The organism is Shewanella sp. ALD9, assembly GCF_002836315.1.
GTDB lineage: Bacteria > Pseudomonadota > Gammaproteobacteria > Enterobacterales > Shewanellaceae > Shewanella.
In genome coordinates this window covers 1-57671 of sequence record NZ_PJCD01000043.1, presented here as the reverse complement: position 1 = coordinate 57671, position 57671 = coordinate 1, and the positions used below count along the sequence as shown (strand labels likewise).

Genomic DNA, 57671 nt, shown 5'->3' with positions numbered 1-57671 from the left:
GATAGTCATGCTATACGGGCTAATACCTACTGCTAAGCCAAAACATGTAAATTCTGCACATGACAAGAAAGACTCTCAGGTTGATATGCCTAAAGATGTTGATAATGATTCTGATTTGGAGCTAAAACCTAATGGTATGTAAACAAATAATATTAGTTAGTGTGATGCTCTGTGCGAACATGATTGTGCCAGCACATGCTAAGCCGTTGCCTTTTAGTGATGATGCAGAGTTTTTAGTACAAGCTTGCCAAGAGGCCGTTAGTATTTATAAGAGCCGTGATGAGAAAGCATTATTGGCCTCTGTAAGAACATCTTCATCAGAGGCCATGAGAGCTGGGTATTGTATTGGTGTATTGCAGCAATATATAAGGCAGAATTCGTCTTGTGGTTACAGCCGTTACCGGAAAACTAACTGGTATCCAATAGCGCTATTAATTGCAGATGTTTCTTTTGGTGTTAATGCGGTTGATAGAACAACCTCCTCAACCGCTTTATTAGAAAGGGTTTATTGTGACTAGTAGTGGAATGACTATACCGGATGCTATCTATAAATTATTTGGTATTAAAGTGGCGAAAGACAGCCCATTCCTTAAGAATAAAGCTAATTCTTTGGTTCGCAACGGTTTGATTAAAACGGTTCAAAAAAAGCATGTTCAACGTGCGACTGTGTATTTAGCTGATACAGCTCAATTAACTGTTTTACATAACGCCTTAATTATCAATGCAATTTACGTTGATCCCAAAGATGTTAAACAGATTTTTGATGATATCGCTTATAGAGCAGAGTGTGCCCAGACGATTAAAGCACTTTTATCCGGTATGAATAGTGTTTTGGGAATAGCGCTTCAAAATAGTCAAGTACAGGCATTAATTGATACCTTGTCGTCAACTGTAAGCCTTTACGATATTAAGCTCCCTAATCCATTTTCTAAGCTTCCGCAGGTAGCAATGGGCGATAATACAGGCATGTTAAATGCGCTGTTGGTTCAATCTTCAACGTTAGCCTCTACTGATACAATATTGATGGCTTATCTCCAATCTGATTGGAATAAGGCTCAACAGCTATGTGAGCAGGCAGATGATTCTGTTTTGGGCGTTACAGAACTCAAGCAAGCAATCGCTTTACAATTACAGGAAGCTAGCGATTTTGATGACTTGCTTGATCAAATGAGAAATTTTTAAAAAGTTCAAAATAATGTCTTGTTAGTGCATTGCACTGAGTGAATCTGAGTTTGTTATCAACAAACGGAGATTCAAAATGCTAACAAGTAAAGTGCAAGAGCTCGTGATCAACTTCCACATGACCGAGGCGTGCAACTACCGTTGCGACTATTGCTATGCAACATGGGATAACCATGTTCATTCATCAGAATTACACCACCATACAACCCAAGTTATTCACTTGCTCGATAACTTGGCAGCTTATTTCCTTCATGACAATCCTCTAAAACACCGAATGGGTTATCACACCGTACGCATAAATTTCGCTGGTGGTGAGCCTATTATGCTTGGTAGTCGATTTATCGATGCGTTGTTTTATGCTAAATCACTAGGGTTTAATACTTCGATAATTACCAATGGGCATTTTTTGAATGTTCAGATGTTAACCCGTATTGCATCGAAAATAGATATGTTGGGGATCAGTTTTGACACAGGAGATTATCTCGTTGCAAGTAGCATTGGACGTATTGATAGAAAAGGATCTTGGTTATCACCAGAAAAACTTATCGATATTTGTCGCACTTATCGAGATTTGAATTCGTTGGGTAAGCTGAAGCTGAATACTGTTGTTAATGCATTCAACTGGCGAGAAAACCTATTAAATACAGTACAACAGATTCAACCAGATAAGTGGAAATTATTAAGAGTCCTACCTGTGCATAATCAAAATTGTACAATTACTAATGATCAATATCAGGCTTATGTTACTCGGCATCAATCACTGTCGAGCTTTATTGTTGAGGAAGATAACGATGCGATGTGGCAATCATATTTGATGATCAATCCTAACGGTTGTTTTTATCAGAATAGTTACCACGGTGCAGGTCTAAGTCAAAGTCAGCCCATTTTAGAGGTCGGCGTTGAAACTGCATTTGAGCAGATAAGTTTTAATGTTGAAGCATTTTCTCATCGTTACCAGTCTCCACGTACTTCGGACGGCCATCATAGGTTTTAAAGATTAAGCATTAATGCTGCTTGCTTAGGTGACTATGCAAGTAAGGCTCTTTAAAATATATGGATGACAGATGAAAAAATACAGCAGTGATAAAAATATTAATAACCTTGTTTATCAGATTATTAAAAGTAAAGGATGGCGGGAATATCGTCGTGGTCGGCATCTTATTTTAATGGCTCCGAATGGACGTAGGTTGTCGGTGCCTGGAACACCTAGTGATATAAGGGCATTCAATAACTTCAAAAGTGATGTTCGACGATTGCAGGGGGATTAGATGGCTAATCTCCCGTGATCAATCTAACTTACTTTTTAAGGATATTAAAATGAATAGCAATAACCATAAAACTGATCAATCAAATGACAATAAAGGCACACTAGGAACGAATAAGTCTTATCAAAAAGTGCTGGATAATCGTAGCCAACAATTGAACCCCAATAACCCTCGTCATCAAGGAAAAAAATAAGGAGACGCTATGCCAGATACATCAGATATGACACAAGACGAGTTGGATAATTGGTCTGATATTAATAATCCCAATAACGATGCGGATATGGATGATTGGGCTGATATACATAATCCTAACAATGAAGATTATATTGGGGAGAGTTAATCACTTTAAATAGTGTTGTTTCAATGGATAGTGCTAACGCACTATCCATTGTCTAGATTAATTCCATCAAAGCCTGCTATATCGGCATCTGCAACTGTTGAAAACAGGATGTTTTCGTCAAGCCCCCATGGATGGGTTTACGGCGTGTTGCAGAGAGCGATATGGTGGGCGGAATAGCTAAAGGGTTATTAGATTAAGATGAGCGATAAGATCTTCACATGTTTCGCACTCAAAGATGTTAACAGCTTCAGCACCAGCATATATTTCAGGGAATTCATCATTACCTTCATTGATGGCAGATTCGATAGTGTAACGTGCACTTTCTATTTCACGGTTGCTAACTAGTTCATGCTCTACCCATAATATATTGTATTGGTCATTCTGTTTGAAATAGAAGCTTACACAAGTGTCGTTACCGTAACTGTTATCGATTAAAAATGGATAATCATTAGGGTTAAATCCCAAATTAAACTGAGTTCCAAAAGCTTGTAAATATGGCTGCATAATCATATTTCTTATATTTTTTAAGGTACATTTATTATAGTTTAAATCGTTATTTTTATAGGGTTACGAGTTACCTTTTTAGTAAAAATAGAGTTCGCTATACAAGATTTTTAACTCTATATTTTGTATTGATTATCAAAATTTTAACTTCATACTTTGGTACTATCTACTAGTGGTTGGAGTTGCCTAGCATTCAAGTTCTCACCTAGTAATAAACATAAAAATGGCAGCCAGTTTGGCTGCCATTCTTATTGATGCTAGTAACTTATTTGGGTCAATTCACTAGCGGTTTATCACTTTAGTTCTTAGCTCAAAGCCAAATTACAAGCTAGGGCTAGTTAATTGCCATCGATATAAAGTAACCCACAAATGTTGCTGTTACTACGCCAATAAAGCCTGGAATAATAAAGCTGTGGTTGAGCACGTACTTACCAATGTGGGTGGTGCCGGTTCTATCAAAACTAATTGCCGCTAAATCGCTTGGGTAGAATGGGAAGAAGAAGTAGGCATAACACGCTGGCAGTACACCAATTAATACTGGTGCTGGGATGCCGAGTGAATACCCTAATGGCAGCATTATAGTTAATACCGCAGCCTGACTTTTTAAGAAAATAGACGACACAAACATCGCGATAGCAAATGTCCATGGATACACACTGACAATGTCGCTTACCGCGCTCACCAAATAGGTTTTATGGTGCTCAATAATGGTGTCGCTCATCCATGCAATACCAAAAATGATAATGACCGCAGTCATACCGGCGGTAAACACGTTACTGGTGACAATTTTTTTCGGGGAGATGTTGGTGGCGAGTAAAATTACTCCACCGACTGACAGCATCATAAACTGAATCGCGACCGACATGCTGACGCCAGCAGGCAGTATTTGCTTACTAAACATCGCCACCATGATAACGGCAAATATACCCAGTAAAAATACTGTTAAACCTTTCTTTGCTGTCGATTCGGCCTGGGGTGTTTGCACCTCATCTGCTTTTGGGTCGGTTAATGCTTCACGAAACTCATCATCTGTTAAACGTGCCTGAAACTCTTCATCTTTATCTAAATCTTTACCGCGCTTTAAGCTCCAAGTACACGCTACTAGTAAGCCTGTTAGTGTGGCGGGAATGGTCACCATGAGTACATCAAGTAAGTTAATATCTAGATTGTTATCAACGGCAGTGGCAAGCACTACTGCGGCAGCTGCGGCAATTGGGCTGGCTGTAATACCCATTTGTGATGCTACAGTTGCCATGGCTAATGGACGTTCTGGGCGGATGCCTTTTTTGTACGCCACATCGTAAATTACAGGAAGAAGGGGATAAACAGAATGACCCGTACCAACCAGAACGGTTAATGAATAGGTACATAGCGGGCCTAAAAAGACGATATGCTCAGGATGTTTACGTAATAGTTTTTCAGCAAACTTTACCAACAGCTTTAAACCGCCAGTGGCCTCTAACGTCGCCGAAGCCGCCACTACGGCTAGAATAATTAACATTACACTGATAGGTGGCGCACCTGGTGCAACGCCAAATACAAATGCGAGTACCGAAACACCTAACCCGCCCAATAAACCAAAGGCGATACCGCCATGGCGAATACCAACAAATATCACCGCTAATAACAGCAGCATGTGTATATAAAACATCGTGTTTTCTCCCCGCGTAGGTTTTTATGTAGGTTGTTATTATTTTTAGCCTTTTGAAGGTATCCCACTACATCTTTGGGGTTAGTGATGTAACTCAAGCTATTGAATTGGGTGTGGTAATAAATGTTTAAAACGTGAACAACATTACATACCGCTGCGTATATTGTGTTGCGTCACTTTTGTAGGGGAAGGGAGCTGTATTCGAAGCACAGAATATGCAGTTAACTACTCTGTTGATTTGCTTTGAATAACATTTTGGCAATCGTTTTATCGTTACATTGTATTAGCTGCCAACGCTGACAGTTGTTGAATGTGCAGTAGTGATTAATGGCCTCAATTAACGCAGAAACAAAATATGCTTTGTCATGCAGCTCATCTCGCTGGTTGGTTAATGTTTGCGTTTCAATGTGCAGGTTTTGCAGTAGCAAACAATGGTTTTTACGATCGGCTTTTACATCCACGCGGCCAACAAAACCGTCACGCCATAGAATGGGCAGTGAATAATAGCCGAATTGGCGTTTAGCCTCAGGCACATACACTTCTATTTGATAATCAAACCCAAACCACAACTTAAGCTTTTGGCGTTGAATGACTAAATTATCAAACGGATTAAGTAGCCAGACTTTATTGGGAATAGCAGTGGGTAAGGTGAGCGTAGGTTGGTAGAAGTAAACGTGTTGTGTATTGGCGCTGGGGTCGGTAAAGCTGGCGATATCACCTTGTTCGCACAGTTGCGCTAATGTTTGGCTGAGTAGCGGTTTAAGGCCTTTGCGTAAATATTGTATTTGCTGCAAATTACCAAAACCATGCGCCGATAAATAACGCTGAATCAAGTGTTGAGCAAATTCTGTATCGCTAGGCACTGTGGTATCGATGTGCTTGGGTAGTACTCGCTCTGTTAAGTCGTACACCTTTTGAAACTTGTCGCGCCTAGCAACCATTAACTCGCCTTGCATAAACAACTGCTCAAGCGCTTTTTTAGCTGGTTTCCAATCCCACCAAGTGCCATTTTTAGTGTCTGATTCATGGGTAAACTGACTGGCTTTTAATGGACCTTCGGCACTAATACGGGCTTTAACTTCACGCATGACTTTATGTTCTGGTTCAAACCAATGCTTACCACCTTGTTGTAATTGCTGTTTGCGATACAGGCTAAAACGGTAATCTTCAATAGGCAGATAAGCAGCCGCATGGGACCAGTACTCAAACACGGTTTTATCGCTCATTGCTGCATCTAACATGGTGGCAGAATATTCGGGCAGACGACTGTGTAATACATGATGATGCGCGCGTTCGACCACATTAATAGAGTCAATTTGCACATAACTTAATTGCCGGATAAGCTTTGGCAATGACTCCAAAGGTTGTAATAAACCTTGTTGTTGCATATTGAGTTGGAGCCACTGTTTAGCTGAGTAGGGATTGGTCATTAAGCGCCCTATATTGAATGGGTAAACAAATTAAAACACGAGGATAAGTGCCATTGTAGGTCGAATTTTATAGTAGTGTACATCTCGCTGTTTATGATAGGTCTCTATAAATGACGGCGAGAGAATGTTGATATGTTTCACACGCTTTAGCGAGTAAATCTCACCTTAACGGTTACAGCGTGTAAGTTGTATTTTAACGCTTACAGCATGTAAGCCTGAGCTGTTTACTCATTAACATATTCAGCATTGGCTGAAAAATCCAAACCTAAAATCCAAAAAATTAAGCCCAGCAAATGCTGGGCTTAATGTTACTACGTCCAAGCTTTAAGCTTACTCAACGTTTTGGATCTGCTCGCGCATTTGCTCAATCAGTACTTTTAATTCAACTGCGGCAGAAGTGATTTCTGCGCTGATTGATTTAGAGGCTAGGGTGTTTGATTCACGGTTAAACTCTTGCATCATGAAGTCTAGACGGCGGCCTTCGCTGCCACCTTTTTTAAGGATGCGGCGAGCTTCAGTTACGTGAGCTTCAAGGCGGTCCATTTCTTCGGCAACATCTTGCTTTTGCGCCAATAACACCATTTCTTGTTCGATACGGGCAGGGTCTAATTCACCAGCAATATCGGCTAAGCGGTTAGTTAATTTGTCGCGTTGATACTGCATTACCATTGGCATGTGTTCACGCACAACCTTCACTTGCTCCATTACGCCGTCTAAACGGGTCAGTAGCATGTCTTTAATCGCTTCACCTTCACGGCCGCGAGCTTCGATAAACTGATCGATGGCACTGTCGAACGCGATCATTAAATCGGCACCTACACTATCCATATCTTGCTCTGCTGCGGATAGAACGCCAGGCCAGCGCAGTATATCTGTTAGGCTGAGTTCGCCTTGTCCGGCTTCTTGTTTTAACCAGTTTGCTGCACTTAATAGCTGTTTGGCTAAATCTTGATTCAGTTGTAATTCATTACTGCTGTTGTCGGCGAGTTCATAACGTAAATTAACTTCGATTTTGCCGCGATTAAGGCGTTTACGTAAGCGGTCGCGTAAGACAGGTTCAAAGCTGCGAAACTGCTCAGGTAGGCGCAGGTAGGTTTCTAAGTAGCGCTGGTTGACTGAACGGATTTCCCATGAGGCGGTGCCCCATTGTGCTTTGTGCTCGATACGAGCGTAGGCTGTCATGCTTTGGATCATGAAGTGTCCTGTTATGTTATTTACGCGAATGTGAGTTGATTATAGCCGTTTTAGCGGATGGGATTAAAGGATTAGTCGATAGATTTGTGGCTTATCGCTGCTTACCATGGCATCTAACGGCGTGAAGCTCTATAATATGGGCTCAAATATGATATGAATTCGACTACAGGACTTTTCATGCGCCCAAGTAACCGTACACCAGCTCAAACTCGCCCTATCACTATTACGCGTTCTTTTACTGCACATGCTGAAGGCTCTGTTTTAGTTGAGTTTGGCGACACAAAAGTATTATGTACAGCAAGTTTCACTGAAGGCGTGCCGCGCTTTCTTAAAGGCCAAGGCCAAGGTTGGGTAACTGCTGAATACGGTATGTTACCGCGTTCAACTCACAGCCGCATGGACCGTGAAGCGGCTCGTGGTAAGCAGTCTGGCCGTACTCAAGAAATTCAACGTTTAATTGGCCGTGCATTACGTGCAGCTGTAGACATGAAGTTGTTAGGTGAAAACACTATCGTTATCGATTGTGATGTGATTCAAGCCGATGGCGGTACGCGTACTGCGGCTATTACTGGTGCTTGTGTGGCGTTAGTTGATGCGCTTAACTGGGCTCGCGGTAAAGGCATTATTAAAGCTAACCCACTTAAGTTTTTAATTGCTGCTGTGAGTGTTGGTATTTACAAAGGCGAAGCGATCAGTGATTTAGAATACATTGAAGACAGTGCTGCTGAAACTGACATGAACGTTGTGATGACAGAAACCGGTAAGATTATTGAAATTCAAGGAACTGCAGAAGGCGAACCATTTAGCCATGAAGAGTTGCTTGAGTTGTTAGTGTTAGCTAAAAACAGTATTCGCGAAATTGTCGATGTGCAAAAAGCGGCTTTAAGTTAATATGCTGTTGAAAAATGAGGACCGATTACGGTCCTTTTTTTTAATCTAAAATTTGATGAAAGAGGAATAACCGTGAAAGCCTATCAACGCGAATTTATTGAGTTTGCTTTAGCCCGCCAAGTATTACGTTTTGGTGAGTTTACCCTTAAATCTGGCCGTACGAGCCCGTACTTTTTCAATGCTGGATTGTTCAATACGGGTAAAGACTTAGCGCGTTTAGGTCGCTTTTATGCTGCGGCGTTAATGGACTCGGGTATTGAGTTCGATTTGTTATTTGGCCCAGCGTATAAAGGTATTCCGATTGCGACAACCACAGCTGTTGCCTTGTGCGATCATCACGATGTGGATATTCCTTACTGCTTTAACCGTAAAGAAGCCAAAACCCACGGTGAAGGTGGCAGTTTGGTGGGCAGCGAGTTAAAAGGCAAAGTCATGCTGGTGGACGATGTTATCACCGCTGGTACCGCTATTCGCGAATCGATGGAAATTATTAATGCCCACAATGCTCAACTTGCGGGTGTGTTGATTGCATTAGATCGCCAAGAAAAAGGCAAAGGCGAGTTGTCGGCAATTCAAGAAGTGGAACGCGATTTTGGCTGTCAAATTGTGTCGATTATTAAGCTTGCTGATTTAATCAGTTACTTGTCTGAAAAGCCGGGTATGGAAGCAGAACTTGCTTCAGTTAGCGCGTATCGTGAGCAATACGGCATTTAATCTTATTCAGATTTAAACAAAAATGCAGCCCCTATATTATGAAATTAGGTGGCTGCATTTTTATTTGCGTGTTATTTACACACATTATTTTACTTGGTGTAAAAACTCGGCGCGGGTGGCTGGGTTTGATTTAAAAATACCGCCAAGTGCTGTAGTGGTAGTTGAACTGGTTGAGTCCATGACACCGCGAGATTTAACGCAGTAATGCACCGCATCCATTTTTACCGCAACGTCTTTGGTTTCAAGTAGGGTTTGCAGTGCCACTAACACTTGTTGGGTTAGGCGCTCTTGTACTTGTGGGCGTTGGGAAAAGAAGCGCACGATACGATTGATTTTAGACAAGCCAATAATTTTTGTGCGTGGCAAATAGGCCACCGTTGCGAAGCCATCTATGGTCACTAAATGGTGTTCGCAGGTGCTGGTAAGACTGATGTCTTGTACACGCACCATTTCATCAACACCCATTTTGTTTTCGATAACCGTGATCTTAGGGAAGTTTTCGTAATCAAGCCCTGAGAAGATTTCGTCGACATACATTTTTGCAATGCGGCGTGGAGTATCAGCCAAGCTGTCGTCGGTTAGGTCGAGTGACATTAAGGTCAAAATTTCACGCATATGATGTTCAATTTTGACTTTACGTTGTTCAGGCGTGGAAGTTTTTGGCAACATCGGGGTTTCTAGCCCACGGTCTTTTAGTGCTGCTTGTACTTTTATTGCGGCTTCACTGAGTGCCATATATCCTCCAACTACTCGATATCACTGTTTATATGAGTGTACGTTAATACCCACTTGGGCGCCCGTTAAGGGACGAGGAGAATAACGCGATTTGCGCTAAATTAATACTGTAGGTAACAAAAAAGCCGACCCCGTTAGTCGGGTATCGGCTTTTTGTGGTTAAACGTCTAAGCGATATCTACTTTACGTTTAGGTTCTCTTTGATGAACTTAAGCATTTTGTCATAATACTCAGCCCGATTTTCATCGTTGTAGAAGCCATGACCTTCATCGTCTAATATCATTTTTTCAAATGGGTACTCATAAGCTTTCAGCTTTCTCTCTAGTGCTTCATATTGCTCAATTGGCGCTCGTTCATCTTCACCGCCATGTACAATTAATAGCTTAGCTTTTAGCTTGTCGATATTTTCTGATGGTGACATAGCTTTCAGGATAGCGGCATCTTGACCAAGTGCTTTTTTCAAATAACTTAAGCCCATCCGGCGATCTGAAACATCACCTTTATGGAACATTAATGCTAGATCATATACACCAGCAAAACCTACTGCGCATTTGAATAAATCAGGTGCAAGAATCGAACTCTGGAGTGCGCTGTATCCACCAAAACTACCACCGACAATACAGATACGATCTTTATCGACTATGCCTTGTTCAATGACATAGTTAGTGGCATCAATAATATCGTATTGTATTTCAGCACCCCATTTCTTATATCCGGAAAATTCAAAGTCATCTCCATAACCACCAGAGCCACGGAAATTGACTTGTAAAACAGCAATACCTTCTTTTGCAAGCATTTGGTTTTGTGGATCAAATTGCCACCAATCTCGAATGCCATGTGGACCACCATGGGGGTTTACCACTAGAGGTAAGTTTTTAGCGTCTTTGCCTTTTGGCAACGTCAGATAACCGTGAATAGTTTGTCCGTCTCGACTAGTAAATTTAATCGGCTTAACTTCAGCCATATCATCTGGTGTTAACCATTCTCTTGCTGAAACTAAATATCCAAGTTTCATTGTTTCAGCATCGAAAGTGTAATAATCGCCTGGATTGCGATCATTAAAGGCAAACACTATCCACTTATTACCATTGCGAGTTTGACTGACTAAATGCACTTGATGGCCGGGAAGGGCTACTATTAAATCTTTTAGAATTTTTGCTTGTTGATTGTCTGGATTAACAAAGGCATAAGTTGGGTATTCTGCTTCATATTCAACCGCATAAAGTTCTTTTGATACTTCACTAATCCAAAGCTGACTAGGATCGACTAATTCATCTTTTATTAGCGATTTCTTGTCACCGGTGGTGAGGTTAACAGTATAAATACCCAGTGTTTGGTTGTTAACTCGCCCCGCGGCATAGATTATGTTTGGATCCTTGGTAAATGCTACTGGAGTAAAATCGTCTAGACCGAGATTAAGCTGATCAATATTAATCCAGTCGCCTGATTTATAATAAAAAGATTGTTCAATATCGTCTTTGTTTGTACCTTTAACAAGCCTAACTTCGCCATCGTGATCAGTAATAAATTGTGAATAGCTAATAGGCGCGTAGGTAATTTTTCGGCGTGTGCCTCTATAGACATCAACTTTAAAAACAATATGAAGGTTATCTGCTGTTGAAGTACTTCCAGCCCCCCAAGGCAGCGCTTGGACAAGCATGTATCTGTCATCATCTTGTAAAGGATCTAAAATAAATGCTGTACCGCGGTAAGGAGTTTTTTTCTTAATGCTTGAGCCAGTTTGCTGTTCGTTATTTTCGTAGCCAAAAAGATATTCAGCTTGAGAACCATCAGCGTTTACGGCCATTAGTTCACCGTAATACTGAGGATGATCATCCCAACCCTTTAAGTACTCTTTTTCAAATACAATACGATCATCGTTTACCCATACATAATTTCCGACTTGGGCATTAGTACCAAATTGAATAGCATGGACAATTTTTAAGGTTTTTGCGTCTAAAATAATTAAAATACGTTTATCGTCATTGATTGTTTTTGCACTGATATAGTCACCACTAGGTGAATATTTAACATTGCTGTATTCAGACGATTTACTAAACAATTTTGCAGTTGTTAGTGTGTCAGATGCAAAAGATGATGTTATGAAGGCAGGGTAAAGTAATAAAGCCAAAGCGATAAGCTTGGATAGTTTCATTGTACATCCTTGTGGTTTGTTGTGTTTTTGTTTTTATTGTTGCCTATTTGTTTCTGGCGCAATTTTAAAATAAAAGAGTATTTATTTCAATCAAAGAAAGATTAAGTTGTATCAGTATTTTTATTCAGAAGAAACAACATGTGAGGTATAAAATGCGCAGCATAAATACAGTCCGTGTAATTAATGTTAAAAATGTAACGGTATTGTATTTAATTCAAGTGGTCGGAGCAATACGTACTCATTATTTATTCATTGAGATGAGGTGGAAATATGGACGTATATTACGACTTCCAATTTATGTTGATACCCGTTTGGTTGGCCTCTTTGCGCGGTTGAATTTGCTTGAAAGTCATAACGCAGGTACAAAAAAAGCCGACCCCCGTTTGCCGGGTATCGGCTTGTTGATATAATATTTTTTAGCTCATTAGCTCATTAGCTCATTAGCTCATTAGCTCATTACGATTTAATGTTTAGGTTCTTTTTAAGAAATAGAAGCATTTTTTCATAATATTGGGCACGATTGTCATCATTGTAGAAACCATGGCCTTCATCATCCATCACCAGTTTTTCATAGGGATAATCATGTGCTTTAAGGGCTTTTTCTAGTGATTCTAGTTGTTCAATGGGCGCTCGTTCATCGTCACCGCCATGCACTAGAAGCAAGTTTGCTTTCAGCTTATCTACATTTTCTGAGGGAGACATCGCCCTTAGTACTTCACTATTTTGACCTAAAACATTTTTAAGGTAACTAGTACCCGAAGCACTATTTGCAATATCTCCTTCATCGAACATCAGTTCTAAATTATAAATCCCTGCAAAACCGATAGCGCATTTGAACAGATCGGGTTCAAGTATTGCGCTTTGCAATGCACTATAACCACCAAAACTACCACCAGAAATACAGATACGGTTTTTATCTACATAACCTTGCTCAATGACATAATGAGTGGCATCGAGAATGTCATATTGTATTTCTGAACCCCATTTTTGGAATCCAGCTTGTTCAAAGTTTTGTCCAAAACCACCTGAACCACGAAAATTGACTTGTAATACAGCCATCCCTTGATTTGCTAGCATTTGGTTTTGAGTATTAAACCCCCATTCATCTCTTACTCCATGCGGACCACCATGGGGATTGACTACAAGAGGGAGGTTTTTCGCTTCTTTATCATAAGGTAATGTTAAATAGCCGCTAATGACTTTACCGTCTCGGCTGGTAAAACTAATTGGCTTCACTTCTGACATTCGCGCTGGGTCGAGCCATTTCTTGGCAGAGGCTAAGTGTTGGAGTGTGATGGCCTTGGTATCAAATATATAATAATCACCGGGATTTCGATCGTTAAATGCCACCACGATGAGTTTTTCTGAATGACGAGTTTCGCTAACAATACGAACTTGATGGCCAGGTAATGATGCGAGCAACTGCTTTAGCAATTTTGAATGACTGTCTTCTGGATTGACGAAAGCGTAAGACGGATAACCATTTTCAAATTCAACTGCATAGAGTTTTTTGGTAGCTTGGTTTATCCAGTAATTACTGGGATCACTTTTGTCATCTTTAATAATTTGCGTTTTTTCACCTGTTTCTAGATTGATTTCATAAATCCCTAAGGTTTCGCCTTTTACCCGAGCCGCTGCATAAATACTGTTTTTATTTTCGGCAAAAGATATTGGGTAGAAATCATCCAAATTGAGTTTGAGGTTATCGGTGTTAAGCCATTCGCGGTCTTGACGATAAAATACTTTTGTTATGTTGTTTTCATCTTCGCCTGCAACAAAGCGTACTTCACCATCGTGATCGGTTAAAAATCGAGAGTAACCTATAGGCGAAGTGGTGACTTTTCTGCGGAACCCTTTGTATAAATCTACACGGTATACAGTCTGTGATAATTCATAGTTTAAAGAATTAGACTCATTCCATGGGATTGCATTGACGAGCATATAGCGGTCGTCATCGGGAAGGGGATCTAAAATAAATGCCGTTGCTCTTATGGGGGTATTTTTCTTTAGATGTGAACCAGTTTGTTGCTCGCCGCTATTAAAACCAAAAAGGTAAGTTGCTCTTGAGCCATCGGCATTAACAGCCATTAGCTCACCATAATACAGCGGTACGTCACTCCAACCTTTTAAATATTCTTTTTGCAGTACGATTCTTTCATTATTGACCCAAGCGTAATTACCTACTTGGGCATTGCCAGGGAAAAATATCGCGTGATGTATTTGTTTTGTTTTTGCATTTAATATTAGTAGCTTGTCTTTACCATTATGTTTGGTTATTGCACTAATATAGTCGCCTGTTGGAGATATTTTTACATTGCTAAATTCAGCCCCTCGGCTAAATAGTCGTGCAGTAGAAAGGCTTTCTGCTGCAAATGCATGGGTGAATAGGCCACCACAGACAAGTAACATAATGGTTAGGTATTTGGTGAAAATCATGAGACATCCTTGTTTAATCGTTCGTTCTTACTTCGTTTTTATGTGGTATAAATATTCGATCTGATACGGTTTAAGGGTAAAGGAAGAGTAAGTAGCATTGGCAGCAAAAGGACCGAACTAGCATCCTTTATTGATGCGATATTAACTTCTTAACAATTGCTGTTGAATAAACGTCCACTGTTCATCAAAGTGTTGTGTTGGCTTTTGTTTAAACTCACTGCGGACAAATTGTGAAATACGTCCTTCTGCAAAGGCTAGCAACAAGTTAGCTAAAATAGCTTCATCGATATTAAAGCCTACGCCTTCACGCAAGGTTTTTTCACGTAGAATTTGTTTGATGTGTGTTTCTATTTTGGCAAATAATACGTCAATTCTACTGCGTAAACGCTCGTTTTCACCTAGCAAGGCATCGCCATTAAGCACCCTTGAGATGCCTGGGTTACGTTCAGAAAATACTAATAGCAGGTGTAATACCAACTGGCAGCGGGTCATGGTGTCTTTTTCTTCGTCCATGATGATGTTTAAGCGTGATAAAATCGCATCTTCAATAAATTCGATTAAGCCTTCGAACATCCGCGCTTTACTGGGGAAGTGTCTGTACAGTGCAGCTTCTGACACGCCCACTTCGGCGGCGAGCTTTGCTGTTGTTATACGTTGACCTGGGCTGGTTTCGAGCATTTGTGCTAAGCATTGTAAAATATGCTCACGACGATTTATTTTAGGGCTTTCAGCCATTATCTGTTCCTTGGCTCAGTGACTACTTGAAAAGGTTATTTGGTGCCTGAATGACCAAAACCGCCTTCTCCACGATCTGAGCTATTAAACTCATCCACTACGGTAAACGTTGCCTGTACAACGGGTACAAACATCAATTGGGCTAATCGATCGCCAATTTCGAGAGTAAATGGTTTATCACTTCTGTTCCAACATGACACCATTAACTGTCCTTGGTAATCGGAGTCAATTAAGCCGACTAGATTACCCAAAACAATGCCATGTTTATGGCCCATGCCTGAGCGCGGTAAAATCACAGCGGCAAGGCCTGGGTCTGCCACATGAATGGCGATACCTGTTGGAATCAATACAGTTTGATTTGGCTCAATGACCATTGCGCTGTCGATCATGGCACGTAAATCCATGCCTGCGCTACCGGGTGTCGCATAAGCTGGCAATGGAAATTCACTGCCTATACGTGAGTCGATAATTTTTAGTTCAATGGGTGTTTTCATGATTTTTTTAATTGTTTTTCTATCAATGTAAGTAATTGGCGCGCCAGTGTCAGTTTGTCTGTTGCGGGCAGTTGTTGGCTGCCGTCTTGCCAAAATACCTGTAGTGCATTGCTATCGGCATTAAAGCCTAAGCCTTGAATAGAAACATCATTGGCGGCAATCATATCAAGCTTTTTGCGTTGAAGTTTGCCACGGGCGTATTGCTCTACATCGTTGGTTTCTGCTGCAAAGCCTACAGTGAATGGACGAGGAGTGTGCTGAGCTACCGTGGCTAAGATATCAGGATTCCGCACTAGCGCAAGTTGCATTTGTTCAGCCGATTTTTTTATTTTTTGATCCGCAACGTCAGCAATCCGATAATCAGCTACTGCGGCGCAACCAATAAAAATATCATGTTGTTCAACCTGTTCCATCACAGCATCAAGCATTTGTTGTGCTGAACCCACATCAATGCGTGTAACACCTGCTGGGGTGGCTAGATTAACCGGACCTGAGACTAATGTGACGGTTGCGCCCATTTCCGCAGCTGCTTGGGCTATAGAGAAACCCATTTTTCCTGAGCTGTGGTTGGAGATATAGCGCACTGGGTCAATCGCTTCACGCGTTGGCCCTGCGGTAATGAGTAACTGATGACCTTGTAATATCTTGGGGCCAAAAAATTGTATCAGTTGTTCTGCCATCACCACGGGTTCTTGCATTCTGCCAGGGCCGACTTCACCGCATGCTTGATTACCTGAGGCGGGTTGCCAAATGGTAAAGCCTTTACGGGCTAAATTAGCCATGTTTTCTTGGGTCGCAATATTTTGGTACATTTGCTGGTTCATTGCAGGGCAAACAATGACGGGGGCGCTGGTCGCTAAACAGGTGGTTGTTAACAAGTCATCTGCCATGCCGGCATTAATACGTGCCATTAAATTTGCCGTAGCAGGTGCAAGCAATACAACATCAGCCCAACGAGCGAGTTCGATATGACCCATAGCCGCCTCTGCTGCGGGATCGAGCAAATCTGAGGCTACTGGATGGCCTGAGAGCGCTTGTATGGTTAATGGGGTGATAAACTCCATAGCGCTCTGAGTCATGATGACACGCACGTCTGCGCCACGCTCTTTTAATCGGCGGATCAAGTCTGCACTTTTATATGCGGCAATACCGCCACCAATTCCGAGTAATACTTTTTTATTTGTCAGCATGATGCACATTATCCGACTCAAACCTAATTGCGGCTAACAATATCACAAACCTATGACAATTTGCGCAGATCCAATCTCAAAAATATCGACCATACTGTGTAATACCAATCCTATTAAATATGTGATCTTTCAGCGGGAGTTCAAAGTGCTGTAGGCAAGGCAGATGATTGAAGCGAATAGTGATTCTATTTTGAAAACATCTAACGAAGCATAAAGTACTTTGAAACCCGCCAGAAAGGAGTCTCTCAGGTATTCCACTTCTGTGTTGCATCGATTTAAAAGGGAACAGCCATTTCTACATCAATGCGCCTTGAATTAAAAAACCTGAGAGACTCTGAACTGATCAGATATTTAATGAGATTGGTATAAGCAATTCGAACTCTATTTTTGAAAAAGACAACAATTCGTTATTGGTACTGCGCTTGCTGATTCTGTGTTGTTTTTGTTATTCAGAGTCGACTTAATACGTTTAATGGCATCGCCACATTGAATATAAGGGACATTCATGGGAATTAAAGATTGGCCACAAGGAGAAGGACCGCGAGAAAAATTATTGCTCAAAGGTGCAGGGCATCTTTCGGATGCAGAATTGCTTGCGGTGATATTACGTAATGGTCTGGCAGGGCAAAATGCGGTCGATTTAGCCCGAAACATGATTAATCAGTTTGGTGGTTTGCGCAGTTTACTGAGCGCACCTAAAAGCCAAGTATGTAAATTAGCCGGTGTTGGGCCGGTAAAATATGCTCAATTACAGGCTGCAGCGGAAATTTCTAAGCGAATTGCTCATGAAAATCTACAAAGAGGGCAAATTTTGACAAATCCTGATTTAACTCGGGACTATTTAATGAGACAATTGGCAGACCGATCCTATGAAGTGTTCGCCTTACTATTGTTGGATACCCAACATAGAGTCATTCAATTTGTAGAATTATTTCGTGGCACCATCGATTCTGCTTCTGTTTATCCTCGCGAGGTTGTAAGCCTTGTTTTGGAGAAAAAAGCGGCAGCGGTAATTGTGTGTCACAATCACCCGTCTGGCATTGCAGAGCCAAGTCAGGCTGATCGGCGAATAACTGAGCGAATAAAAAATGCATTGGCAACCATAGATGTTTCTTTGTTAGATCATATGGTTGTAGGTGATCAGGAGATAGTCTCCTTTGCCGAGCGTGGGTGGATTGTATAAACACTGCTTGATCTTCTATGGTCAATCGTGTATAAAATGCGCCCTCTTTGTGCCTCGGGCGACGGCCATACGAGGCACATTAATGCTCGAGCGTTAAAAATTTGTTTTGGAGAAGATTGACATGTCAAGAGTATGCCAAGTAACTGGCAAGAAGCCAATGGTTGGTAACAACCGTTCGCACGCAAAAAATTCGACTCGTCGTCGTTTTTTACCTAACCTACAAAACCACCGTTTTTGGTTAGAAGAAGAAAAGCGTTTCGTGCAATTACGTGTATCTACTAAAGGTATCCGTATTATCGACAAGAAAGGTATTGAAGTGATTGTTAAAGAACTTCGTGCCCGTGGCGAGAAGGTATAATAGAAAATGGCTAAATCTAAAGGTAATCGTGAGAAGATCAAATTAGTATCTAGTGCTAAAACTGGTCACTTCTACACTACTGAAAAGAACAAGCGTAACATGCCTGAAAAAATGGAAATCAAGAAATTTGATCCAGTCATTCGTCAGCACGTTATGTACAAAGAAGCTAAAATCAAGTAATTGATTTTTGATTCTTAAAAAAGCCCCTTAATTGGGGCTTTTTTTATGCCTGTTTGAAAATAGTCTATACTGAATCGAACAATAATCAGCTGAGTAAACACCGTTAGTCAGGTTCTGAATTTAGTCTATACAGCAGTTGTTTATGTCACGAGGTGCATGGCTAATGTCATTGGATTTTATTGAGCCATTTCCGCATGGTCATATCGCCATTATGTTGAAATATTGCTATACAGATGTGATGCAAATATCATAATTAAATGCGTAAAGTATTATTAACGGCTAAAACAAGCTAACTTTTTGGCTGTAATGATTTTTTCATAATAAATTGAGACACTGTGTTTTACTTGAAGTGAAATAAAATGCTTTAAAAGTGAATTAAAATGCAATACCATTCTTTTTTGATACAGCAAACCGTCATGTGGCATTTATTGTCATCGTCATTAATGAACATCAAACCTATACCGAGGTGAATTTGCCCGTGAGAACCACTGAATTAGTTGATGGATTTCGTCATTCTGCACCCTATGTTAATGCTCATAGAGGTAAAACTTTTGTCGTTATGTTGGGTGGTGAAGCATTAGCGCACCCACAATTCCGCGGTATTTTAAATGATGTGGCTTTGTTGCATTCACTTGGGATTGAGGTGGTATTAGTTTATGGAGCAAGACCACAGATTGACGCAGGTTTAAAGGCGGCTGGAATTGAACCGGCATATCACAATGGTATTCGTATTACCGATGATGAAACCCTGAAGATTATCAAGCAGGTTGCTGGGGCGACTCAATTTGATATTACTGCTAGGTTGTCGATGAGCTTGGGCAATACGCCAATGCAAAATGCGCAAATAAACCTTGTGAGTGGTAATTTTGTTATTGCACAACCATTAGGTGTAGATGACGGTGTCGATTTTTGTTTAAGTGGCAAGGTGCGCCGTATTGATGCGCAAGGCTTACGTCGTCAATTAGACAATAACGGTATTGTATTAATGGGGCCAATTGCCGCTTCTGTTACAGGTGAAAGCTTTAACCTGACCGCTGAAGAAGTTGCGACCCAAGTAGCGATTAAGTTAAAGGCCGATAAGATTATTGGTTTTAGTGATACCAACGGCCTTATCGGTAAAAATGGTGAAGTGATTGCCGAGCTGATGCCGGACGATATTGAAGAAATGCTTAAGACGATGGCTGTAGATGACCATACTTCAGTTGGCACCGTTGCATTCTTAAAAGCCAGTATTGAAGCATGCCGCCGAGGTGTACCTCGTTGCCACTTAGTCAGTTATTTAGAAGATGGTGCGTTACTGCAAGAGTTGTTTTCACGCGAAGGGATTGGTACCCAAATTGTTACCCAAAGCGCCGAACGTTTACGTAGAGCGACTATTAGCGACATAGGCGGTATCTTAAACCTTATTCGCCCATTGGAAGAGCAAGGCATTTTGGTGCGTCGCTCACGCGAGCAACTCGAGATGGAAATTGAACAGTTTATGCTGGTTGAGCGCGACAACTTAGTGATTGGTTGTGCAGCTTTGTATCCGTTTGAAGAAGACAATGCGGGTGAGTTTGCGTGTTTAGTGGTTCATCCTGATTATCGCGATGCTGATCGTGGTAGCATTTTGCTTAATAACATTATTGGCCAAGCTCGCGTGCGTGGTTATTCACGTCTATTTGCGTTAACGACCCGTAGTATCCATTGGTTTTTAGAGCATGGCTTTAATATTGTTGATGTTGAAGAACTGCCGAATAAGAAAAAACAGCTGTATAACTATCAGCGTCGTTCAAAAATTCTTGCGTTAGATTTGTAGAAGTAACAAGGCCGTTAACACATAAAAAAGCCGGATGAGTATAAAATCATTCGGCTTTTTTGTGGGTGAAGCATCAGTGCTTTGAGTGACTTCATTTTCCCATTGTAGAGCTTATTATGCTGACGCTTTGGCTAAGGCGTTACGTCGTTGACGTTGCAATATCATGTCGCCAACAAAGATAACTAACGCGCCCCAAATAAATCCAAAGGTAATGCCTTTTTCGATATCAAACGGTTCATTAAACAGTTTTACCGCTAAGATGAACATGATACTTGGGCCAATATATTGGAAAAAACCTAAAATCGAAAATGGAATTCTGACAGCGGAACCCGCAAAACACAGTAACGGAATCGTTGTGACAATACCCGCAGCGACTAGGAGTAAATTCAGGTCGAGAGTGTTGGTTAGCATGCTCGTTGTCGAACTGTCTAAGGTGATGAATAGATAACCCAGAGCGATAGGTAACAAGATTGCTGTTTCGACTAATAAACCTGATTTTGCGTCAATATTAACTTTTTTGCGCAGTAAACCATAAAACCCAAAGCTGGCTGCCAAGGCTAATGATAAAAGCGGAATAGAGCCAAAAGAGATCAACTGCACTAGTACTCCTATACTGGCCAACGCCACTGCAACCCATTGCAATTTTCGCAAACGCTCACCCAGAAATACCATTCCCAATAAGACGTTAAACAGCGGGTTGATAAAATAGCCTAGGCTAGCATCGAGCATGTGGTCGTTGTTGACTGCCCAAATAAAAATCAGCCAATTAGCGGCAATTAATATTGAGGTGATCAGCAATATTAATAATTGCTTGGGCTGTTTTAAAATCAAACGTAAACGGCTAAATCCACCAATAAATTGCATCAAAATAACCATGAATATAAATGACCAAATGACACGGTGCATTAATATTTCGGTGGCAGGGACATGATGTAATAACTTGAAATAAAGCGGGGCAATACCCCAGATGGTGTAGGCGCAAATGGCGAGAAGCACCCCTTTACGATATTCTAAATCAGGCATAGTAAGTCAACAGTGGGGAGAACTAAAAGAGAGGGCGATTGTAGGTCGCCCCCTAGAATGACACAAGTGCTTAAGCGATTTCTTTTATCGCTAGAGTGTCAGTTATATATTGCGATAATGACCGTTTAGCCCACCATATATGTGCCAGTCCCAAATGCGATGTGAACACCTTGTTCATTGTGTAATTCCATCCGGCAAACGGATACACGATTACCAGAGCGAATAACCGTGCCAGTGCCAGTGAAGATTTCACCCCGACCGGGACGTAAAAAGTCGACCCGCATATCAATAGTGCCTAAGGTGGTTAAGCGTTGTTGTAATTCTTCAAGAGTCCAATCTTCTCTACTGGCAACTAGCCCGGCAAATACTGTCAGTCCGCCGACAACATCAAGTAATGTCGCAGTGACACCACCATGAAGAATATTTTGATGAATATTGCCGATAAGCTCGGGTTTCATTTTTATCACCACTTCAACCCCATTGATGTCGTAGTGTTTGATATCTAAACCGAGTAAATTATGAAATGGAACATGTTGATCAAAAACATCAGCAACTTGCTGTAAAGCTTGAGTTTGAATAGATGTGGTCATGAGCAATCCTTGTCGTTTTATTCTTATTATCGTTGTTATTTATAGGGGAGACTTACTGCCATAGAGTATTTAATCTAACCCTAAAGTGGCGTCGACTCAATCATCTATCTTGGATGAAAACAACGCAAAGGTGTTTTGGTTCAAGACATCTGTGGCTCAGTGCTTTAAAATGAGTGCCCTTTGAATGATGATGTTGTTAATGGATACTCCGATTTCGACCAATATTGCGTCCTCAGATGTGTTGACGACAGAGCAAGATGTACTTGCCGCGAGCCTGCAGCAAGTTTTTGGTTATCGCGCCTTTCGTGAAGGGCAGCGAGAAGTCATTGAGCAAAGTTTACAGGGCCAAGATACCTTAGTGATTATGCCTACCGGTGGCGGCAAAAGTATGTGCTATCAATTGCCTGCTATTGTGTTGCCTGGTGTGACCGTGGTGGTGTCGCCATTAATTTCGTTAATGAAAGACCAAGTCGACAGTTTACTGCAAAGTGGTGTGTCAGCTGCTTATCTCAATTCATCTTTACCGCGTGAGCAAAGTGCTGAGGTGTTACGTAAATTACATGCTGGTGAGATTAAATTGTTGTATGTCTCTCCAGAGCGACTTTTGCGTCCTGATTTTATTGAGCGTCTGCAATCGGTTGATGTTTCAATGTTTGCAGTTGATGAAGCCCATTGTATTAGCCAATGGGGCCATGATTTTAGACCTGAATATGCGGCATTAGGGCAGTTAAAAGAATACTTTCCTTACTTACCTTTAATGGCCTTAACTGCAACCGCAGATCATGCCACGCGTTTGAGTATTTGCGAGCGCTTAGGGGTAACCCCTTATACCTTGTTGTCGAGTTTTGACCGTCCAAATATCCGTTATACCGTGGCTGAAAAGCTTAATGCGGCTAATCAATTACGTCAGTTTCTAACTATTCAAAATGGCACTAGTGGGATTGTGTATTGCAGCAGTCGTCGTCGAGTTGATGAGGTGGCCGAGCGTTTACGCTTACAAGGATTTAATGCTCAAGCATACCATGCCGGTTTGAGCCAGGAAGAGCGTGGTAACGTTCAAGATAAATTTCTAAAAGATCAAATCGATATTGTGGTGGCTACGGTGGCCTTTGGCATGGGGATTAATAAATCTAACGTACGCTTTGTGGTGCATTACGATATTCCTAAAAGCATTGAAGCTTATTACCAAGAAACAGGCCGTGCAGGCCGCGATGGTTTAGATGCAGAAGCTTATATGTTATTTGATCCTGCCGATATAGGCCGGGTTAGGCATTTGATTGAGCAATCTGAACCTGGGCCTCAACAACAAGTCGAATTTCATAAATTGCATACCATGGCAGCATTTGCTGAAGCGCAAACGTGTCGTCGCCAAGTGTTGTTAAACTACTTTGATGAAGTGGCATCAAAACCTTGTGGTAACTGTGATATCTGTCTTGATCCACCCAAGCGATATGATGGTACTGAAGATGCGCAAAAAGTACTGTCTTGTATTTATCGTTTACAGCAACGTTTTGGTATCCACCATGTAATTGAAGTATTGCGCGGTTCAAAAGCGGCCAACATAGTGGATAGAGGCCATGATAAGTTATCGACATGGGGCATTGGTAAAGATAAATCAACTGAGTTTTGGCTCAGTGTTATCCGCCAATTAATTCATTTAGGTTTGATGAGTCAGGATATTACCCGCGGCTCTGCAATTAAGCTTAACCCTGCCGCAAGACCAATCCTTAAAGCTGAGTTATCGCTAATGTTAGCGGAACCTCGGATTCAATTGATTGATGTAAAGCGCAAACCCAATGGACGTGCACCGCAACAGTATGATCGTAAGTTGTTTGCTCGATTAAAATTACTGCGTCGCGAACTAGCTGAGAAAAATGACATTCCACCCTATTTAGTCTTTAACGACGCAACACTCGCAGAGATGTGTGCGATGCTGCCCACAAGCCCTGGCGAGATGCTCGCGGTAAATGGTGTTGGGCAGATTAAGCTTGACCGATTTGGTGGCGAATTTTTAGATGAAATTTCTGATTATTTGACCAAAGGTTAGTGATTTAGTTTTCATCATTAGAACTGTTTTTCTCTTGAGATTTTATTTTATTTAATTGATTTAATACTGCTTTTTTAACGAGTACTTCAAAAGTATCAAGTTGTTGTAAACTCGCCATACCAATATTTACTTTGAGCTCGGATTTCCATTCACCAAGTACTTGCTCTATTTGGGTTATGACTCTTGCCGCCCCCACTGACGATGCGTGTGGCAAGATAATAATGAGTTCATTAGTATTATGCCGAAACAATTGGTCTTGCTCTCTAAGTGTATTTTTGAGCCGCGGAATAATAAAGGGTATATCCTCAATATTGTTATTACTGATATTAATCAGTAGCATACTTAATTGATAGTGCCCTTGTTTGGCATTATCTAACATATTGTCTATACGGTGCTGCTGGCTTTCTTCTTGAGCATTCACATTATTGAGTCGCTGTGGTTTACGGGCCAAAAATAGGACTAATCCAACAGACAGTAACAAAATCATCAAGGCGGTAATGGTTAAATTTTGATTGATGTTGCTGACAGGTTTCTCTGGTGGTGTACTGGCTTCACTTTGTGCTGTTATTCTGGCTTTATACTGCATAAAGTGGGCATTGTTTAACTTGGCCGCAGCTTGTTTAGCTGCACCAAAACGCTGCACCTGAAATTGATAAGCCGATTCAAATTGATTTTGTTCAGCGTAATATTGACTGATTATCTGGTTAAACTCCTCTAAATCCGAAAATTGCTCAAGTTCAGTGGCTTGCTCAATAATTTCATTTAGCAGTGACAAGGCTTGGTTGTCTTTATGTTGTGCAAAATACACTTTGGCTAATGTACGCTTGATGCGCATGACGTTGATTGGTTCTTGGTATTTTTTGAATAGTTCGATGCTCGATAAAGCGAGTTGTTCAGCAATATCATAATCGCCAACATACAAGTGAACACTTGCCAGTAAGGAATTACTGGTGGTTAAATCTCTTTCTGAGGTGTTTTTACTATTTGCAGCCTCAGCTTTTTTGAGGTAGTAAAGTACTTTTTTTCTATTGTTCAATGTAATACTGATACGAGCTAAATTAATTGCAAATGCAAATTCTAGCTTGCCAAAAGTAGATGAATCTTCATATGTTAATTCAGCAAAGTGTAATGCCTCTTTGAGATCCCCCATTGAAAAAAATACATTTGCAATTTCAGATAACAAGTATGATTTAGGGACCAAATACCAATCCTGAAATTGTGCCTGAGCATCACTAAAAATATCTAATGCTAAACGTAAATCCTCAATCGATTGGTTATAGTTTTCTAGGCTGGTGTTTTGACTACTGCTTAGAAAAAGACTATTTACAATAGCTTGTTTTTCAGAATAACGCTTGGCTAAACGTAGTGCTTCCTCTGTGAGAAGCTGCTCTTGCAGTATATTACCAAGGCTCTGATGTGCAGCGGCTTGGCATTGTATAAAGTAGGGGCGAGCTGTGTCGTACTTAAACTGTCTAGCATTTATTTCACCTTGTTTTGCTAAGGTGATTGCTTGGTTAAACTCATTAAACTCTAATAAGTTAAAACAATGTAATAGTGTTAAGCGCAGAGCATTTATATTGGTTAGTGGTTGTTTAGCGTGTTGTTGCTCGAGTGAATCAATGAGTATTTTGGCGTCTGCAGATCTTTGAGTATTAATATTGCTGATCACATCGAGTTGTTCTCGAGCGCTCAGTTGTTGAGTTTCGGCAATGATATCGGTGGAAAGTAATAAACGTTGCGATGGTTGAGCCAAAACTGCCGTAGTCGCTAAATATAGTGTGAGGCCAAAGATTAAAGCAAAAATGCGACTAAAGTTATATTCAATACTCTTTTTCGACAACATCATCGTCATATATCTACTTAACATGGGGTGATAGCAGTATACGATTATTTATATCCAGATACATAAAAATATAATCGATGCAGCAACTTAGATTGATGTTTATTTGCACTTTGAGAGGTAAGTTCATTAATTGAAAGCGAATCAATATTGGCTGATAATGTCGCTGGTTAACTGTAATGAAGCACTAGTACGCTATCATCTTTTTCACGTTGACCAAATTAGGGTTGACACAGACGGCTGGTCGCGTTACATATTAGGCATAGACATATTTTGTACGTCAATCATTTAGCATAATTAGTTATTAAAAGTGAATACTAACGTCATGAATACACAATCAGCTTTACTCGGACTCCTCCTCCTCTCACGCATATCCTGCGCGGAGTCCTTTGTGTTACATGTAAAATAATTCATTAAACATACACAAACCCCGCGCTAATTGTCGCGGGGTTTTTTTTTAGCCCTTTTGAAATGAAGCCGTTGTGTACCTCGCAGCTAATTCAAATAAACATGATGGTCGATGGAGAAATTCGATGTCCAATAGAGTCATAATCTTTGATACTACCTTACGTGATGGTGAGCAAGCATTAGCAGCCAGTTTAACCGTTAAAGAAAAGCTACAAATTGCGTTGGCTCTAGAGCGTTTAGGTGTAGATGTAATGGAAGTGGGTTTTCCTGTTTCTTCTCCGGGCGATTTTAAATCGGTGCAGACCATTGCTAAAACCATTAAAAACAGCCGTGTGTGTGCGCTATCTCGTGCACTTGAAAAAGACATCGATGCTGCAGCCCAGGCTTTGTCGGTTGCCGATCAATTTCGAATTCATACCTTTATCTCTACTTCGACCATTCATGTTGAAAGTAAATTAAAGCGCTCTTTTGATGATGTATTAGAGATGGCCGTTAATGCGGTTAAATACGCCAGACGATTTACAGATGACGTTGAGTTTTCATGTGAAGATGCTGGTCGCACACCAATCGATAATTTATGTCGTATGGTTGAGGCGGCGATTAAAGCCGGTGCTCGTACCATTAATATTCCTGACACCGTAGGTTACACAGTGCCAAGCGAGTTTGGTGGCATTATTCAAACCTTATTTAATCGGGTTCCTAATATCGATCAAGCCGTTATCTCGGTTCATTGTCATGATGATTTAGGCTTGTCGGTGGCCAATTCAATTGCTGCAGTTGAAATGGGCGCCCGCCAAGTTGAATGTACTATTAATGGTATTGGTGAACGTGCCGGTAACTGTTCGTTAGAAGAAATCGCCATGATTATTGCAACTCGCAAAGATTTGTTAGATTTAGACTGTGGTATTAATGCCAAAGAAATTCACCGCACCTCATCGCTAGTGAGTCAATTATGTAATATGCCGATCCAAGCCAATAAAGCGATTGTGGGAACTAATGCATTTTCTCATTCATCGGGCATTCATCAAGACGGTATGCTTAAAGCCAAAAATACTTACGAGATCATGACACCAGAAAGTATTGGCTTAAACCGTAATAATTTGAACATGACTTCACGCTCTGGTCGCCATGTGATTAAACATCGCATGGAAGAAATGGGTTACCAACAAACTGACTATGACATGGACAGTCTTTACGAGCAGTTTTTGACCTTAGCAGATAAAAAAGGCCAAGTGTTCGATTATGATTTAGAAGCATTGGTATTCATGGAGTCGCAAGCGCAAGATGACGATAAGTACCAGCTTCAGCACATGATGGTGCATTCTGATTCGACTGAAGGTGTCGCCACTGCCACGGTACGTATTGCTGTTGATGGCAACGATATTACTGAGGCTGCTACGGGCAATGGTCCTGTTGATGCAGCATACAATGCTATTGCACGCGCAACAGAGCGTAAAATTAATATCACTAATTACAAGTTAAGCGCGAAAGGCGAAGGTCAAAATGCGCTTGGGCAAGTTGATATTACCGCAAAATATAATGAACAAATGTTCCACGGCGTTGGCTTAGCCACAGACGTCGTCGAAGCATCAGCTCAAGCGTTAGTACATGTGATGAACTTAGTGTACCGCGCAGATAAAGTGGCTGACTTTAAACAACAGATCCATAAAGAAAGGGAGTTAGGCGGCGTATGAGTTATCAAATAGCAGTTTTGTCGGGTGATGGTATTGGTCCTGAAGTGATGGCTGAAGCGCGTAAAGTGCTCAGTGCTGTTGAGACACGTTTTGGGCTGGATATTCAATACACCGAATTTGATGTCGGCGGTATTGCCATTGATAACCATGGCTGTCCTTTACCTGACGCGACTTTAAAAGGCTGCGAAGCCGCGGATGCGATTTTATTCGGCAGTGTCGGTGGCCCTAAGTGGGAAAATTTGCCACCAAACGATCAACCTGAACGCGGCGCATTATTGCCATTGCGCGGACACTTTGAGCTATTTTGTAATTTACGCCCAGCCAAATTACATGACGGCTTAGAGCATATGTCACCGCTTCGTAGTGATATATCAGCCCGTGGTTTTGACGTGTTGTGTGTCCGTGAATTAACTGGTGGTATTTACTTTGGTAAGCCGAAAGGGCGCCAAGGTGAAGGAAATGATGAAGAAGCCTTTGATACCATGCGTTATAGCCGTCGCGAAATTAGTCGTATTGCTCGTATTGCTTTTGAAGCCGCGCGTGGACGTAAAAATAAGGTGACTTCGGTAGACAAGGCCAACGTATTAGCCTGTTCAGTATTATGGCGCCAAGTGGTAGAGGAAGTTGCTAAAGACTTTCCGGATGTCACTTTAGAACACATCTATATTGATAACGCGACTATGCAGCTATTACGTCGTCCTGATGAGTTTGATGTGATGTTATGTTCTAACTTGTTTGGTGATATTTTATCAGACGAAATTGCCATGTTAACTGGCTCTATGGGGTTATTGTCTTCGGCAAGCATGAATAGCTCTGGTTTTGGCTTATTTGAACCAGCCGGTGGCAGTGCGCCAGATATTGCTGGCCAAGGTATTGCTAATCCGGTAGCACAAATTTTATCTGCTGCATTAATGTTACGTCACAGCCTAAAGCAAGAAGAGGCGGCAAGCGCTATTGAACGTGCAGTGACAAAAGCATTGGCAAGTGGTTATCTAACCGGTGAATTATTGGCTGCAGACAAACGCAGCGAAGCTAAGTCGACAGCGCAAATGGGTGACTTTATCACCCAGGCAATAAAGGAAGGTGTGTAATGGCCCAAGTGACAGGTAAAACCTTATATGAAAAAGTGTGGGACTCACACATTGTTGCCAGTCCAGAAGGTGAAGCGCCAGTTGTGTATGTTGATCGTCATTTAGTCCATGAAGTCACATCACCACAAGCATTTAGCGGTTTAAAAGTGGCTGGGCGTAAACTCCGCGCGCCACAAAAAACCTTTGCCACAATGGACCACAATACCTCAACTCGCAGCGCCAGTTTAGATGCGTTAAGCCCAATGGCGCGTACTCAAGTTGAAACACTGGCACAGAATTGTAAAGAGTTTGGCGTGCGCTTGTATGACATTCATCATCCTAATCAAGGCATTGTTCATGTAATGGGGCCAGAGCTGGGGATTACCTTACCCGGTACTGTGATTGTGTGTGGTGATTCTCACACCGCGACCCATGGCGCATTTGGCGCGTTAGCATTTGGTATTGGCACATCAGAAGTTGAGCATGTGTTAGCAACCCAGACACTACGTCAGTTAAAAGCCAAGAATATGAAAGTTGAAGTGCGTGGCAAAGTAACCGATGGCGTGACGGCTAAAGATATCGTGTTAGCTATTATCGGTAAGCTTGGCATGGATGGTGGTACAGGTTTCGTGGTTGAGTTTTGTGGTGAAGCCATTGAAGCATTAACCATGGAAGGCCGCATGACCTTATGTAATATGGCCATTGAAATGGGCGCTAAAGCTGGCATGGTTGCGCCTGATGAAACCACATTTAACTATCTTAAAGGTCGTGAATTTGCGCCTAAAGATGCAATGTGGGAACAAGCTGTTGCAGCATGGTCTGAGCTTAAATCTGACGCAGATGCTGTGTTTGATGTTGAAGTGGTATTAGATGCCAACGATATTGCGCCGCAGTTAACCTGGGGCACTAACCCTGGTCAAGTCGTTGCGATTGATGGTGTAGTACCTAATCCAGAAACTGAAACCAACAGCACCAATCGCACCAGTATGATTAAAGCATTAGAGTATATCGGCCTGACGCCGGGCACTAAGATGACTGACATTAGCATTAATAAAGTGTTTATTGGCTCTTGTACTAACTCGCGTATTGAAGATTTACGATCCGCTGCTGTGCACGCTAAAAACCGTAAAGTTGCAGAGGGTGTTGTGGCGATTGTGGTACCCGGTTCTGGCCAAGTGAAGTTACAGGCAGAGGCAGAAGGTTTAGATAAAATCTTTATTGAAGCTGGTTTTGAATGGCGTTTACCAGGTTGCTCGATGTGTTTAGCGATGAATGATGACCGTTTAGAAGCTGGCGATCGTTGTGCATCAACCAGTAACCGTAACTTCGAAGGCCGTCAAGGTCGTGGTAGTCGTACTCATTTGGTGAGCCCTGCTATGGCAGCCGCTGCAGCAGTAGCTGGTCACTTTGTTGATATTCGTAAACCTTACTAAACCGAGAGAGGAGATAAACATGCAAGCATTTACTGCCCATACCGGTTTAGCGGTAGCCATTGATAGCGCTAATGTCGATACCGATCAGATTATTCCTAAGCAATTTTTGTCTAAAGTCACCCGTGATGGTTTTGGTGTGCACTTATTTCATGATTGGCGTTACTTGGATGATGCAGGCGATCAGCCTAATCCTGATTTTGTACTTAATCAGCCACGTTTTAAAGGCGCTTCTATTTTATTAGCACAAGAAAACTTTGGTTGTGGATCGTCGCGCGAGCATGCGCCATGGGCACTAGCTGATTTTGGCTTTAGAGTGATCATCGCGCCGACGTTTGCCGATATTTTTTACGGTAATTCGATTAATAACGGTCTGTTACCCGTTAAATTAACATCGGCACAAGTACAACAATTAATGGATGAAGTGGCAGCCAATGAGGGAGCAAAAATTACCGTTGATTTACAAGCTCTCACAGTTACGTCACCTTCAGGAAGCGTGTTTGATTTCGCTATTGTGGAGTCTGCTCGACATAAGTTATTGAATGGTCTTGATGCGATTGGTTTGACGTTGTCATTTGAACAACAAATCAGTGATTATGAAACTCACATACCTGCCTGGTTCGCATAATCGGCTATTTCGGAATGTTTGAGAGTACCGTTTAAATAGCATGAACTATAAATTAAAAACCTCTTGATGATGTCATCAAGAGGTTTTTTTGTTTTTAATTGTAAACGTTTTTATGTCACTATTTTGTAATATAAGTACTGGGTGGACTTATTTTAGATGAATATCGTTAATTATTTAAGCTCACTAGTGTGCTATGTAAAGTTATTTAACCTAATGTTTTTAAATGATAAAAAATAACTTTTCCTTATTTGATGTTAAATCGGTTTACAGCTATACCGCTTTTAGTTTCTTTTTTATAGCAGAAAATTAAAAGTTTGATCATGATCACAATTTTAAATTCAATCACTCACTTCTTGTTCCGTCTCTTTACGCAGTTGCAAAGCTTTTTTGGATCAGTACACTGGCGGCTTCATTTAAATCGAGTTTTTGCTCTATAAAAATCGATTTATGCAGTTTGAAACTAAGACACAGAGAATCATAATGAAAAAAACAGTGTTAACACTGGCGATTAGCGCCATTGTATTTGGGGCAACAACTCAAGTGAACGCGGCAGGTTTTCAACTTGCAGAATATTCAGCGACAGGTTTAGGCCGTGCATTTGCTGGTGAAGCGGCTATTGCAGACAATGCGTCAACTCAAGCGCGTAATCCAGCCATGCTAGCTTATTTAGAAGGCCGCCAAGTATCAGCGGGTGGCATTTATGTTATGCCAAATGTTGATGTGGTTGGTGATGTCGGCATTTCTTCACCGTTATTAGGCTCAGAGCCATTAGTGATTGGTGCTGACGCATATGATGTTGCTGATAATGCATTTGTGCCAAACTTTTATTATTCAAACCAGTTGAATGATCAATGGACTTGGGGTCTAGCGGTTAATTCAAATTATGGTTTAGCAACAGATATTCCGGTAGCGGATGCAGCGGCTATTTTTGGCAGTAAAACCTCAATTACCACTGTCGAGTTTAATCCCAATGTTGCTTTCCGCATTGATGACTCATTCACTGTAGGTGCTGGCTTACGTGTTGTGTACGGTGAAGGTGAAGTTAGTGCAACCGCTCCAGGTTGGATTGATGCGATTAAAGCTAATCCTAATTTACCTGCAAGCATTAATGCACGCTTACCTTCAGGTGGTACAAATTTAAAGTCAATGGAAGGTGATGATGTTGGTTATGGGTGGAAAGCGGGCGCGAGCTGGCAAATTAACTCAGCTAACCGTATCGGTTTGGCTTATCACAGTAGTGTCGATCTTAAATTAGACGGTCATGTGTCTGGTGTGGCTTATAACGGTGGTCAAAATATTGAAATCGAAGGCTACTTACCTATTGAGTTACCTGCATTTGCAGAACTTGCTTCTTATCACCAGTTAACCGAAAACTGGGCAATGCATGCCAGTGTTAATTGGACCGAATGGAGTGTGTTTGAGCAACTAGTGGCGTATTTCCCTGGTGATGTTAAGCCAGTAGGTGGCTTAGAGTCAGACGTAGTAAAAGAAGAGAACTTTAAAGATAACTGGCGTTATGCGCTTGGTACCACCTATACCCTTAATGACCAGTGGACATTACGTGCAGGTATGGCATTAGATACAACTGCGGTTGATGATCAGCATCGCACCACGACCATTCCAGATTCTGACCGTTTATGGTTCAGTGTGGGTACCGGTTATCAAGTCTCTAAAAATTTGAATGTTGATGTGGGTGTGACTTACATTCGCACTTATGGTGACGCACCCATTACAGAGACTCAGGGCCTACAAGATCTTGCAGCGGTTAGCTTCACTGGTGAAGCCACCGGTGATGTATGGTTAACAGGTGTGCAGTTAAGCTATAAGATGTAATAAGCTCTGCTAGTGTTGATATTTAAGGCCTCGCAGTTGCGAGGCCTTTTTATTTCTGATCTACAGTAAAATGATGATGTTTTCTGTGAACGGGTGACAATTACTTGCATTAATTTTATATGTCGATGTACGATGTCACATTGGCTTATTAAGCAGATAAATCATATAAAAATAATAATGACAAAATGATATAGGAAATCAGATGGTTGCAAAAAAATACATTGTCGCGTTAGATCAAGGCACTACAAGTTCTCGTGCCATTGTGTTTGATCATCAAGCGAATATTGTCGCCGTAGCACATCGTGAATTTACTCAACATTATCCGCAAGCGGGGTGGGTAGAGCATGATCCGATGGAGATATGGTCTTCACAAAGTTCAGTTTTGGTTGAAGTGCTAACTCGCGCGGGCATTAGCCGTCATGATGTTGCCGCGATAGGGATTACTAATCAACGCGAAACCACGATTGTCTGGAACAAGCACACAGGTAAGCCGGTATGTAATGCAATTGTATGGCAATGTCGCCGCAGCCAGGCAATATGCCAACATCATAAAGCACAAGGTGCTGAAGATATGGTGCGCCAGAAAACTGGGCTGGTACTAGATCCATATTTTTCGGCGTCAAAAGTTGAGTGGATTTTAAACAATGTTGAAGGCGCTCGTGAACAAGCCGAAGCCGGTGATTTATTGTTTGGCACCGTTGACACCTGGTTGGTGTGGAAACTCACACAAGGTGAAGTCCATGTGACCGAACCGACTAATGCATCTCGGACCATGTTATTTAACATTCATGACCAGCAGTGGGACCAAGAGTTGCTTGATCTGTTTAACATCCCTCGGGCAATGTTACCTGACGTGAAACCGTCTTGCGCAATATACGGCTATACCGAATTGGCTGGCAATCATGTTCCTGTGGCGGGCATGGCTGGCGATCAACAATCGGCGTTATTTGGCCAATTGTGCATTGAGCCTGGGATGGCTAAAAATACTTATGGCACAGGGTGTTTTTTGTTAATGAACACGGGTGACAAAGCGGTAGAGTCTACCCATGGGTTATTAACGACCATTGCTATTGGCGCTGATACAAAGGTGAATTATGCCCTAGAAGGCTCGGTATTTATGGGCGGCGCGGTCATTCAGTGGTTGCGTGATGAGTTAGGTCTTATTGCCGATGCTTGTGACACCCAATATTTTGCCGACAAAGTAGACGACACTAATGGCGTTTACTTGGTGCCTGCATTTGTGGGTTTAGGTGCTCCTTATTGGGATGCCGATGCCCGAGGTGCCATTATTGGTTTAACCCGGGGAGCCAATCGGAATCATATTATTCGCGCAGCATTAGAAGCAATTGCATACCAGTCTCGTGATGTGCTTGATGCTATGAGCAAAGACTCTAATGTACCGCTAACACAAATTCGAGTGGATGGTGGTGCGGTAGCGAATGACTTTTTAATGCAATTTCAAGCCGACATTACTGGGGTAACGGTTATTCGTCCGCAAGTAACAGAAACCACTGCGATGGGAGCTGCATTCCTCGCTGGCTTGGCTGTTGGTGTATGGAAGTCGACCGATGAATTAAAAACCATGCTGTCTACCGAGCGGGAGTTTACCTCAACAATGGATATAGAGACTCGTGCAACCTTATATAAGGGCTGGCAGAAAGCTGTATCTCAAGTGAGCCCTAATGGTGACGTTGGGTAAACGAAGTAAATATTACACTTCAATATCAATAAGCTGACTAGCGGTTTCTCCCCGAGTGGAGAATCGCTTATCCGTTTTCATTCGCCTCATTCGGCTACCTAGATTTTTTTTCTCATTAACCGTTCTAGGTTTGGCGCGTCTTTCTTGACGTGGCGCTTCCTGCCGTTGAATCGGCATTTTATGAGTAATGCTGGGGGGTAATTGTGACTGAGGTGCCTCGTGGCTGTCTGCACTTATCGCACTGGTATGTTTGACTTGTTCAACAATCCTCTTACGCTCACTCACTGCCTGTACAGGTCTAGCTAGCATGGCATAAATGCTGTCGATACTCATGTTGCTCTCCTGTGATGGTGAAATGAAGCTGGATGTTTATCATCATAACTGTTTATCGGCTTAATTTGATTAAAATTTAATCTTATTTAGATTTTGGATCGTTTAATTACCTCTTTCATACTCTTGGTTGACTGGCTCCCTGTTGGTATGGGTGTTATCAATTATGCTCATTTCATTATTTTTATCAGTTATTCAATGATGTACCAAGGGCAATAGAATAACGTTAACGTCGCGATGTTTTCCCATTTACGACCTCTAAAGGCGTATTTCCGCGTCAATAGCTTATCTATTGCCTATTAATGCAACGAAGTTAACAGGACACAGCGTTGAGCAGATCGATATCGCTGTAGCGTAATTTCTTAAGTGATAACACTGCTTTTAACTGTTTATTGTTGAGTCATCATCACCGTACATCCCATTAAGGCATTAAGAATAATTAACTGTGATTGCGAGATGAATTGATAAAATGCTTGCCCTCAACATGCAGGGTTAATGTTATACACCGTGATGTTCTGCAATCGATTTTTGGTCGTTAATACTTAGCCATTGATGCTTAGTAATCGATGTTTAGCAGTTGATGTTTAGCAGTAATCTAATGATCAAAAGTTGTTTTAGCAGTGTTATTTAGCAGTGTTATTTAGCAGTGTTATTTAGCAGTGTTATTTAGCTAGGCAATTTACCTGAGCAATACGATACAGAAGGTGAATAGAGAGGTGTTTTCGCCTCAATAATGCTGATATTGAAGATGCTCGACAGGCATAAACATAAAATAAAGAGCTTTTTTAAACGTAGAAAATCGACTCAGTCGACTATTTGTTGATTTTTAATGTGCTTAAAATTGAGCTGTTGAGCAATATTACGAGGTAAAGATGGAGCATTCGAACGATTAAATAACATTAATTAAAAAGATCGCTAGTCTATTTTAGCCGATAAAGTGACCGTTATGTCTCTGGTTTAACTCATTTACCCTGATTTTTAGCTGTTTTCCTATGACAGCTCTGTCATTCATCCCGCTTGATATTAATTTGCTGCTAACCCGCTTGGGGTCTGGATTTAATATATCTGTCCATTGCTTGACAACACTTGCATAGAGTCCCTAAACTTAGCATTTGTGGGAAGAAGTGGATCATTGTGGATCAAATGACAACATTAAGGGCTAAATAACGTGTTTCGTGGTGCCAGTGCAATCAACATGGATGCTAAAGGGCGGATCGCTATTCCAGCGAGATACCGTGATGCGTTACGTGTGGAGCATGCCGGTACTGTGATTATGACCGTTGATATTGACGCTGCTTGTTTGTTGATTTATCCGTTACATGAATGGGAGCAGATTGAAGCAAAGCTAAGATTGCTTTCTGATACCGATCCACTTGAGCGTTCCTTTAAACGAAAATTACTAGGTCACGCACAAGATTGTGAACTAGACAGCCACGGACGTATTGTGATTCCGCCGGCATTGCGAAGTTTCGCCAGTTTAGAAAAGAAAACCATGCTGGTGGGCTTACTGAATAAATTTGAATTATGGGAAGAGAGTGCTTGGCAGCAACAAATGGATGATGGCAATGCGCTCATTCAAAGCCAAGATTTAGCCAGCAATGAACGCTTGGCACACTTTTCACTGTAATGACCAAAAAGGTTAGAAGAACCCAATGAGCCAAGAGTTTGCCCATTTATCAGTATTATTGAATGAGACCGTTGATGGTCTCAATATCCAAAGTGATGGCATCTACATTGATGGCACGTTTGGCCGAGGTGGGCATTCGCGTCATGTATTAAGCCATTTAGGCGAAAATGGTCGTTTAATTGCAATTGATCGTGATCCACAAGCCATTGAAGCTGCAAAACAGTTTGCTGATGATCCACGTTTTCAAATCGTACACGGTGGCTTTGGTCAATTAGCTGAGTATGTCGAGGAACTTGGGTTAACCGGTAAAATTAATGGTGTATTGCTTGATCTTGGCGTGTCGTCACCACAATTAGACGATGCTGAACGTGGCTTTAGTTTTTTACGTGATGGCCCGCTCGATATGCGCATGGACAATAGCCAAGGGCAAACAGCGGCGCAGTGGATAGCTCGTGCAGAAATTGAAGATATGGCATGGGTATTTAAAACCTACGGCGAAGAAAAAAATTCGCGCCACATTGCACGTTGTATCGCTGCCGATCGCGAAAAAACACCTTTTTTGCGTACCAAAGATTTAGCCGATTTAATCGCGCGCATCACTAAAAACAAAGAGCGTAATAAGCATCCTGCAACGCGGGTGTTCCAGGCTATTCGTATTTATATTAACAGTGAATTAGAACAAATCGATCAAGCACTTGAAGGCGCATTAGCAGTATTAGCACCCCAAGGACGTCTATCGGTGATCAGTTTTCATTCGTTAGAAGATCGTATGGTTAAGCGCTTCATTCGCCGCCATAGCCAAGCTGAAAGCGTGCCATATGGATTGCCTATCATGGAAGCAGAGCTTAATAAATCGCGCAAATTAAAGGCGGTTAGTAAGGCACTAAAGCCTTCTGATGCAGAATTAGAGCAAAATCCACGTGCGCGTAGCTCAGTATTACGAGTTGCCGAACGTCTGGATTATTAACCACTGAGGGTAATGTGAGCCAATCACCATTAAATTTGCCTCGGATTGTGTTACATGACATTTGGCACCACAAGTGGGTATTGCTGTTGAGTATTTTGGTTGTGATGAATGGCGTAGCCGTCGTTTATACCAGCCATGTAACACGTAAGTTGATTACTCAATGGGATCAACTTCTACAAGAGCAAGATCGCTTAGATATTGAATGGCGAAACCTATTATTAGAAGAACAATCGCAATCAGAGCACAGTCGTGTGACTCGGATGGCAACCAAAGAATTAAATATGTCTCGGCCGCTTCCTAAGGAGGAAGTTATCATTCGAGTCCAGTGAGCATAGGGAATATGGCTAGACAAGCAAAGCAAAAATTAGGTCACGAACTTATTCCATGGCGTTTATACGTTGTGGTGGGGTTCGTTTTGTTATTATTTTGCAGTCTAGTTGCACGTGCGGCCTATATTCAAATTATTGAGCCAGATAAACTGCGTCACGAAAGTGATATGCGCACATTACGCACAACCAGCAATCAAGTTCAGCGAGGCTTAATCACCGATCGCAATGGCGATATGCTCGCGGTTAGTGTTCCTGTGCGGGCTGTGTGGGCTGATCCTAAACATGCTCATGATCAAGATGCATTTAAAGACATGCGACGTTGGCAAGCTCTTGCTGATGTTCTGCAGGAACCTGTCGATGTATTGGTCAGGAAAGTCAAAAACAATCCTAAAAAGCGCTTTGTATATCTTAAACGTCAAGTGACCTCTGCTGTTGCTGACTATATTGAGCAGCTTAAAATTGGTGGTATTTACCTTAAATCAGAATCCCGTCGTTACTATCCTGCTGGTGAAACGGCTGCACAGTTAATTGGTATCACTAATATCGATGATGTGGGCATTGAAGGCATCGAAAATACTTATAATACTTGGTTAACAGGAACACCCTCTAAGCAAAAAGTACGTAAAGCCCGCGATGGCAGTGTGGTTGAACGTTTAGATATCGTGCAAGAAGGCGAAAGCTCTAACGATTTAGTGCTCAGTATCGATCAACGTATTCAGCAGTTGGCATATCGTGAATTGAAACGTGCGACAGAAGTATACCAAGCGACTTCAGGGTCTGTGGTGGTCATCGATGTGACCACTGGCGAAGTGCTAGCGATGGTAAATACGCCTTCATATAATCCCAATGCCCGAGATAATTTACAGCCTCACCGTATGCGTAATCGTGCCTTAACTGACACATTCGAACCTGGGTCTACTATTAAACCTTTTGTTGTTGCAGCGGCTCTAGATTCCGGCACAGTGAAAGTAAATGAATTGATCTCGACATCACCAGGGTGGATGCGGATTGGTGGACGTCAAGTTCGCGATTCGAATAACTATGGTGACATGACGTTAGCCAAAATTTTGGTTAAATCGAGTAACGTGGGCATTAGTAAGCTGTCCTTGTCTATGCCTGTTGAACAATTACTCGGTACATACCAATCCATGGGATTAGGTAATTATTCGGGGATTAATTTAACCGGTGAAAGTGCCGGATTAATTCATAATCGCCATCGTTGGTCTGACTTTGAACGCGCCACCCTGTCTTTTGGTTATGGTTTTACCGCGACACCATTACAAATTGCACGTATGTACGCCACGCTAGGCAGTGGTGGAATACTTTATCCAGTATCGATTTTAAAACTGAGACAACCACCTAAAGGCGAGCAAGTTATTTCAAATAAGGTCGCCTATGACGTAATGGAAATGCTCGTTGGGGTGACTGAAACGGGAGGTACAGGAACCAAAGCACACATTGATGGTTACCCCGTTGCAGGTAAATCAGGTACAAGCCGTAAAGCCGTTGCTGGGGGGTATGGCGATGATTATGTTGCTTTATTTGCTGGTGTAGCTCCGGTTCATAAACCACGCTTGGCTATTTCAGTTGTGATTAATGAACCCAAAGGCGACAAATATTACGGTGGCGATGTTGCCGGCCCTGCTTTTGCTAAAATTATGTCAGGTGCTTTGCAAATGCTTAATGTAGAACCAATTTCAGAGCAGGAGGCTGTTCATTTGGCCACTGCGCGAGGAGCGCAGAATAATGTTATTAAATGATTTATTAGCGCCGTGGTTCCATTACTCTGGCCGCGAATCCATTAATGGGTTAACACTAGACAGCCGTGACGTAGAACGTGGCGGTTTATTTGTGGCGTTACCTGGTCATAAAGTCGATGGTCGAGTATTCATTCCTCAAGCGATTAACGCTGGAGCAACAGCGATACTGATCCATACCGATAATCCAGATGAACATGGCATCGTCGATCGTCTTCAATATACTGTGCCATTAGTGTTTTTTTGCCAACTAGGCCGCCAATTGTCGGCCGTTGCTGCTCAGTTTTACTTATCCAATAACCAATCGTTATCTTTGATTGGAATAACCGGTACCAATGGCAAAACTTCTGTAAGCCAAATTATCGCTCAAATTGTCCATTTACTTGGCCATCAAGCCGCTGTGATGGGCACATTAGGTAATGGTTTGTGGGGTCAACTTGTGGATAGCGGCAATACGACTGCTGATGCAATAACGGTTATGCGCCAGCTTAGTGAGTTTGCTGCTAAAGGCGCTGAACTGTGTGCTATGGAAGTGTCTAGCCATGGTTTAGTACAAGGACGAGTAGAAGCGGCACCATTTGAGATAGCAGTGTTTACTAATTTAAGCCGCGATCATCTAGATTATCACGGTGATATGGATTCTTACGCTGCGGCTAAAAAACGCTTATTTCAATTTCCTAGTGTAAAACATGGTGTGATTAATATTGATGATGCCGTGGGCGAGAAATGGTTGACCCAACTTGCGAATGAAAAGAATAAGTCATTCAGCATTCATGGTAATTCTGCTGCCGACTTTTACTGTGATGCCATTGAATATCATGATGCAGGTGTCACCGCGACATTGCATTTTGTCGAGATTGATAGTGGACGCCCTGTAAGTGTGCAGCTTAACTCGCCGCTATTAGGTGCATTTAACTTGTCTAACCTCGTGGCAGCAATAGCTGTGCTGTATTTACAGGGCAAGCCAATGGCATCTATTTTGGCGGTGCTGCCGTTGTTGGTTCCTGTTGCGGGTCGTATGGAGCGTTTTTCATCTACTAACAGTGCGACTTTGGTTGTTGACTATGCCCATACTCCAGATGCAATTGAGCAAGCGTTAAAAGCATTAAGATTGCACTGCAAAGGAACTCTGTGGTGTGTATTTGGCTGCGGTGGCGATCGTGACAAAGGCAAACGTCCTTTGATGGCACAAGCCGCTGAGCAATATGCAGATAAAGTGATGATCACAAGTGACAATGCCCGTAGTGAAGATCCACAAACCATTATTGACGATATTTTACAGGGTATTAGTCAGCCTCAAAACGTGCTTACTCAAGTAGACCGTATTGAAGCCATTACCCATGTTGTTGCATTGGCACACGTTGACGATATTGTACTGCTTGCTGGCAAGGGGCATGAAACCTATCAAGAAGTGGCAGGACAACGTATTGATTATGATGAACGCGCCTTAGCATTCAAGTTGTCTCAGGAGGCATCATGATTAGTGTCACTATGTCGGTATTAGCCCAGCATCTTAATGGCACCCTACACGGCCAAGACGGAGTGATTACGAGTGTCAGTACTGACAGTCGCAACATTCCAGCTCAATGTTTATTTATCGCGTTAAAAGGCGATCGTTTTGATGGGCATGACTTTGTTGATACTGCGATTAAAAATGGTGCAGTAGCACTGTTGGTCGATCATCTATTAGTCGACCATCCTTTTGCCGCCGATATTGCGCAAATTGTAGTTGCCGATACCCAAAAGGCTATGGGCAAGATGGGAGCGTTTGTGCGCCAAACCGTGGCGCCTATTTGCGTCGCGTTAACGGGGTCAAACGGCAAAACCAGCGTTAAAGAAATGCTGGCCACTATTTTATCTCAACATCACCAAGTGTTATTTACCGCCGGCAATTTTAACAACGAAATTGGTGTGCCGTTAACTTTGCTACGGTTAAGTAAAGGTGATGAATATGGGGTATTTGAACTTGGCGCAAACCATCGTGGTGAGATCGATTACACCTCGTCGTTAGTGCTGCCTCAAGTCGCGTTAGTGAATAATGTCGGCAATGCTCATCTTGAAGGATTTGGTTCACTGGAAGGTGTTGCTCAGGCTAAATCTGAAATTTTTAATCATCTTGCTCCAGATGGCACGGCGATTATTAATGCTGACGACAAGTTTGCAGACTTTATGCTGCAACAGTCGCAAGGGCACAAACACCTGCGTTTTAGCCGTGAAATGAATGTCGATGCCGATGTGATTGCAACAGACATAGTGGCAGATGCCAATGGTTGTTATCGGTTTACATTAACCTTTGATGGACAGCAAGAAGTGGTGCAATTGCCATTGGCGGGTCTGCATCAAGTGAGTAATGCTCTGGCTGCAGCATCTATGTGTATTGCTTTAGATATATCGCTTTACGACATCGCACAAGGCTTTGCTTTGCTTAAACCGGTAAAGGGTCGTATGCAGCCCCATGAGCTTGGTCGAGTGTTATTAATTGATGATAGCTATAACGCTAATCCAACGTCAGTAAGTGCGGCGATTAATTGGTTGCAGCAACGTGATGGATATCGTTGTTTAGTGCTGGGAGATTTAGGCGAATTAGGCGACAATGCTGCCCCTTTGCACGCCAGCATTGGATTACAGGTTAAAAATGCAGCCATAGAGTCGCTATTTTGTTGCGGCCAGTTGTCGGCAAATACCAGTGAAGCATTTGGCAGTGAACACTTTTGTGCTCAAGAGCCATTAATCGTGGCATTGCAAAAACAGTTAATAAGTACCAAAGGTAATATCACCGTTTTAGTTAAAGGTTCCCGCAGCGCCGCTATGGAGCGAGTTGTGGACAGTTTATTAGATGCCTTTGGGCGTGGGGAGTTAGTGTAGATGCTGGTTTATCTAGCCGAGTATTTAACCCAATTTTATAGCGGGTTTAACGTTTTTTCATATGTAACGTTCCGGGCTATTTTAGGCTTGTTAACTGCATTGGTGTTTAGTTTGTGGTGGGGGCCGATTTTAATTAAGCACCTGCAAACGCTGCAAATTGGTCAAGTCGTTCGTGATGACGGTCCAGAATCGCATTTCAGTAAGCGTGGAACACCGACAATGGGCGGAATTCTTATCCTTGCGGGCATTTTTATCAGTGTGCTGCTGTGGGGCGACTTATCTAATCGTTATGTATTAGTCACTTTATTTGTACTAGCCAGTTTTGGTGTCATTGGTTTTATTGATGATTACCGTAAAGTGGTTAAGAAAGATTCTAAAGGCCTAATTGCACGTTGGAAATACGCGCTGCAGTCAATTGCCGCTTTAGTGGTTGCAGTGTATTTGTATAGCTCATCAACCATGGTTGGCGAAACACAATTAGTTGTGCCGTTTTTTAAAGATATTATGCCGCAACTGGGCTTTATGTTTATTTTATTAGCTTACTTCACCATTGTGGGTGCCAGTAACGCAGTGAACTTAACCGACGGCTTAGATGGTTTGGCGATTATGCCAACCGTAATGGTTGCGGCTGCGTTTGCATTAATCGCTTACTTATCTGGTCATGCACAATTTGCCAGTTATTTGCACCTACCTCATTTACCGTTAGCCGGTGAATTGGTGATTGTGTGTACGGCTATGGTCGGTGCAGGTTTAGGTTTTTTATGGTTCAACACCTACCCAGCACAAGTGTTTATGGGCGATGTAGGCTCATTAGCGTTGGGTGCTGCATTAGGTGTGATTGCTATTTTGGTTCGCCAAGAGATTTTATTAGTGATCATGGGTGGCGTGTTTGTGATGGAAACGGTATCGGTGATATTGCAGGTGGGTTCGTATAAGTTACGTGGTCAACGAATTTTCCGTATGGCACCTATTCATCATCACTATGAGTTAAAAGGGTGGCCAGAGCCGCGTGTAATCGTGCGTTTTTGGATTATCTCGTTGTTTTTAGTGTTACTGGGTCTCGCGACTCTAAAATTACGCTAAGTAATTAATCAAGGTCAGTATTATGCAAACTCAATATACGCACATTGTTTTAGGCTTAGGGGCAACAGGGCTCTCGGTCGTGCGTTTTTTAGTGTCTAAAGGCATTAAACCTTTAGTGATGGACAGTCGTCGTCATCCGCCGGGTGCAGATACGTTGGCACAAGAGTTTGCCGATATTGAATTATTGGCTGGCGGGTTTGATTGTCGTTATTTAGTTCAGTCTAGCCAAATTATCATCAGCCCTGGTGTGCCAATCGATACGCCTGAAGTGCGTGCAGCATTGGACATGGGAATTGAAGTGATTGGTGATGTCGAGTTATTTGCTCGAGAAATAGCAGACAAAAAACCTTGCGTTGTCGGTATCACTGGATCAAATGGTAAATCTACGGTGACGACATTAGTGTACGAAATGCTGTTAGCTGCCGGAAAATCGGTGGCGATTGGCGGTAATATTGGTACACCAGCGCTGGATTTATTACCTCAGAATGCAGACTTTTACGTACTTGAACTATCGAGTTTTCAACTTGAAACAACTCATTCATTAAATTGTATTGCGGCAACGTGTCTCAATGTTAGCGAAGATCATATGGATCGCTATAGTGACTTAAATACTTACCGCGAAGCAAAATTACGCTTATACCCACAAAGTCGCTTTGTGATGTACAACCGTGATGACGAGTTAACTTATCCGTTAGAGCCAATGAATCAAAATAATTTTGGTTTGGATGTGCCAGAAGGCGATGCATGGGGATTAAGTGATGGCAAGATTTTCCATGGTGACAGTGAAATTATTAATTTAATTGATGTGACCTTAATTGGTAGCCATAACCATGCAAACTTATTAGCTGCAATGGCATTAGCCGATGCTTGTGGTGTCGGTAAAGAGGCCATGATAGAAGTGGCTAAAACCTTTGTTGGTTTAAGCCATCGTTGCGAACTGATTGCCGTTAAGCAAGGTGTGTCGTATATCAATGACTCTAAAGCGACCAATGTTGGCGCGACAGTTGCCGCGCTAGAGGGACTTAATTCACACTTAGGTGATTTGTATTTGATCGCCGGTGGAGACGGTAAAGGCAGTGATTTTAGTCCGCTTATAGAACCGTTGAGCAATATTACCCAGCTTATTACCTTGGGGCGAGATGGACGCAAAATTGCCAAATTAAAACCAGGCACTATTGAAGTGACAACGATGGCAGAGGCCGTCGCCAAAGCCGCTGAATTAACATCGTCTGGTGACATAGTATTATTGTCGCCAGCATGTGCAAGTTTAGATATGTATAAGAACTTTATGGCTCGCGGTGATGATTTTAGACAGTGTGTGGAGTCGTTAGCCGATGGCGAATAACGAGCAGCAACTTAGCTTGTTTAAAAGGGGCCTTAATTGGACTTTGCCCTCGTTATTATCAGATGACCATACACCGGGTATGCCGTTATACGACCGTAGCTTTCTAGTCGCGATTGTCGGCTTAATGTGTTTTGGCTTTGTTATGGTGATGTCTGCTTCAATGCCTGAAGCGACCAAACTGACTGGCGACCCGTTTTATTTTATGTATCGCCATGTGCTTTACCTTGTTGGCTGCGTAGTGATTGCTTTCGTGGTACTGAAGTTTGAAGTCAGCTATTGGGAAAAAAACAGCGGCATGCTGATGCTAGCGGTGTTGGTATTATTGATAGCAGTACTGTTTATCGGTACTTCGGTTAACGGTGCTCGTCGTTGGTTGTCTATCGGTCCTATTAGGATCCAAGTCGCCGAAATGGCCAAGTTTATATTTATTGTATACATGGCAGGTTACCTAGTACGTCGTCATGGTGAATTACGCGAAAACCGTAAAGGCTTCTATAAACCGATTGGGGTTTACGGTTTGTTCGCAGTATTGATTTTGTTACAGCCTGACCTAGGCACCGTGGTGGTGTTGTTTGTGTGTACGGTAAGCTTGTTGTTTCTGGCTGGCGCGCGCATTACAGACTTTATGGTGTTGATATTACTTGGCGTAGCGACCTTCGTATTACTGGTGCTATTCGAACCCTACCGTATGCGACGTGTGACCTCGTTTATGGATCCGTGGGAAGACCCATTTGGCAGTGGTTATCAGTTGACGCAGTCCTTAATGGCTTATGGCCGAGGCGATTGGTTTGGTCAGGGTTTAGGTAACAGTATTCAGAAGCTGGCTTATTTACCTGAGGCACACACTGATTTTATCTTTGCTGTTATCGGTGAGGAGCTGGGGTTTACCGGTATTATGGTGGTGTTATGCACATTATTTTTTATTGCTATACGTGCGATTAGATTGGGTAATTTATGTTTAAAAATGCAGCGCCCTTTTGAAAGTTATGTCGCCTATGGTGTTGGTATTTGGATTTGTTTTCAGACCGTAGTTAACGTAGGGGCCAGTATTGGTATGTTACCAACCAAAGGGTTAACCCTACCGTTTATTAGCTATGGTGGCAGTAGTTTGTGGATTATGACTGCTGCGGTGATGTTGCTTGTTAGGATAGATCATGAACGTCGAGTTAGTTTGGTGCAAGCCGTACAAGGGAGAACCAGTTAATGAACAGTAATATTAGTCGTTCTCCTAAGATATTAATTATGGCTGGCGGCACTGGTGGCCATGTTTTTCCTGCACTTGCAGTGGCGAAATATTTAGCTGAAAAAGGTTGGCAAATACGTTGGTTAGGTACTGCCGACCGAATGGAAGCGCGTTTAGTGCCTCAACACGGATTTGATATTGAATTTATCGATATTAAAGGTGTGCGTGGTAATGGGCTTATACGTAAGTTAGCGGCGCCATTTAAAATTATCCGTTCAATTATTCAAGCTAAAGCGGTAATTGATGATTTTCAACCCGATGTGATTTTAGGCATGGGCGGTTTTGCCAGCGGCCCAGGCGGAGTGGCCGGAAAATTGTCAGGTATTCCTGTCGTGTTACATGAGCAAAATGCGATTCCAGGATTAACCAATAAGTTGTTATCTAAGATTGCCAAAAAAGTGTTGTGTGCATTCCCCAATACCTTTACCAGTAGCGTCACTAATGTTGAGGTTGTGGGTAATCCCATCCGCCAAGAGCTGATTGAGTTAGGCGCACAAATTAAAACACCGCAAGCCGATGCGTTAAGAGTATTGGTGGTAGGTGGTAGTTTAGGTGCCAAAGTATTGAATGATGTCATGCCTGCTGTGGTGGCTCATCTGAGTAAATATCATTCTCTGACAGTTTGGCACCAAGTGGGCAAAAATAACCAAACAACAGTAAAGTCGAGTTATCAACAACTTGGCCAATCAGACAGTGTCAATGTTGCAGAATTTATTGATGATATGGAAGCCGCTTATCGTTGGGCCGATGTAGTGGTTTGCCGCTCGGGTGCCCTTACAGTGTCCGAACTGGCAGCCGTGGGTTTACCGAGTATTTTAGTGCCGTATCCTCATGCAGTGGATGATCATCAAACAGTGAATGCATCAGTACTTGTTGATGCTGGCGCAGGATTTTTATTACCACAAACCATTTTAAATGCAGATAACCTTGCTGAGAAATTGCAGTTATTTGCTGAAAATAGACAAGAACTAGCCCAAATGGGTCATAAGGCAAGAGGCGTAGCGGTATTAGATGCGACTCAACGAGTAGCAGATATTTGTGCCTCATTTGCGAGAAAGGGTTGAAATGACTAAGACAGAAAGATACGCACAGCTTCGTAGCATGATCCCTGAAATGAGACGGATTAAGCGCATTCATTTTGTTGGCATCGGTGGTGCCGGCATGGGTGGTATTGCGGAAGTGCTTGTGAACGAAGGTTATCAAATAAGCGGCTCAGATATCGCTATCAATAGCGTAACTGAGCGTTTGGCGAGTCTTGGCGCAAAAATCATTATTGGCCATCAGGCCCAAAGCGTTGAACAGGTTGATGTTGTTGTCGTTTCGACTGCCATTAACCCGCAAAATCCTGAGATTATTGCCGCTAAAGAATTACGTATTCCGATTGTACGCCGTGCAGAGATGCTGGCTGAGTTAATGCGCTATCGTCATGGTGTTGCGATTGCCGGCACTCATGGTAAAACCACCACGACGAGCTTAATTGCCAGTGTCTATGGTCAAGCTGGCCGTGATCCAACATTTGTGATTGGTGGTTTACTTAATAGCGCAGGTACCAATGCACGCCTAGGCACCAGTCGTTACCTTATTGCTGAAGCAGATGAAAGCGATGCAAGCTTTTTGCATTTGCAGCCAATGGTCAGTGTGATCACCAATATCGAAGCCGATCACATGGATACATATGGTGGCGACTTTGAGAAACTGAAAACCACTTTTATCGATTTTTTACATAATCTGCCGTTTTATGGCGTCGCAGTAATGTGTATTGATGATGAAGTGATCCGCGAAATTATGCCACGTATTGGCCGCCAAGTTGTGACCTATGGTTTCAGTGAAGAGGCTGATGTCCAGGCGATTAATTTTGCACAAAATGGTCACCAGTCAAGTTTTACGGTTAAGCGTCATGGCAAAGATAATGTTGATATTGTACTTAATTTGCCAGGTGAACATAACGTTCTTAACGCTTTAGCCGCGATTGCTGTCGCCAGTGAAGATGACATCGATGATAGTGCGATTGTACAAGCACTTGCAGAGTTTGAAGGTATAGGTCGTCGTTTTCAGCATTTAGGTGAATTTGAAACACCTAATGGCAGTGTCATGCTCGTGGACGACTACGGCCATCATCCAAGTGAAGTATTAGCAACGATTAAAGCAGCGCGAGCAGGTTGGCCAGACAAGCGTTTAGTGATGGCATATCAACCGCATCGTTACAGCCGTACGCGCGACTTATATGAAGACTTTGTCGATGTATTGTCGCAGGTAGATTGTTTATTATTATTAGATGTTTATGCAGCGGGTGAAGCTCCTATCCCGGGTGCCGATGGGCGCGCTTTATGCCGTTCAATTAGATTACGAGGTCAAATAGACCCTATTTTTGTCGCCAGTCCAGATCAACTAGCGGCAGTTTTACCTGATGTGTTGCAACATGGGGATTTATTTATGACCCAGGGTGCGGGTAATATTGGTGCTTTATCGAAAGAATTAGCTCAGAATAATTTGGGTTGTAAAGTGCTTGTAGAAGAGCAATAAAGTGATTGATTTTTCACCAATTATTGTGTGTGAAAATCGAGCTTTAAACCTTATGAATTGGTCTATATAATGACCGATCTTTTGGAGTTAACTCCGGAACAACGTCAGAGGCGGATTTAAGGTGTCGTGGAGCGATAAAGGGCGGCAACTAAAACATAAATTAGCTCGTGTTAATTGGTATTTTTGCACTGGTGTAGTGTTTTTATGCAGTGTGCTTGGCACCGTTGTTTGGGGTTGTGTGCAACTACACGAGTTGTTAAACGATGCTGATGCATTGCCTATTGAAGCGGTTGCTATTAAAGGTGAGCGAATTTATACCACCGATGACGAAATTAAAAATGCATTACAGTCATTAATGCAAAGTAGTTTTTTTAGCGCAGATGTGGTGGATGTACAAAAAGCATTAGAAGCATTGCCGTGGGTTTATCATGCATCAGTAAGACGAGAATGGCCGGCAAAGTTTAAGGTTACCTTACAAGAACAACAAGCTGTAGCGCATTGGAACGAAGTGTCTTGGCTTAATATTAACGGTGAGGTTTTTGATGCGTTTGCGCATTCAGAACATGATGCCTTACCCAAGTTATCTGGCCCAGAAGGGACAGAAATAGAAGTATTGACCAGCTACCAGCAGTTAGATGATTTATTGACAATAAACGAGTTTAAGTTGGTCAGTTTACGCTTAAGTCCTCGCCATGCGTGGCATGCTGTACTGGCTAACGGAATTGAAATAGAGCTTGGGCGAGAAGATAAAATGTCACGGATACAACGCTTTATTAATGTGTATCCAACTTTGAAGCAAAGTGAAAAACCAATTGCGACCGTTGATTTACGTTACGATACCGGGTTCGCCGTAGGTTGGGATGATTCAAAAAAGAGAGTCGACAATAAATGACCAAAAATCAGGAAAGAAACCTCATCGTGGGGTTAGATATAGGGACATCCAAGGTCGCAGTGATCATTGGTGAAGTATTACCTGATGGTGAGATTAGTGTCATTGGTTTAGGTAATCATCCTTCTCGCGGCATGGATAAAGGCGGCGTGAATGATCTCGACTCTATAGTGCGTAGTGTGCAACGGGCGTTAGATCAAGCCGAGTTAATGGCTGATTGCCAGGTTTCATCGGTGTACTTAAGTATTTCGGGTAAACATATTGCCTGCCAAAATGAAAATGGCATGGTGTCGATTAACGACGAAGAAGTCACCCAAGAAGACGTCGATAATGTAATCCATACCGCACGCTCGGTTAAGATCCCGACAGAACGTCGTATTTTGCATGTATTGCCGCAAGAGTATTCAATTGACGTTCAAGACGGCATTAAGAGCCCAATTGGTATGTCGGGCATGCGTATGGAAGCCAAAGCTCATATTGTTACTTGTGCTAATGATATGGCCAAAAACATTACTAAGAGTGTCGAGCGTTGCGGTTTAAAAGTAGATGATTTGGTATTTTCGGGCATCGCTTCTGCAGACTCTGTGCTCACAAATGATGAGAAAGATTTAGGCGTGTGTATTGTTGATATTGGTGGTGGCACAACCGATATTGCTGTATATACCAACGGCGCATTACGTCATTGTGCAGTTATTCCGGTAGCGGGTAACCAAGTCACAAGTGACATCGCCAAGATATTCAGAACACCGTTAACGCATGCTGAACAAATAAAAGTGCAGTTTGCCAGTGCCAGAAGTTCTACGGTAAGCCGTGAAGACAGTATTGAAGTACCGTCAGTGGGTGGTCGTCCTTCACGTAGCATGTCACGCCATACTCTGGCAGAAGTGGTAGAGCCAAGATATCAAGAATTGTTTGAGCTTGTTCTCAAGCAGTTACAAGATAGCGGTCTAGAAGATCAAATTGCAGCAGGGATTGTGCTTACTGGAGGAACGTCCTCGATATCGGGTGCCGTTGATATTGCTGAAGCAACCTTTGGTATGCCAGTTCGTGTCGCATCACCGCTACCAGTAAAAGGGTTATACGAATATGTTGATCAACCTATTTATTCAACAGGAATAGGGTTGCTTCATTATGGCGCAAGACGAGTCATCGAACGACAGTTCGAACGACCTGAGCGCCAAGGGGTTACCAGCTTTTTGAATCGGGTCAAAAGTTGGTTTAAGGGTGAATTTTAATAACGCAGACAAATGGAGATCAGACAATGTTTGAGATCATGGACACACATTCAGACGAAGCGGTGATTAAAGTCATCGGCGTCGGTGGCGGCGGCGGAAACGCGGTCGAACATATGGTAAAACACAGCATCGAAGGTGTTGAATTTATCGTTACCAATACAGATGCACAAGCACTACGTAAATCAAGTGCTGGTTCAACTATTCAGCTTGGCCGCGACGTGACTAAAGGTCTCGGTGCGGGCGCAAACCCAGATGTGGGCCGTCAAGCCGCTGAAGAAGATCGCGAGAATATTCGTGCAGCAATTAAAGGATCTGACATGATCTTTATCGCTGCCGGCATGGGTGGTGGTACCGGTACTGGTGCTGCTCCTGTTGTGGCAGAAATTGCCCGTGAAGAAGGTATTCTAACCGTTGCAGTTGTGACCAAGCCTTTTCCTTTTGAAGGTAAAAAGCGCATGGCCTATGCAGAACTTGGTATTGCCGAGTTAGCTAAACATGTGGATTCGTTAATTACGATCCCCAATGAAAAGCTATTAAAAGTATTGGGTCGTGGTACTTCATTGCTTGATGCTTTTGCTGCAGCTAACAATGTATTACTTGGTGCTGTTCAAGGTATTGCTGAGCTAATTACTCGTCCTGGTCTAATCAACGTCGATTTCGCCGACGTGAAAACCGTTATGTCCGAAATGGGTAATGCCATGATGGGTACCGGTGTTGCTCGTGGTGATGATCGCGCTGAAGAAGCTGCAGAAGCTGCGGTGGCTAGCCCATTACTTGAAGATATCGACTTAGCCGGTGCTCGCGGTGTGTTAGTTAACATCACAGCAGGTATGGATATCACTATCGAAGAGCTTGAAACTGTGGGTAACCACGTTAAAGCTTATGCATCAGACAATGCCACTGTTGTAGTTGGTGCTGTCATTGATCCAGAAATGAGTGATGAGTTACGTGTAACTGTTGTTGCTACAGGTATCGGTGCAGAGAAAAAGCCAGACATTCAATTAGTGTCTAAGCCTGTTGCTCGTCCAGAACCTGTTGTAATAGAGCCGCGTCCAGAACCTGTTGATGAAGTGATGACACAACAAAGTTACGCTGCGCCAAAAGGTAATGCTGTTCCGCAGCCTCAACCTGTACAGCGTACTGATGCTGACTATCTTGATATTCCAGCATTTTTGCGTAAGCAAGCTGATTAATACACGGATAAAACGTTATGTTTTTGCGTGATTAATGAGCGAAGTGTGCGAAAAAGGTTATTTTGCAAGCAGGTTTATACATTTACTCTGTGTTTGGCGTTTTTTTTGTGAAAAGCTAAATTTATGGTAGCATGTTGTACCAGTTATGCATGATAGCCTAAGGCTATTTTTGCAACTATTTGTTTAATATTGATATTTATGGGCGACTGAATGATTTTTCAAAGAACTGTTCAAAAAATGGTGAAGAGCACTGGGGTCGGATTACATTCCGGCAACAAAGTGACTCTATGCATTATGCCCGCACCAGTGAATACAGGGATTGTACTAAAACGTACCGATCTTAGCCCTGCTGTGTCTATCCCAGCCAAAGCTGATATGGTTCGTGAAACAACAATGTGTACCGCCCTTGTAAACGATGCTGGGATTAGAATATCAACCATTGAGCATTTGTTTGCGGCACTTGCCGGCTTAGGCATCGATAATGCAATTATCGAAGTCGATGCACCAGAAATCCCGATTATGGATGGCAGTGCAAGCCCATTTGTGTTCTTACTGCAAAGTGCAGGAATTAAAGAACAAGCTGCAGCTAAAAAATACCTAAAAATCATCAAACCTGTGCGTGTTGAAGATGGCGATAAATGGGCTGAGTTAAAACCTTTTAAAGGCTTTAGAGTTGATTTTAGAATTGACTTTGATCATCCAGAAATTGCTCGTAGTCAACAACACATGGTGATGGACTTTTCGACATCAGCGTTTGTGAAAGACATTAGTCGTGCCAGAACATTTGGTTTTATGCGAGATATTGAATACCTACGTGCGAATAATCTAGCACTAGGTGGCAGCATGGAAAATGCCGTTGTACTTGACGAATATCGTGTATTAAACCCTGATGGTCTGCGTTATGAAGACGAATTCGTTAAGCATAAAATCCTCGATGCATTTGGTGACTTATATGTTGCTGGTCATGCCATCGTCGGCGAATTTTCAGCTTATAAAACTGGTCATGCGTTAAACAACCAACTTGTGCGTGCATTACTTGCTCAGCAAGATGCGTGGGAGTTGGTAAGCTTTGATAAAGAGGCTGATGTGCCTGTCAGCTTCATGGTTCCAGGTGCGTTAGCGCACGTTTAATCAGTTAAGATTGCCTATTACGGCTGGCTAATGCAGCCAGCCGTTTTAGTTTTTCACCTAAAGAACCATCAACATGTGCAGCTAATGCTTCAATATGTTGTGCTGCAGTGGTGCTGATCACATTTTGATTAGGTTGAGATTGTGGTTTTGCTAAGGCAAGCCCAGGATTGACTTTCACCTCTATAGCGGTAAGCATCGGAAGTGTGTCAGTTTGAAGTTGTTTTAATAGCTTCTGCTTTTGAAAGTTTATTCTTGCAGCCCATGCTGCAGATGTCGTTTCAATAACAAGAACACCCTGGCGGATATTAGCAACTTTTAGCTGCTCTGCCACAGGACCATTTAACGTCTGTTTGACATAACGATTCAGATTATTAAGTAGTTCTGCTTTCTCGGCCAGTTCAGGCAGTCTCCCAGACAAATGAACTAAATTGCTGAGATCTTGAGGGGGCTTTTTCATATGATAATAAGATGGCTGAATTAGGCTATGAGTGTAACAGTTTTTATCCAAGGTCGAAATGGTGTAACGCGCTGGCAACCTAGTAAGCGTTGGTTACTCCTACCTATTATTCTGATGGCCACTGGCACAGGAATATATCAATATAGCACTGAGCGTTTTGCTAACCAACAAGCGAAAGTTGATGAAAATAAACAGCTTCGCCAACAGCAAAAGCAACAAGTGGTAGAACTCAAAACTGCAACAGAAACCCAGCTGGCAACCTTGGTTGCTCACGTGGCAAAAATGCAGGCCAAAATCACCCGACTTGAAGCCCTAGGGCAGCAAGTAGCGCAAAATAACCTCCTTGATGACCAGTTTGATTTCTCTACAGAAGTTGGTATCGGCGGGTTAAGCGAAATCGGCAATGGTGTCGAATTAAGCCAACTTATCGATGAAATGAATAAGTTGGCGTCTAGAATTGATAATAATAACGTTCAGCTGTCACTACTTGAAACAGTAGCATCTAATCTCCATATAGATGAAGAGCGTTATATATCAGGGCGGCCAATCGATAAAGGTTGGTTATCTTCGCCCTATGGTTTACGAAATGACCCTTTTAGTGGCCGACGAACAATGCATAAAGGTATTGATTTTGCCGGCAAAGAAGGGGCAGATGTTACAACTACTGCTGCAGGCGTTGTAACGTGGTCAGGAAGCATGCTTGGATATGGCGAGTTAGTCGAAATAGATCATGGTAATGGTCTTCGCACTCGCTATGGACATAATAAATCTCTGTCAGTAAACGTAGGTGACGTCGTTGCCAAAGGCGATAAAATTGCCAGTATGGGAAGCACAGGCCGTTCAACCGGCCCCCATGTGCATTACGAAGTGCTGCGTGGTAAACAACAAATAGATCCACAGAAATACGTTTACCGCAAAGCAAGTTAATAATATTAACGGTTAATGCGCTCAAATGAGCCAAACCTACAACAGATAAGTGATTAAGATGTTAGGCAAACTACTGACAAAAGTATTCGGAAGTCGCAACGACCGCACCCTGAAAAATCTTGGAAAAATTGTTATTCAAATTAATGCATTAGAAGCTGATTACGAAAAGCTTTCTGATGAAGAACTCAAAGCAAAAACGACAGAGTTCCGCACACGTTTAGAAAATGGCGAAACCTTAGATAACATCATGGCAGAAGCATTTGCTGTTGTACGTGAAGCATCAAAGCGTGTGTTCGACATGCGTCCGTTTGATGTTCAATTACTCGGCGGCATGGTTTTAGACAGCAATCGTATTGCTGAAATGCGAACCGGTGAAGGTAAAACTCTAACGGCAACTTTGCCAGCTTACCTTAACGGCATAACGGGCAAAGGTGTTCACATCATTACTGTGAACGATTACTTAGCTACACGTGATGCTGAGAATAACCGTCCATTATTTGAGTTTTTAGGTTTAAGTGTCGGAATTAACATTGCTGGCTTAGGTTCATTCGAAAAGAAAGAAGCCTACAACGCAGATATTACCTACGGTACTAATAATGAATTTGGTTTTGACTACCTTCGCGACAACATGGCGTTTTCTCCACAAGAGCGCGTTCAGCGACCATTGCACTATGCCCTTATTGATGAAGTCGATTCAATTCTAATTGATGAAGCCCGTACACCATTGATTATTTCTGGTGCGGCAGAAGACAGCTCTGAATTATACGCCAAAATTAATTTATTGATCCCAAGTCTCATCGCTCAAGACAAAGAAGACACCGAAGACTATGTTGGTGAAGGTGACTATAGTATTGACGAAAAGGGTAAACAGGTTCATTTAACTGAACGTGGTCAAGAAAAAGTTGAACAGCTATTAATTGAAAAAGGCATGTTAGCCGAAGGTGACTCGCTCTATTCTGCGACGAACATTTCGTTATTGCATCATGTTCATGCGGCACTTCGCGCCCATACCTTGTTTGAAAAAGATATCGACTATATTGTACAAGACGATGAAGTTATTATTGTCGACGAACATACAGGACGTACTATGCCTGGTCGTAGATGGTCAGAAGGCTTGCATCAAGCTGTCGAAGCCAAAGAAGGCGCTAAAATCCAGAATGAAAACCAAACTCTGGCTTCTATCACTTTCCAAAATTATTTCAGACAGTATGAAAAGCTTGCCGGTATGACAGGTACAGCAGATACCGAAGCATTCGAATTTCAACATATCTATGGTTTAGATACCGTTGTTGTTCCTACAAATCGCCCAATGGTTCGTAAAGATATGGCCGACTTGGTCTATCTTACCGCGCCAGAAAAATATGCAGCGATTATTAAAGATATCGAAGGTTGTCGTGAACGTGGCCAACCAGTATTAGTGGGTACTGTCTCTATTGAACAATCAGAACTACTTAACTCTTTATTGAAAAAAGCTAACATTCCGCATAGCGTGCTCAATGCTAAGTTCCATGAAAAAGAAGCAGAGATTGTTGCTCAAGCCGGTAGTTTAGGTGCTGTGACTATTGCAACTAACATGGCTGGCCGTGGTACAGATATCGTATTAGGCGGTAACTGGAACATGGAAATTGAAGCGCTAGATAATCCAACGGCAGAACAGAAAGCTAAGATTAAAGCTGACTGGAAAATACGTCATGATGAAGTGCTTGCTGCAGGTGGTTTGCACATCCTAGGTACAGAACGTCACGAATCTCGTCGTATCGATAATCAGTTACGCGGTCGTGCCGGTCGTCAAGGTGATGCGGGTTCTTCACGTTTTTACTTGTCGATGGAAGATAGCTTAATGCGTATCTTCGCTTCAGATCGAGTATCTGGCATGATGAAAAAGCTCGGTATGGAAGAGGGTGAGGCTATTGAGCATCCTTGGGTATCACGTGCTATTGAAAACGCTCAACGTAAAGTTGAAGCTCGTAACTTTGATATCCGTAAGCAATTGCTCGAATATGATGATGTCGCTAACGATCAACGTCAAGTTGTCTATGCACAGCGTAACGAGCTAATGGATGCTGAAAGTATTCAAGACACTATCCAGAATATCGAACAAGATGTGATAAGTGGAATTGTCGATCAATATATTCCACCGCAATCACTTGAAGAACTTTGGGATGTACCGGGGCTTGAACAACGCCTTGGTAATGAATTTGGCCTGAAGCTAACAATTCAAGAATGGTTAGATCAAGATGATAATCTGCATGAAGAAACGTTACGCGAACGGATTCTAACGTCATGGAGTGAATTATATAAAGCTAAAGAAGAGATGGTCGGTGCACAAGTATTACGTCAATTTGAAAAAGCGGTAATGCTGCAAACACTAGATGGACTCTGGAAAGAGCACTTAGCTGCCATGGATCACTTACGCCAAGGTATTCATTTACGCGGTTATGCACAGAAAAATCCAAAGCAAGAATATAAGCGTGAATCGTTTGAATTATTCCAACAATTGCTTGAAACACTGAAAAATGACGTGATAAGCGTACTGTCTAAAGTACAAGTTCAAGCGCAGTCAGATGTTGATGAAATGGAGCAGCGTCGCCGTGATGAAGATGCAAAGATTAAACTGGCTTATCAACACGCAGCAACAGAAGCATTAAGTGATACAGCAGAGCAACAAATAGAAGCGCCTAAAACAGTCATCCGTGAAGGTGAGAAAATAGGCCGTAACGATCCGTGCCCATGTGGTTCAGGACAAAAGTACAAACAATGTCACGGTAAACTCAGTTAACTCACTGTTCACTATTGATGTTAGATAAAAAAGGTAGCGATTATTCGCTACCTTTTTTGTTTCTGGGATAATAAAACTGACTGATAAATTCACCCTTTGTGGATAACTTTGGGGGTAAATAGTGGGTATCATGTAGTTAAGTGCTCAAATGAATAAAAGATCATAAAAAGATCATTTTTTTGCACAAAAGCGCTTGCACTAAATCTTAAGCTGCCTATAATGCGCATCCACTGACACGGCATACAGCGAAAGCGAAAACCGGTTAGCGTTATTAACAACTAATTAGTGGTGTTA

At 42.2% G+C, this 57671-nt stretch carries 52 protein-coding genes (1 of these 52 running past the window's edge); 37 read left to right on the top strand and 15 right to left on the bottom strand.

Translation table 11 applies throughout. The annotated features are described in order from the left end of the window. The 7 genes from CXF88_RS19960 to CXF88_RS22015 all read left to right on the top strand — a co-directional run. Positions 1 to 142, top strand: the 3' end of a protein-coding gene (locus tag CXF88_RS19960; RefSeq protein ID WP_101088534.1) for a hypothetical protein. Its footprint begins 410 nt before the window's first position; only the last 142 of its 552 coding nucleotides appear in the window; the start codon falls outside the window, past its left edge; the stop codon is at positions 140 to 142. Between the two features lie 37 nt (positions 143 to 179). After that, positions 180 to 518 carry a hypothetical protein gene (locus CXF88_RS19955; RefSeq protein WP_157822840.1) on the top strand — a complete coding sequence of 113 codons (339 nt, stop codon included), beginning with the start codon at positions 180 to 182 and terminating at the stop codon, positions 516 to 518. Continuing rightward, positions 511 to 1182, top strand: a complete 672-nt coding sequence (locus CXF88_RS19950; protein WP_101088532.1) for a hypothetical protein — start codon at positions 511 to 513, stop codon at positions 1180 to 1182. Before CXF88_RS19955 ends, CXF88_RS19950 begins: the two co-directional genes overlap by 8 nt. Before the next feature lie 76 nt (positions 1183 to 1258). Continuing rightward, the gene (locus CXF88_RS19945; protein ID WP_101088531.1) at positions 1259 to 2176 is read left to right on the top strand and encodes a viperin family antiviral radical SAM protein; all 918 of its coding nucleotides are present in this window, start codon (positions 1259 to 1261) and stop codon (positions 2174 to 2176) included. Positions 2177 to 2246: 70 nt separating this feature from the next. Beyond that, positions 2247 to 2450: a hypothetical protein gene (locus CXF88_RS19940; protein WP_101088530.1), complete on the top strand. Its 204-nt coding sequence runs from the start codon at positions 2247 to 2249 to the stop codon at positions 2448 to 2450. Between the two features lie 49 nt (positions 2451 to 2499). Next, a complete protein-coding gene (locus CXF88_RS19935) occupies positions 2500 to 2640 on the top strand; it encodes an alpha-amylase (protein ID WP_101088529.1) in 141 nt (46 codons plus the stop codon). Positions 2641 to 2649: 9 nt separating this feature from the next. Next, positions 2650 to 2787, top strand: coding sequence for a hypothetical protein (locus tag CXF88_RS22015; RefSeq protein ID WP_197708476.1), 138 nt, complete (start codon positions 2650 to 2652; stop codon positions 2785 to 2787). A gap of 177 nt (positions 2788 to 2964) precedes the next feature. Here CXF88_RS22015 and CXF88_RS19930 read toward each other — a convergent pair whose 3' ends face one another. The 4 genes from CXF88_RS19930 to CXF88_RS19915 all read right to left on the bottom strand — a co-directional run bounded on the left by CXF88_RS19930 (position 2965) and on the right by CXF88_RS19915 (position 7566). Further along, positions 2965 to 3291 (bottom strand): hypothetical protein, encoded by a 327-nt coding sequence (locus CXF88_RS19930; protein ID WP_101088528.1) that lies wholly within the window; start codon positions 3289 to 3291, stop codon positions 2965 to 2967. Between the two features lie 334 nt (positions 3292 to 3625). After that, on the bottom strand, positions 3626 to 4942 hold the full coding sequence (locus CXF88_RS19925; protein ID WP_011639250.1) for an anaerobic C4-dicarboxylate transporter: 1317 nt from the start codon (positions 4940 to 4942) through the stop codon (positions 3626 to 3628). A 221-nt stretch (positions 4943 to 5163) separates the two neighbouring features. Beyond that, positions 5164 to 6372, bottom strand: coding sequence for a crosslink repair DNA glycosylase YcaQ family protein (locus CXF88_RS19920; protein WP_101088527.1), 1209 nt, complete (start codon positions 6370 to 6372; stop codon positions 5164 to 5166). Positions 6373 to 6702: 330 nt separating this feature from the next. Continuing rightward, positions 6703 to 7566: a YicC/YloC family endoribonuclease gene (locus tag CXF88_RS19915; protein WP_101088526.1), complete on the bottom strand. Its 864-nt coding sequence runs from the start codon at positions 7564 to 7566 to the stop codon at positions 6703 to 6705. 177 nt (positions 7567 to 7743) lie between these two features. Between CXF88_RS19915 and rph the strand changes: the two genes are divergently transcribed. Together rph and pyrE are read left to right on the top strand one after the other, a co-directional pair. Next, positions 7744 to 8457, top strand: a complete 714-nt coding sequence (gene rph, locus CXF88_RS19910; RefSeq protein WP_011639245.1) for a ribonuclease PH — start codon at positions 7744 to 7746, stop codon at positions 8455 to 8457. A 72-nt stretch (positions 8458 to 8529) separates the two neighbouring features. Beyond that, complete coding sequence (gene pyrE / locus CXF88_RS19905) at positions 8530 to 9171, top strand: orotate phosphoribosyltransferase (RefSeq protein WP_101088525.1); 642 nt, start codon at positions 8530 to 8532, stop codon at positions 9169 to 9171. An 84-nt stretch (positions 9172 to 9255) separates the two neighbouring features. Here pyrE and folE read toward each other — a convergent pair whose 3' ends face one another. The 6 genes from folE to coaBC form a co-directional block, all read right to left on the bottom strand. After that, complete coding sequence (folE, locus tag CXF88_RS19900; RefSeq protein WP_101088524.1) at positions 9256 to 9906, bottom strand: GTP cyclohydrolase I FolE; 651 nt, start codon at positions 9904 to 9906, stop codon at positions 9256 to 9258. Between the two features lie 178 nt (positions 9907 to 10084). After that, positions 10085 to 12061 carry a S9 family peptidase gene (locus CXF88_RS19895; RefSeq protein ID WP_101088523.1) on the bottom strand — a complete coding sequence of 659 codons (1977 nt, stop codon included), beginning with the start codon at positions 12059 to 12061 and terminating at the stop codon, positions 10085 to 10087. Between the two features lie 456 nt (positions 12062 to 12517). After that, positions 12518 to 14470 carry a S9 family peptidase gene (locus CXF88_RS19890; RefSeq protein WP_242445218.1) on the bottom strand — a complete coding sequence of 651 codons (1953 nt, stop codon included), beginning with the start codon at positions 14468 to 14470 and terminating at the stop codon, positions 12518 to 12520. Positions 14471 to 14638: 168 nt separating this feature from the next. Then, positions 14639 to 15232, bottom strand: a complete 594-nt coding sequence (slmA, locus tag CXF88_RS19885) for a nucleoid occlusion factor SlmA (protein ID WP_011639240.1) — start codon at positions 15230 to 15232, stop codon at positions 14639 to 14641. Positions 15233 to 15267: 35 nt separating this feature from the next. Next, positions 15268 to 15726, bottom strand: a complete 459-nt coding sequence (dut, locus tag CXF88_RS19880; RefSeq protein WP_101088521.1) for a dUTP diphosphatase — start codon at positions 15724 to 15726, stop codon at positions 15268 to 15270. Then, positions 15723 to 16919, bottom strand: coding sequence for a bifunctional phosphopantothenoylcysteine decarboxylase/phosphopantothenate--cysteine ligase CoaBC (gene coaBC, locus CXF88_RS19875; RefSeq protein WP_101088684.1), 1197 nt, complete (start codon positions 16917 to 16919; stop codon positions 15723 to 15725). Before coaBC ends, dut begins: the two co-directional genes overlap by 4 nt. A gap of 502 nt (positions 16920 to 17421) precedes the next feature. Between coaBC and radC the strand changes: the two genes are divergently transcribed. The 4 genes from radC (at position 17422) to argA (ending at position 20435) form a co-directional block, all read left to right on the top strand. Further along, positions 17422 to 18099 carry a DNA repair protein RadC gene (radC, locus tag CXF88_RS19870; RefSeq protein WP_101088520.1) on the top strand — a complete coding sequence of 226 codons (678 nt, stop codon included), beginning with the start codon at positions 17422 to 17424 and terminating at the stop codon, positions 18097 to 18099. Positions 18100 to 18220: 121 nt separating this feature from the next. Then, positions 18221 to 18457, top strand: a complete 237-nt coding sequence (gene rpmB, locus CXF88_RS19865; RefSeq protein ID WP_011639236.1) for a 50S ribosomal protein L28 — start codon at positions 18221 to 18223, stop codon at positions 18455 to 18457. Positions 18458 to 18463: 6 nt separating this feature from the next. Then, the gene (rpmG, locus tag CXF88_RS19860) at positions 18464 to 18637 is read left to right on the top strand and encodes a 50S ribosomal protein L33 (protein WP_011494790.1); all 174 of its coding nucleotides are present in this window, start codon (positions 18464 to 18466) and stop codon (positions 18635 to 18637) included. Positions 18638 to 19115: 478 nt separating this feature from the next. Then, the gene (argA, locus tag CXF88_RS19855; RefSeq protein ID WP_011639235.1) at positions 19116 to 20435 is read left to right on the top strand and encodes an amino-acid N-acetyltransferase; all 1320 of its coding nucleotides are present in this window, start codon (positions 19116 to 19118) and stop codon (positions 20433 to 20435) included. 114 nt (positions 20436 to 20549) lie between these two features. Here argA and rarD read toward each other — a convergent pair whose 3' ends face one another. Then, positions 20550 to 21458 carry an EamA family transporter RarD gene (gene rarD, locus CXF88_RS19850; RefSeq protein WP_101088519.1) on the bottom strand — a complete coding sequence of 303 codons (909 nt, stop codon included), beginning with the start codon at positions 21456 to 21458 and terminating at the stop codon, positions 20550 to 20552. Positions 21459 to 21583: 125 nt separating this feature from the next. Then, a complete protein-coding gene (locus tag CXF88_RS19845) occupies positions 21584 to 22048 on the bottom strand; it encodes a thioesterase family protein (RefSeq protein WP_101088518.1) in 465 nt (154 codons plus the stop codon). 199 nt (positions 22049 to 22247) lie between these two features. On the opposite strand from CXF88_RS19845, the gene recQ reads away from it, so the two are divergent. After that, positions 22248 to 24095, top strand: a complete 1848-nt coding sequence (gene recQ / locus CXF88_RS19840) for a DNA helicase RecQ (protein ID WP_192116157.1) — start codon at positions 22248 to 22250, stop codon at positions 24093 to 24095. A 4-nt stretch (positions 24096 to 24099) separates the two neighbouring features. On the opposite strand, the gene CXF88_RS19835 is transcribed toward recQ, so the two are convergent. Beyond that, positions 24100 to 25947 carry a diguanylate cyclase gene (locus tag CXF88_RS19835; protein ID WP_101088517.1) on the bottom strand — a complete coding sequence of 616 codons (1848 nt, stop codon included), beginning with the start codon at positions 25945 to 25947 and terminating at the stop codon, positions 24100 to 24102. A 521-nt stretch (positions 25948 to 26468) separates the two neighbouring features. Here CXF88_RS19835 and leuA point away from each other — a divergent pair. From leuA to glpK, 6 genes are all read left to right on the top strand, one after another. After that, a complete protein-coding gene (gene leuA, locus CXF88_RS19830) occupies positions 26469 to 28037 on the top strand; it encodes a 2-isopropylmalate synthase (protein ID WP_101088516.1) in 1569 nt (522 codons plus the stop codon). Further along, a complete protein-coding gene (leuB, locus tag CXF88_RS19825; RefSeq protein WP_101088515.1) occupies positions 28034 to 29128 on the top strand; it encodes a 3-isopropylmalate dehydrogenase in 1095 nt (364 codons plus the stop codon). Before leuA ends, leuB begins: the two co-directional genes overlap by 4 nt. After that, complete coding sequence (gene leuC / locus CXF88_RS19820; RefSeq protein WP_101088514.1) at positions 29128 to 30540, top strand: 3-isopropylmalate dehydratase large subunit; 1413 nt, start codon at positions 29128 to 29130, stop codon at positions 30538 to 30540. Before leuB ends, leuC begins: the two co-directional genes overlap by 1 nt. Before the next feature lie 19 nt (positions 30541 to 30559). Next, entirely contained in the window at positions 30560 to 31165 is a 606-nt protein-coding gene (leuD, locus tag CXF88_RS19815) for a 3-isopropylmalate dehydratase small subunit (protein WP_101088513.1), read from the top strand. A 480-nt stretch (positions 31166 to 31645) separates the two neighbouring features. Next, complete coding sequence (locus CXF88_RS19810; RefSeq protein ID WP_101088512.1) at positions 31646 to 32998, top strand: outer membrane protein transport protein; 1353 nt, start codon at positions 31646 to 31648, stop codon at positions 32996 to 32998. Positions 32999 to 33200: 202 nt separating this feature from the next. After that, positions 33201 to 34697 (top strand): glycerol kinase GlpK, encoded by a 1497-nt coding sequence (gene glpK, locus CXF88_RS19805; RefSeq protein ID WP_101088511.1) that lies wholly within the window; start codon positions 33201 to 33203, stop codon positions 34695 to 34697. A gap of 12 nt (positions 34698 to 34709) precedes the next feature. Here the strand turns inward: glpK and CXF88_RS19800 are convergent, their stop codons facing one another. Beyond that, positions 34710 to 35030, bottom strand: coding sequence for a hypothetical protein (locus CXF88_RS19800; protein ID WP_101088510.1), 321 nt, complete (start codon positions 35028 to 35030; stop codon positions 34710 to 34712). Between the two features lie 1165 nt (positions 35031 to 36195). On the opposite strand from CXF88_RS19800, the gene mraZ reads away from it, so the two are divergent. The 15 genes from mraZ to lpxC all read left to right on the top strand — a co-directional run bounded on the left by mraZ (position 36196) and on the right by lpxC (position 53214). Further along, positions 36196 to 36654, top strand: coding sequence for a division/cell wall cluster transcriptional repressor MraZ (gene mraZ / locus CXF88_RS19795; RefSeq protein ID WP_059746825.1), 459 nt, complete (start codon positions 36196 to 36198; stop codon positions 36652 to 36654). A gap of 25 nt (positions 36655 to 36679) precedes the next feature. Beyond that, positions 36680 to 37621 carry a 16S rRNA (cytosine(1402)-N(4))-methyltransferase RsmH gene (gene rsmH, locus CXF88_RS19790; protein ID WP_101088509.1) on the top strand — a complete coding sequence of 314 codons (942 nt, stop codon included), beginning with the start codon at positions 36680 to 36682 and terminating at the stop codon, positions 37619 to 37621. Positions 37622 to 37635: 14 nt separating this feature from the next. Then, positions 37636 to 37950, top strand: a complete 315-nt coding sequence (gene ftsL, locus CXF88_RS19785; RefSeq protein WP_101088508.1) for a cell division protein FtsL — start codon at positions 37636 to 37638, stop codon at positions 37948 to 37950. An 11-nt stretch (positions 37951 to 37961) separates the two neighbouring features. Continuing rightward, a complete protein-coding gene (locus CXF88_RS19780; RefSeq protein WP_101088507.1) occupies positions 37962 to 39710 on the top strand; it encodes a penicillin-binding transpeptidase domain-containing protein in 1749 nt (582 codons plus the stop codon). Further along, positions 39694 to 41187, top strand: coding sequence for a UDP-N-acetylmuramoyl-L-alanyl-D-glutamate--2,6-diaminopimelate ligase (murE, locus tag CXF88_RS19775; protein ID WP_197708480.1), 1494 nt, complete (start codon positions 39694 to 39696; stop codon positions 41185 to 41187). Before CXF88_RS19780 ends, murE begins: the two co-directional genes overlap by 17 nt. Further along, positions 41184 to 42572: a UDP-N-acetylmuramoyl-tripeptide--D-alanyl-D-alanine ligase gene (gene murF, locus CXF88_RS19770; RefSeq protein ID WP_101088505.1), complete on the top strand. Its 1389-nt coding sequence runs from the start codon at positions 41184 to 41186 to the stop codon at positions 42570 to 42572. Before murE ends, murF begins: the two co-directional genes overlap by 4 nt. Next, complete coding sequence (gene mraY, locus CXF88_RS19765) at positions 42573 to 43655, top strand: phospho-N-acetylmuramoyl-pentapeptide-transferase (RefSeq protein WP_011639217.1); 1083 nt, start codon at positions 42573 to 42575, stop codon at positions 43653 to 43655. A 22-nt stretch (positions 43656 to 43677) separates the two neighbouring features. Further along, on the top strand, positions 43678 to 45000 hold the full coding sequence (murD, locus tag CXF88_RS19760; RefSeq protein WP_101088504.1) for a UDP-N-acetylmuramoyl-L-alanine--D-glutamate ligase: 1323 nt from the start codon (positions 43678 to 43680) through the stop codon (positions 44998 to 45000). Continuing rightward, entirely contained in the window at positions 44990 to 46204 is a 1215-nt protein-coding gene (gene ftsW, locus CXF88_RS19755; protein WP_101088503.1) for a cell division protein FtsW, read from the top strand. The genes murD and ftsW overlap by 11 nt, the downstream gene beginning before the upstream one ends. Continuing rightward, the gene (gene murG / locus CXF88_RS19750; protein ID WP_101088502.1) at positions 46204 to 47307 is read left to right on the top strand and encodes an undecaprenyldiphospho-muramoylpentapeptide beta-N-acetylglucosaminyltransferase; all 1104 of its coding nucleotides are present in this window, start codon (positions 46204 to 46206) and stop codon (positions 47305 to 47307) included. Before ftsW ends, murG begins: the two co-directional genes overlap by 1 nt. A gap of 1 nt (position 47308) precedes the next feature. Beyond that, positions 47309 to 48766, top strand: a complete 1458-nt coding sequence (murC, locus tag CXF88_RS19745; protein ID WP_101088501.1) for a UDP-N-acetylmuramate--L-alanine ligase — start codon at positions 47309 to 47311, stop codon at positions 48764 to 48766. A 121-nt stretch (positions 48767 to 48887) separates the two neighbouring features. After that, positions 48888 to 49658 (top strand): cell division protein FtsQ/DivIB, encoded by a 771-nt coding sequence (locus tag CXF88_RS19740; RefSeq protein WP_101088500.1) that lies wholly within the window; start codon positions 48888 to 48890, stop codon positions 49656 to 49658. After that, the gene (ftsA, locus tag CXF88_RS19735) at positions 49655 to 50890 is read left to right on the top strand and encodes a cell division protein FtsA (RefSeq protein ID WP_101088499.1); all 1236 of its coding nucleotides are present in this window, start codon (positions 49655 to 49657) and stop codon (positions 50888 to 50890) included. The genes CXF88_RS19740 and ftsA overlap by 4 nt, the downstream gene beginning before the upstream one ends. Positions 50891 to 50916: 26 nt before the next feature. Continuing rightward, positions 50917 to 52083 (top strand): cell division protein FtsZ, encoded by a 1167-nt coding sequence (gene ftsZ, locus CXF88_RS19730; RefSeq protein WP_101088498.1) that lies wholly within the window; start codon positions 50917 to 50919, stop codon positions 52081 to 52083. Between the two features lie 210 nt (positions 52084 to 52293). Next, positions 52294 to 53214 carry a UDP-3-O-acyl-N-acetylglucosamine deacetylase gene (lpxC, locus tag CXF88_RS19725; RefSeq protein WP_011639209.1) on the top strand — a complete coding sequence of 307 codons (921 nt, stop codon included), beginning with the start codon at positions 52294 to 52296 and terminating at the stop codon, positions 53212 to 53214. Between the two features lie 4 nt (positions 53215 to 53218). Here the strand turns inward: lpxC and CXF88_RS19720 are convergent, their stop codons facing one another. After that, entirely contained in the window at positions 53219 to 53671 is a 453-nt protein-coding gene (locus CXF88_RS19720) for a DciA family protein (protein WP_101088497.1), read from the bottom strand. 27 nt (positions 53672 to 53698) lie between these two features. On the opposite strand from CXF88_RS19720, the gene CXF88_RS19715 reads away from it, so the two are divergent. Beyond that, positions 53699 to 54598 (top strand): M23 family metallopeptidase, encoded by a 900-nt coding sequence (locus tag CXF88_RS19715; protein WP_101088496.1) that lies wholly within the window; start codon positions 53699 to 53701, stop codon positions 54596 to 54598. A gap of 58 nt (positions 54599 to 54656) precedes the next feature. Beyond that, positions 54657 to 57377, top strand: a complete 2721-nt coding sequence (gene secA / locus CXF88_RS19710; protein ID WP_101088495.1) for a preprotein translocase subunit SecA — start codon at positions 54657 to 54659, stop codon at positions 57375 to 57377. Positions 57378 to 57671 lie beyond the last annotated feature (294 nt).

Coding starts and splice junctions, on each gene's coding strand:
- CXF88_RS19955 (WP_157822840.1), top strand. CDS start 180: ATGATTGTGCCAGCACATGCTAAGCCGTTGCCTTTTAGTGATGATGCA.
- CXF88_RS19945 (WP_101088531.1), top strand. CDS start 1,259: ATGCTAACAAGTAAAGTGCAAGAGCTCGTGATCAACTTCCACATGACC.
- CXF88_RS19940 (WP_101088530.1), top strand. CDS start 2,247: ATGAAAAAATACAGCAGTGATAAAAATATTAATAACCTTGTTTATCAG.
- CXF88_RS19935 (WP_101088529.1), top strand. CDS start 2,500: ATGAATAGCAATAACCATAAAACTGATCAATCAAATGACAATAAAGGC.
- CXF88_RS22015 (WP_197708476.1), top strand. CDS start 2,650: ATGCCAGATACATCAGATATGACACAAGACGAGTTGGATAATTGGTCT.
- CXF88_RS19930 (WP_101088528.1), bottom strand. CDS start 3,291: ATGCAGCCATATTTACAAGCTTTTGGAACTCAGTTTAATTTGGGATTT.
- CXF88_RS19925 (WP_011639250.1), bottom strand. CDS start 4,942: ATGTTTTATATACACATGCTGCTGTTATTAGCGGTGATATTTGTTGGT.
- CXF88_RS19920 (WP_101088527.1), bottom strand. CDS start 6,372: ATGACCAATCCCTACTCAGCTAAACAGTGGCTCCAACTCAATATGCAA.
- CXF88_RS19915 (WP_101088526.1), bottom strand. CDS start 7,566: ATGATCCAAAGCATGACAGCCTACGCTCGTATCGAGCACAAAGCACAA.
- rph (WP_011639245.1), top strand. CDS start 7,744: ATGCGCCCAAGTAACCGTACACCAGCTCAAACTCGCCCTATCACTATT.
- folE (WP_101088524.1), bottom strand. CDS start 9,906: ATGGCACTCAGTGAAGCCGCAATAAAAGTACAAGCAGCACTAAAAGAC.
- CXF88_RS19895 (WP_101088523.1), bottom strand. CDS start 12,061: ATGAAACTATCCAAGCTTATCGCTTTGGCTTTATTACTTTACCCTGCC.
- CXF88_RS19890 (WP_242445218.1), bottom strand. CDS start 14,470: ATGTTACTTGTCTGTGGTGGCCTATTCACCCATGCATTTGCAGCAGAA.
- slmA (WP_011639240.1), bottom strand. CDS start 15,232: ATGGCTGAAAGCCCTAAAATAAATCGTCGTGAGCATATTTTACAATGC.
- dut (WP_101088521.1), bottom strand. CDS start 15,726: ATGAAAACACCCATTGAACTAAAAATTATCGACTCACGTATAGGCAGT.
- radC (WP_101088520.1), top strand. CDS start 17,422: ATGGGAATTAAAGATTGGCCACAAGGAGAAGGACCGCGAGAAAAATTA.
- rpmB (WP_011639236.1), top strand. CDS start 18,221: ATGTCAAGAGTATGCCAAGTAACTGGCAAGAAGCCAATGGTTGGTAAC.
- rpmG (WP_011494790.1), top strand. CDS start 18,464: ATGGCTAAATCTAAAGGTAATCGTGAGAAGATCAAATTAGTATCTAGT.
- rarD (WP_101088519.1), bottom strand. CDS start 21,458: ATGCCTGATTTAGAATATCGTAAAGGGGTGCTTCTCGCCATTTGCGCC.
- CXF88_RS19845 (WP_101088518.1), bottom strand. CDS start 22,048: ATGACCACATCTATTCAAACTCAAGCTTTACAGCAAGTTGCTGATGTT.
- recQ (WP_192116157.1), top strand. CDS start 22,248: ATGGATACTCCGATTTCGACCAATATTGCGTCCTCAGATGTGTTGACG.
- CXF88_RS19835 (WP_101088517.1), bottom strand. CDS start 25,947: ATGACGATGATGTTGTCGAAAAAGAGTATTGAATATAACTTTAGTCGC.
- leuA (WP_101088516.1), top strand. CDS start 26,469: ATGTCCAATAGAGTCATAATCTTTGATACTACCTTACGTGATGGTGAG.
- leuB (WP_101088515.1), top strand. CDS start 28,034: ATGAGTTATCAAATAGCAGTTTTGTCGGGTGATGGTATTGGTCCTGAA.
- leuC (WP_101088514.1), top strand. CDS start 29,128: ATGGCCCAAGTGACAGGTAAAACCTTATATGAAAAAGTGTGGGACTCA.
- leuD (WP_101088513.1), top strand. CDS start 30,560: ATGCAAGCATTTACTGCCCATACCGGTTTAGCGGTAGCCATTGATAGC.
- CXF88_RS19810 (WP_101088512.1), top strand. CDS start 31,646: ATGAAAAAAACAGTGTTAACACTGGCGATTAGCGCCATTGTATTTGGG.
- glpK (WP_101088511.1), top strand. CDS start 33,201: ATGGTTGCAAAAAAATACATTGTCGCGTTAGATCAAGGCACTACAAGT.
- CXF88_RS19800 (WP_101088510.1), bottom strand. CDS start 35,030: ATGAGTATCGACAGCATTTATGCCATGCTAGCTAGACCTGTACAGGCA.
- rsmH (WP_101088509.1), top strand. CDS start 36,680: ATGAGCCAAGAGTTTGCCCATTTATCAGTATTATTGAATGAGACCGTT.
- CXF88_RS19780 (WP_101088507.1), top strand. CDS start 37,962: ATGGCTAGACAAGCAAAGCAAAAATTAGGTCACGAACTTATTCCATGG.
- murF (WP_101088505.1), top strand. CDS start 41,184: ATGATTAGTGTCACTATGTCGGTATTAGCCCAGCATCTTAATGGCACC.
- mraY (WP_011639217.1), top strand. CDS start 42,573: ATGCTGGTTTATCTAGCCGAGTATTTAACCCAATTTTATAGCGGGTTT.
- murD (WP_101088504.1), top strand. CDS start 43,678: ATGCAAACTCAATATACGCACATTGTTTTAGGCTTAGGGGCAACAGGG.
- ftsW (WP_101088503.1), top strand. CDS start 44,990: ATGGCGAATAACGAGCAGCAACTTAGCTTGTTTAAAAGGGGCCTTAAT.
- murG (WP_101088502.1), top strand. CDS start 46,204: ATGAACAGTAATATTAGTCGTTCTCCTAAGATATTAATTATGGCTGGC.
- murC (WP_101088501.1), top strand. CDS start 47,309: ATGACTAAGACAGAAAGATACGCACAGCTTCGTAGCATGATCCCTGAA.
- ftsA (WP_101088499.1), top strand. CDS start 49,655: ATGACCAAAAATCAGGAAAGAAACCTCATCGTGGGGTTAGATATAGGG.
- ftsZ (WP_101088498.1), top strand. CDS start 50,917: ATGTTTGAGATCATGGACACACATTCAGACGAAGCGGTGATTAAAGTC.
- lpxC (WP_011639209.1), top strand. CDS start 52,294: ATGATTTTTCAAAGAACTGTTCAAAAAATGGTGAAGAGCACTGGGGTC.
- CXF88_RS19720 (WP_101088497.1), bottom strand. CDS start 53,671: ATGAAAAAGCCCCCTCAAGATCTCAGCAATTTAGTTCATTTGTCTGGG.
- CXF88_RS19715 (WP_101088496.1), top strand. CDS start 53,699: ATGAGTGTAACAGTTTTTATCCAAGGTCGAAATGGTGTAACGCGCTGG.
- secA (WP_101088495.1), top strand. CDS start 54,657: ATGTTAGGCAAACTACTGACAAAAGTATTCGGAAGTCGCAACGACCGC.